The following is a 42,894-nucleotide window of genomic DNA, read 5'->3' on the forward strand; positions in this document are numbered from 1 at the left end:
GATGCGGCCGTCCAGGATGTCCAGCTGGAAGACGGAGTCGGGCTTTCCGCCCGACAGGACGAGCACCGCGGGCCCGCCGTTGAGCTCCAGGAAGCGCCAGCTGAAGTCCGGGACGCCCTTTTGGGCGACGCCGACGACGAAGCGGCCCACGTGGTCGGCCGACTCCAGGATCCGCAGCGGTGCCTTGGCCTTGCCGCCGCTGTCGCCGACGAGCCGGACGTCCGGGGCGAGCAGCGACATCAGCCCCTCCAGGTCGCCTCCGCCCGCGGCGGCGAGGAAACGCTCCGTCAGAGCGCGGCGCCGCACCGGGTCGACGTCGTAGCGCGGCCGTCGTTCGTCGACGTGCCTGCGGGCGCGCCCTGCGAGCTGCCGTACGGCGGGTTCGGCGCGGTCGAGCATGGCGGCGATCTCGGCGTAGGGGTACCCGAAGGCCTCCCTGAGGACGAACACCGCCCGCTCCAGCGGTGACAGCGACTCCATGACGACCAGGACCGCGAGGGAGACCGAGTCGGCGAGGACGGCCTGCTCGGCGGTGTCCGGGACCGCGTCCCCGAACTCGGTCACGTACGGCTCGGGCAGCCAGGGGCCGACATACGTCTCGCCGCGCGCCTTGACCTGGCGCAGCCGGTCGATGGCCAGGCGCGTGGTGACGCGGACCAGATAGGCGCGCGGTTCGCGCACCTCGCTCCGGTCGGCCGCCGACCAGCGCAGCCAGGCGTCCTGCACCACGTCCTCGGCATCGGCGACGCGCCCGAGCATGCGGTAGGCGACGCCCAGGAGGACGGGACGGTGTTCTTCGAAGACATCGGTCTCGGTGTCAGTGGCCACGGGTTCATCCCAACGCAGGCGCCTGGTCGTGTCCAGGCGGTTATGAGGCGCGGCGGACCGTTGGGACGGCAGGGTCTACCCGCCAGTAGCAATTGCTGACAAGCTGTCTACAGCGCGTCCGCCGCGTCACCGCGTCAGCCCCCGTGAGCCGCCGTCAAGGAGCCCCATGTCCGCCACCGTCTCCTTCAAAGTCCCCTCCGCCGAGGGACCGCAGCCCGTGACCGTCTCCTACGCGCGCGTGGGCCGCGGTGAGCCGCTGCTCCTGCTGCACGGCATCGGTCACCACCGGCAGGCCTGGGACCCGGTTGTGGACATCCTGGCGACCGAGCGCGACGTGATCGCCGTGGACCTGCCCGGATTCGGCGCGTCGCCGGGGCTGCCCGAGGGGCTGTCGTACGACCTGGCCACGACGACGTCCGTGTTCAAGGCGCTCTGCGAGGCCCTCGAACTGGACCGCCCGCACGTGGCGGGCAACTCCCTGGGCGGGCTGCTGGCCCTGGAACTCGGCCGCGCGCAGCTCGTGCGGTCCGTCACGGCGCTGGCTCCCGCGGGGTTCTGGTCGCAGGCCGAGCGGCGCTACGCGTTCACGGTGCTGCTCGCGATGCGGCGCATCTCCCGGCGGCTGCCGCTGCCGCTGGTCGAGCGGCTGTCACGCAGCACGGCCGGCCGCACGCTGCTCACGAGCACCATCTACGCCCGCCCGGGCCGACGTTCACCCGAGGCCGTGGTCGCCGAGACGCTGGCGCTGGCGCAGGCCACGGGGTTCGACGAGACGCTCCGGGCCGGCACCGCCGTCCAGTTCGGCGACGACGTCCCGGGATTGCCTGTAACGGTCGCCTGGGGCACCAGGGACAGGGTGCTCGTGCCCCGGCAGGGTGTGCGGGCCAAGCGGATCATTCCCCGGGCCCGGCTCGTGCGCTTGCCCGGCTGCGGCCACTGCCCGATGAACGACGACCCGGCCCTGGTCGCGCGGGTCATCCTCGACAGCAGCCGCTGAGCCCTTCCGCCCCCGGCTCAACGCCCCGGATCCCAGGGCGACTCCGGCGCCGACCAAGGCGCTGCCCACGGCCTGGGCGGCGCCGTAGGAGCCGGTGCCCACGAGGGGCGCGGTAGCGGCGGCCGCGACCGGGATGAGGCCCGAGAACAGCGTGGCGCGCTCGGCGCCGATCCGCTGCATGCCCATGTACCAGCACACGAAGCCGACAACGGTGACGACCGCCGCCTGCCACAGCAGCGCGGCGGCCTCGGTGGTCTCGGGGCGGCGCAGCCACGCGGTGCCGTCCAGGAGCACTCCGGCCACCGCGGCCTCGACGGCGGCCACCGCGCAGACGGTGGCGGACAGCAGCCGTGGCCCCAGGGGCCGCAGCACTGGCACGGCGAGCACCGCGAAACCGACCTCGCCGGCCAGCGCGCACACGGAGAAGGCGAGGCCCGCGCCGTCCGTACGGCCCCAGCCCTGGACGGCGAAGGCGCCGAGGGCCACGAGCAACGCGCCCCGCAGGACACGGCGTCGGGGCCGGCGTCCCTCCAGCAGAGGGACGAGGACGGCCACCAGCACGGGGGCACAGCCCACGAAGACGCCGGGGACGGCCGGTTCCGCGGTGCGTTCGGCGGCGATGACGGCGAGGTTGAAGCCGACCATGCCCACGGCGGCGAGGAGCGCGAGACGGGTCCATTGACGGGGCTCCAGTGCGCGCAGCCGGGCCGTGGCGCCCTTCGCGGCCAGGGGGACCAGCAACAGCGCGGCGAGGCCGTAGCGCAGGGCCTGGCCGCCCGCGTACGGGTAGTCGCCGAGGAGGCTGTTGGCGGTGAAGGAGCCTCCGACGAGGACGCAGGCGAGCGCGGCGAGGAGGGAGCCGCGCATGGTGGTGGCGTTCATGGGGACGACGCTAGGAACTGCTGCGGCCCGGTTTAAGGTCCAGTGGCATGACGTCATCGGGGACCAATCCGGAGCAACGGCCGCACGACCCTCCCGTCGGGTCGGCCGCCTGGGAGCTGCTGCTGCCCGCCGTCTCCGCGCCGGCACGCACGCGTGGCCGTTCCCTTCAGGCGGCGCTGAGGGAGGCGGTCCGGTCCGGGCGGCTCGTGCCGGGGACGCGGCTGCCGTCGAGCCGGGATCTGGCCGCCGACCTCGGTGTGTCGCGCGGGCTCGTCACCGAGGCGTACGAACAGCTGACGGCGGAGGGTTATCTGCGCAGCGGCCGGGGGGCCGGCACCTGGGTCGGCGGTGCCGTGCGGGCCGCCCGGCCACGCGCGCGTGACCTGGCCCCGCGCACCTCGGGCACGCGCGCGGACTTCGTCGTCGGGACGCCCGACCTGTCGTTGTTCCCCCGCACCGCCTGGGCCACCGCCCACCGGGGCGTGCTGGCGGAGCTGCCGCACCAGGACCTCGGCTATCCCGACCCGCGCGGGTTGCCCCGGCTGCGCGCCGCGCTGGCCGAACTGCTGACGCGCCGCAGGGGTGTGGTCGCCGATCCGGAACGGATCGTGGTCGTCTCCGGCGTCGCGCAGGCGACGACGCTGCTCGGATTCGCGCTGCACGCGCGCGGCTTGCCGACGGTCGGCGTGGAGGACCCCGGGAGCCCCCAGCACGACTCCCTGTACGCGGCGGCGGGCGTCGCCACCGTTCCCGTACCGCTGGACGAGGACGGCATCCGCGTCGGGTCCCTGCGGGATGCGGGCGTGCGTGCCGTCGTCACGACGCCCTCCCACCAGTTCCCCACCGGTATCGCCTACTCCGCGCGGCGGCGCACGGAACTGCTCGACTGGGCCCGCTCCGTCGACGGCCTCGTACTGGAGGACGACTACGACGGCGACTTCCGTTACGACCGGGCGCCCGTGGGGGCGCTCCAGGGGCTGGATCCGGACCGGGTCGCCTACGCGGGATCGGTCAGCAAGTCCCTCGCTCCCGGACTGCGGCTCGGCTGGCTGCTGGTGCCGCAGACGCTGGCCGACGAGGTCGTCGAGCGCAAGCGGACCATGGATCTCGGCCATCCCACGCTCGACCAGGCGCTGTTCGCCCGGTTCGTGGAGCGCGGCGACTACGACCGCCAACTGCGCCGCTGCCAGCACGCCTACCGGGAGCGGCGCGACGCGCTGGTCTCCGCGCTGGAGGAGCACCTGCCCGGCACGGAGGTGTCCGGGATCGCCGCGGGGCTGCATGTCATCGCCGCGCTGCCACACCGGTACGGCCCCCAGGGGAAGTTCCTCGCCCGTCTCGGCACGGCGGGCGTGGCCGTCCGTCCGCTGACGGACTACGCACACGCGCGTGCCGAGCCCGACGACGAGGGGGGCGTGCGGCTGGTCCTGGGATACGCGCACCTGTCGCCGACGCGGATCCGGGACGGCGTAAGGCTGATGGCCGAGGCCGCCCGCGACTGAGCCGCGCTTGAACACACAGGTTCTTCCCGCGGCCGGTTGTTCACCTGCGGTTCGCGTGTGCGCTGCGGCGTCACGGTAGTTGTGGCAGCGCACACCGGCCGGATCCCGTCCCTGGAGGCGCATCCATGTCACACCGTCCGTTCCCCGGCCGCCGCGGCGTGCTGCGCGGCTCCCTGGCCGCATCGGCCGCCCTCACCCTGCCCGCGATGTCCGGAGCCGCACCGGCCTTCGCCCTCTCCGGGCGCCCCGGGGCGGGCTGGGGGGTGCAGACGGGAGACGTGACCTCCGACTCCGGCCTGGTGTGGGTGCGTTCCGACCGTCCGGCCCGGATGATCGTGGAGACGTCCGCGACCGAATCGTTCCGCAACCCGCGCAGATGGCACGGCCCGCTGCTCGGCGCGGACACCGACTTCACCGGTACGACCCGGCTGCGCGGTCTGCCGTCGGGCGAGCAGATCCACTACCGCGTGCTGCTTGCGGACCCGGATGACCCGCGCCGCACCGGCGAGCCGGTCGCCGGCACCTTCCGCACGGTGTCCCCCAAGCGCCGGGACGGGGTGCGGTTCCTGTGGTCCGGCGACCTCGCCGGGCAGGGCTGGGGCATCAACCCCGACTTCGGCGGCTACACGATCTACCGGGCGATGGCGGCACTCGACCCGGACTTCTTCCTGTGCAGCGGCGACAACATCTACGCGGACGGCCCGATCGCGGCGACCGCCGCCCTGCCGGACGGCAGCACCTGGCGGAACATCACCACCGAGGAGAAGTCCAAGGTCGCCGAGACCCTGGGCGAGTTCCGCGGCAACTTCCGCTACAATCTGCTCGACCACAACCTCCGGGCCTTCAACGCCCAGGTGCCGTCCGTCATCCAGTGGGACGACCACGAGGTGCGCAACAACTGGTACCCGGGCCAGCGGATCCTCGACTCCGACGCCCGCTACACCGAGAAGAGCGTCGACGTGCTCGCGGGCCGGGCGCGGCGCGCGTTCAGCGAGTACTTCCCGGTCTCCACGCTGCGGCCGGGAGCGCGGGACGGCCGGGTGTACCGGGTGCTGCGGCAGGGGCCGCTGCTCGACGTGTTCGTGCTGGACATGCGGACGTACCGCAACGCCAACTCGCCCGACGACCAGAGCGTGGACCCGCAGGGCATCCTCGGCCGGGAGCAGCTGGAATGGCTCGAGCGGGAGCTGTCGCGCTCGCGGGCGGTGTGGAAGGTGATCGCCTCCGACATGCCGCTCGGCCTGGTCGTGCCCGACGCCACGGAGGGCAGGGCGAACATCGAGGCGGTGGCGCAGGGCGATCCGGGCGCCCCGCTCGGACGTGAGCTGCAGATCGCGGAGCTGCTGCGGTACATCAAGCACCGGCGGATCACCGGCACCGTGTGGCTGACCGCCGACGTCCACCACACGTCGGCCCAGCACTACCAGCCGTCGCGGGCCGCGTTCACCGACTTCGAGCCGTTCTGGGAGTTCGTGTCGGGGCCGCTGAACGCGGGCGCCTTCCCGGCCAGTGCGCTCGACGGCACCTTCGGCCCCGAGCGGGTGTTCGTGAAGGCGCCGACCGCCTCGAACGTCTCCCCCGCGGGCGGCTACCAGTTCTTCGGCGAGGTCGAGATCGACGGCCACAGCGGTGAACTGACGGTACGTCTGCGGGAGCAGGACGGCACGGTGCTGTTCACGCAGGTGCTCCAGCCGGGACGGGTGGGACAGTGATCTCTCATCGACGTCACTCGTGACTGAACAGTTGAAAAGGGTACAAAAAAGCGCAGAACCACGCTTTACCGATCAGTCACAGTGCGTTCGTGATCACGCAACACCGTTCCTCCACAGTGGCTGTATGACTCGAGACATGTCTGATGTGACCCGTGCGAAAGACGGTCGCCCCGTGCACCACTGGCGGCGCGACGTCATCGAACTCGCTGCCCTGTTCACGGCCGTCGCGGTGGCCGACACCGTGGCGAACCTGATCGGGCACGGCCCCGACGGCACTGCGCTGCTGGTGATCTCGGCGGTGGCCCTGGCCGCCACGGCGGGATTCCACACCTGGTGGGCACGCCGCCACGGTCACGCGCCCCCGACGGGCGATACCGGCGCCCGGCCGCTGCCCGAGGGGGAGCGGGCCGGGCAGGCCGAGCAGCCGCACGTGACCTCGGATCCTGTGACCTCGGATCCCGTGATCGCGGAGAGCACGCTGTGGCGGATGCGCACCACGGTCAAGGACGAACCGGGCTCGCTGGCCGCCCTGTGCACGGTCCTCGCCGGGCAGCGGATCGACATCCTCAGCCTGCAGACCCACCCGCTGGCGAACGGCACGGTCGACGAGTTCCTGCTGCGGGCCCCCGGCGCGCTGGAGGGCTCCGAGATCACCCGGTCCGTCGCGCGGGCCGGCGGCTTCGACACCTGGATCGAGCGGGCCGACACCCACGATCTGGTGGACGCTCCGACCCGGGTGCTCGGTCTCGCCACCCGCACCGCGCTGGACGCGGCGGAACTCCCCCTCGCGTTGCGGCAGTTGCTGGGCCGCAGCACGATCCGGTCCTTGCCGGCCGCTCCGGCGGGAGGGGGTCACGGCGTGCCCGTGGAGGGAGTTCTGGAGGACACCGTGATGCGGTTGCGGGCGCCGGAAGGCGGAGTGATCACCGTGGAACGGCCGCATCTGCCGTTCACGCCGACGGAGTTCGCCCGGGCCCGGGCCCTGGTCGAGCTGGACGCCCGGCTCGGTCCGCGGGTGCCGCGCAGCCAGGACGTGATGACGCTGCCGGAAGGCCGGGACATCACCGTCCGCCGTGCCGACACCGGTGACCTGGAGGCGGCCCGGGCGATGCACGAGCGGTGCTCGTCGCGGACGCTCACCATGCGGTACCACGGGCCCGTCGGTGACGCCGACCGGTATCTCAACCACCTGCTCAGTCCCCGTTTCGGCCGCACACTCGCCGTGCAGACCGCGTCGGGGCGGATCGTGGGACTCGGGCACCTCCTGTGGGACGGCGACGAGACCGAGGTGGCGCTGCTCGTCGAGGACGCCTGGCAGCGGCGGGGCATCGGGAGCGAGCTGCTGGAGCGACTGGTGGCGCTGGCCGTCGAGGCCGGGTGCGAGAGCGTGTACGCCGTGACCCAGTCGTCCAACACCGGGATGGTCGCCGCGATGCGGGGGCTGGGGCTCCCCCTCGACTACCAGATCGAGGAGGGCACCCTGGTGATCACCGCGCGTATCGCTCCGCAGCAGGAGGCAGAGCCTGTTATGGGAGTCGCCGAGCCGCAGGCCGATACAGCTCGGCGTCCCTGACCGGGCGCTCCAGCGCCGCGTCGAGATCCGCCCACAGGTCCTCGACGTCCTCCAGTCCCACCGACAGCCGGAGCAGACGGTCGCTCACGCCCGCGCCCCTGCGGTCGTCGGCGTCCACTATGCGATGGCTGATGGAGGCCGGGTGCTGGATGAGGCTGTCCACACTGCCCAGGCTCACCGCCGGGGTGATCAGACGGACCCGACTGATCACCCCGTGCGGGTCGCCGGCCACCTCGAAGGCGATCATCGCGCCGCCGATGCGTGGGTAGTGGACCCGGGTGACGCGCGGGTCGGCCGCGAGGCGGCGGGCGAGTTCGGCGGCGTTCGCGGACGCCGCCCGCACCCGTACCGGAAGAGTCGCGAGACCTCGCAGCAGAAGGTAGCCGGCCAGCGGATGCAGGACGCCACCCGTGGCGAAGCGCACCTGCCGCAGCCGGCCGGCGAACTCCTCGTCGCAGGCCACCACCCCCGCCATGACGTCCCCGTGGCCGCCGAGGTACTTGGTGGCGCTGTGCAGCACCAGGCGGGCGCCCTGTTCGGCGGGGCGCTGGAGCACCGGCGTGGCGAAGGTGTTGTCCACGAGGAGGGGCACCGAGCCGCAAGAGTGGGCCAGGGCCCGCAGGTCGATCTCGGCGAGGGTGGGGTTGGCCGGGGACTCGACCAGGACCAGGCCGGTGTCCGGGCGCAGCGCGTCGGCGACTCCCGCCGGGTCGGTCCAGGTGACCTCCGTGCCGAGGAGTCCGGCGCTCAGGAGGTGGTCGCTGCAGCCGTACAGGGGGCGTACGGCCACCACGTGGCGCAGGCCCAGGGAGGCCCGTACGAGAAGGACCGCCGTGAGCGCGGCCATGCCGCTGGCGAAGGCGACCGCGGCCTCGGTGTTCTCCAGGCGGGCCAGGGCGGTCTCGAAGCGGGCGACGGTCGGGTTGCCGAGGCGTCCGTACACCGGCGGACCCTGCGGCTCGGCGCCCGTGGCGGCGAAGGCGTCGATACGGGCGGCCTCGCCGCGGCTGTCGTAGGACGGGTAGGTCGTCGACAGGTCGATGGGCGGGGCGTGCAGTCCCTGGCGGGCGAGGTCGTCGCGGCCGGCGTGGACGGCCTCGGTGGCCAGTGCTCTGAGCGGCGTACGGGATGCGGTGGAGGTGCGCGCTGAGTCCATGCCCGCAAGGGTGAACACCGACCGGCGTTCTCGGGGTGAGGCCCGTGCTACGTTCGGCCGATGGCCGAATCTGTCGTACTGGACCCGGTGGACCTGCATCTGCTGCGGCTGCTGCAGAACGACGCCCGGACCACCTACCGCGATCTCGCCGCCCAGGTCGGTGTCGCGCCGTCGACCTGTCTGGACCGGGTGACCCGGCTGCGCCGCTCGGGCGTCATCCTCGGACATCAGCTGCGGCTGGATCCGGCCAAGCTGGGCCGGGGCCTGGAGGCGCTGCTGTCGGTGCAGGTGAGGCCGCACCGGCGGGAGCTGGTGGGGCCGTTCGTGGAGCGGATCCGGGCGCTGCCGGAGTCACGCAGCGTCTTCCATCTGACCGGCCCGGACGACTACCTCGTGCACGTGGCCGTGGCGGACATGACGGATCTGCAGCGGCTGGTGCTGGACGGGTTCACCTCCCGGCGCGAGGTCGCCCGGGTGGAGACCCGGCTGATCTTCCAGCAGTGGGACTGCGGGCCGCTCCTTCCGCCGGCCACGCCGACAGCGGAATCGGGGTGACTCCCGCGAGGTCCGCGTATGAGGATGGACCGCATGTCTGAGACTCAGAGCCCGCTGCCCCGTCAGGTCGCCGACGCCTACGTCGACGAGCTCATCGCCCTCGATCCGATCACCGGTACCTACCTGGGTGTGAAGGAGAGTTCGAGCAAGCTGCCCGACACGTCACCGGCGGGCCAGGAGGCGCTCGCGGAGCTTCGGCGGACCACGCTCACGAAGCTCGACGAGGCCGAGCGGCAACCTGGCGCGGACACTGACATCGAGCGTCGGTGCGCCCGGCTGCTGCGGGAGCGGCTGACGGCCGAACTCGCCGTGCACGAGGCCGACGAGGGCCTGCGCGCGGTCGGCAACATGGCCACGCCCGCGCACGAGATCCGTGAGGTCTTCACGGTCACCCCGGCCGACACGGAGGAGGACTGGGCGGCGATCGCCGAACGCCTGCGTGCCGTGCCCACGGCGTACGCGGGCTACCGCGCGTCCCTCCAACTCGGCCTGGACCGCAAGCTGTACGCGGCGCCGCGTCCGACCGCGACCTTCGTCGAGCAGCTCACCGAGTGGGCGGACACCGACGGCAACGGCCGCGGCTGGTTCGAGGACTTCGTCTCGGCGGGCCCCGAGGCGCTGCGCGCCGAGCTCGACGAGGCCGCCCGCGCCGCGACCGCCTCCGTGGTGGAGCTGCGCGACTGGATGCGGGACGTGTACACGCCGACGATCGAGGACGCCCCGAACACCGTGGGCCGGGAACGGTACGCCCGCTGGGCCCGCTACTTCAACGGCACGGACCTCGATCTGGACGAGGCGTACGCGTACGGCTGGTCCGAGTACCACCGGCTGCTCGGCGAGATGAAGCAGGAGGCCGAGAAGATCCTGCCCGGCGCCGAGACGCCGTGGGTGGCGCTGGCCCACCTCGACGAGCACGGCAGGCACATCGACGGCGTCGACGAGGTCCGCGACTGGCTCCAGGGCCTGATGGACCAGGCGATCGACGCGCTGGACGGCACCCACTTCGAACTCGCCGAGCGGGTGCGGAAGGTGGAGTCGTGCATCGCCCCGCCCGGCGGCGCGGCCGCCCCGTACTACACGCCCCCCTCGGAGGACTTCTCGCGCCCCGGCCGCACCTGGCTGCCGACCATGGGGCAGACCCGCTTCCCCGTCTACGACCTCGTCTCGACCTGGTACCACGAGGGCGTACCGGGCCATCACCTCCAGCTCGCCCAGTGGGCCCATGTCGCGGAGAACCTCTCCCGCTACCAGGCGGCGGTGGGCGGGGTCAGCGCCAACGCCGAGGGCTGGGCGCTGTACGCGGAGCGGCTGATGGACGAGCTCGGCTTCCTCACGGACGCGGAGCAGCGGCTCGGCTATCTCGACGCGCAGATGATGCGGGCCGCCCGGGTCATCGTCGACATCGGCATGCATCTGGAGCTGGAGATCCCGGCGGACTCGCCCTTCCACCCGGGCGAGCGCTGGACCCCCGAGCTGGCGCAGGAGTTCTTCGGCGCGCACAGCAGCCGTCCGGCGGACTTCGTGGAGAGCGAGCTGACCCGCTACCTCACGATCCCCGGCCAGGCGATCGGCTACAAGCTCGGCGAGCGGGCCTGGCTGCTGGGCCGGGAGAAGGCCCGCGAGCGGCACGGCGACGCCTTCGACCTCAAGGCCTGGCACATGGCGGCGCTGTCGCAGGGCTCTTTGGGGCTGGACGATCTGGTGGACGAACTGGCGCAGCTCTGACGCTCGGGATCAGGTGACCGACTCGGACCCGTGATCCGGGTCGGTCACCGACCGCAGCCGTCAGCCCGCCAGCCGCCGCAACTGCACGAGCCCCAGCCAGGTCTCCGGCCCCGGCCGCACGTTGGCGGCGCGTACCGCGTACGTGCCGGGAGCGAGCGTGACCTTCAAGTGGTCGGTGTCGACCGACTCGTTGCCGCGCCAGGCCGCGTCGAAGAGGACGACCGGGCCGGGTACCGTCCAGCTCACCTCGTCCTCCCAGACGGCGGTGGCGAGGGCGGCGGGGACCGCGGCGAGGAGTTCGTCCTCGGAGTCGGCGGCGCACCACCGTACGAAGGTGTCGTGGTCGGCCAGGTAGGAGGTGGAGGCGGGCTCGTCCCCGAGAACCAGTGCGGCGGAGTCGCCGACCGGCAACAGGCCCACCATGCAGTCGACTTCGCAGGCCCGGTCGTAGTCCGAGACCGTCTCGTCGCCGTCGGCGCCCGCCCAGAAGGGGAGCACCGTCTCCGGCACCGCTATGAGCGGGCCGCCGCCCGACTCCACCCACTCCACCGCGCCCGGCTCCGCATATCGCACCATGGGCCAGAACCTACACGCACAGGAACCCCAAAGTTGCACCTGCACAGGAACCCCACTTCGGTCGCCGGAACTCAGCAGCCGCAGTCCTCCGAGCCGGCCGGCGCGGTCAACGGGTCGGCGGCGCGCCGCTCCCGGCCCTGCCAGGTCTCGAACGCGAAGCCCTCGCGCACCCAGTACTCGAAGCCGCCAAGCATCTCCTTGACCCGGTAGCCGAGTTCGGCGAGGACGAGGGCGGCACGGGTGGCGCCGTTGCAGCCCGGGCCCCAGCAGTACGTCACTACGGGGACGGACCTGTCGAGGAGCTGTTCGGCCTGCTCGGGGATGAGGGCGGTGGGCAGGTGGACCGCGCCCGGGATGTGGCCCTGGTCCCAGGCAGCGGTGGAGCGGGAGTCGAGGACCACGAAGCCGGGGTCGCCGTCGGCGGCGAGCGCGGCGGCGACGTCGGAGACGTCAGCGTGGAAGGCGAGTTCGGCGCGGAAGTGGGCGGCGGCCTCGGCCGGGGCGGCGGGGGCGACGCGCAGGACGGGGTTCAGAGTGAGCGAGTCGGTTGTCGTCATGCCGGAAATCTACGGTCGATGATCACCTACCTGAAGGGGGATTCCACGGCGTGCACCTTGCCCGGCCGGGGATTGCCCTGCTATTCCTCGGGCATGACCGCGTATTCCCCGGACGCCACCGACTGGCTCATCCTCGACGTCCTCCAGCGGGAGGGCCGGGCCAGTTTCGCCGAGCTCGCCCGTGCCGTCTCCATGTCCGCGAGCGCGGTCACCGAGCGGGTGCGGCGGCTGGAGGAGGCGGGCGTCATCCAGGGGTACGCCGCCGTCGTGGACCCCGACCGGCTGGGCCTGCCGATCCTGGCCTTCGTCCGCCTTCGGTACCCCAACGGCAACTACAAGCCCTTCCACGACCTGGTCGCCGTGACGCCCGAGATCCTGGAGGCGCATCACGTGACCGGCGACGACTGCTTCGTCATCAAGGTCGCCGCGCGCTCGATGCGGCACCTGGAGGAGGTGTCGGGCAGGATCGGCACGCTGGGCTCGGTGACCACGAGCGTCGTGTACTCGTCCCCGCTCCCCCGGCGGCCCGTGGGGCGCTGACCTCAGCCTCCGTTGACCTCACCTCCGTTGACCTCAGCCTCCGTCGACCTCAGCCGCCGCCCCGCTGTCTCAGCACCGACCCCGACCGCCCCTTCACGACCTCCAGTTGCGCGTGGATACGGCGGCGCAGATCGGCCACATGGCTCACGATGCCCACGCTGCGGTCACGTTCCCGCAGTGAGTCCAGGACGTCGAGGACCTCGTCCAGGGTCTGGTCGTCGAGGCTGCCGAAGCCCTCGTCGATGAAGAGCGTGTCGAGCCGGACCCCGCCGGCCTCGTCGGTGACGACGTCCGCGAGGCCGAGGGCCAGGGCGAGCGAGGCGAAGAAGGTCTCGCCGCCCGACAGCGTGGCCGTGTCCCGCTCGCGCCCGGTCCAGGCGTCGACGACGTGCAGTCCGAGTCCGCTGCGGCCGCGGCCGGTGCGGTCGTCGGAGTGGACGAGGGTGTAGCGGCCGGACGACATCCGTTGCAGGCGCGCGGTCGCGGCGGCCGCCACCTGCTCCAGGCGGGCCGCGAGCACATAGGACTCCAGACGCATCTTGCGTTCGTTGTCCGCGGAGGTGCCCGCGGCGAGCGCGGACAGGCGGGCCACCCGGTCGTACTCCTCGCGCAGCGGCGCCAGCCGCCTGAGGCCGGTGGCCGAGCGGGCGGAGAGCCGGTCGAGTTCGGCGCAGCGCCGGGCGGCCGCGTCGCGCGCGGAGGCGGCCTCGCGGACCCGGCGGCCAGCGTCGGCGGCGGCCTGCTCCGCCCGCGCCACGTCGGCGGGCGGCTGCTGGGCGGCGTCGGCGGTGTCGGTCTCGGCGAGTACGGCCCGTACGGCGGCCTCCTCGGCCTGCCAGGCGTCCAGCCGGTGCTGGAGGTCGCGGTGGGCCGCCTCGTCGAGGAGGGCGGCGGCCGCGGCCTGCGGGGTGTCGAAGCCGGCCCGGAAGGCGGCGTCGGCGAGCCGGGCGTCGGCGTCCTTGAGCCGCTGGGCGGTGTCCTCGGCGACGCGCGCGGTGTCGGCGGCGTCGGTGAGCAGCGCGGCCTGCCGCTCCAGCTGGGCGGCGCGGGCGGCCACACTGTCGGCGGCACCGCGCGCTTCGGTCAACTCCGCCTGCAGGGTGGTTCGTTCCCGGTCGAGGGCGTCTCGGCGGGCGCCGCGGGAGGCGGTGCGCACGGCGGCCTCCTGCTGGGCGGCCAGCCGTTGTTCGCGCTCCCGCTCGGCCTGCCGCAGCTGTTCCGTCGCGGTGTGCAGTGCCGAGGCGGCGGTGCGGACCTGGCCGTACTCGCGCTCCAAGTCGTCTACCTGGACGGCGAGTTCCTCGGTGGAGGTGTCGCCGGCCTCACCCTGGGCGGCGGCCAGCGCCCGCTGGACGAAAGCGAGGCGTCGCTCGGCCTCGGCCCGCTGTTCGTCGGCGCGCTGCGAGCCGGCGAGCGCGCGCTCCTCGGTCTCCCGGTCGACGTGTCCGGCGTCCTTGCGGGCGGGGACGGGGTGCTCGGTGGCACCGCAGACCGCGCAGGGTTCGCCGTCGGTGAGCTGTGCGGCCAGCTCGGCGGCGATGCCGTTCAGTCGCCGCTCCTTGACGTCCAGCCAGTCGGCGCGGGCCTTCAGGGCCCGGTCCGTCGCCTCGACGACCTGCTGCTGGGCGTCGTCGGTGTCCCGGGCGAACTGGTCGCGCTGGCGTGCGGCGGCGAGTCGCCTGCGGGCGGGCTCCCGCTGCACGGAAAGCTGTTCGGCGCGGGTGGCCGCCTCCTGGGCGGACTCGACGGCGTGCTGAAGACCCGCGCGGGTCTCCTGCCACCCGGCCAGCCAGGCTTCGGCCTCCTGGAGGACGTCCTCGTCGGAGCGCTCCTGGCGGTCCAGGTCGGTGCGTTCGTCGTCGAGTTCGGCGAGCCGCTGCTCGGCGCGCCGGGCCGAGTCCAGGCCGCCGAGTTCCTCGGCCGCCCGGCGTGCGGCGGTGGCGAGCCCGGCGGCGCCCGCGCCCGCGAAGGTCTCCGGCAGCAGTCCACGCGCGCGTGTCTCGGCCGCGGCCGCCCGCCGGTGCTCGGCCTCGGCCGCCTCCCGCAGCTCCAGTGCGGGCGCCACCGCCTCCGCCTTGCGGGCCCGCTCCATCCGGGCCTGCGCCTGGTGGTAGCCGTCGGCCCGCTCCGCCAGCAGTGCGGCCCGCTCGCGGGCCTGGGCGAACCGGCGTTGCAGCCGGTCGACCTCGCGTACGTCGGCCAGGTCGCGCTCGGCGGCGGCCTGGGCGGACTCGGCGGCACCGAGCCCGCAGTGGGCGATCGTCAGCTGTTCGCGGGCGGTGCTGCGGGCGACGGCGGCCGCGCTCAGGACGGCCTCGGCGAGACCCGGCTCGCCGGGTGCCAGCTCGGGCAGCTCCATGGCGTCGCCGGCGGCCTGCTGCATGCGGTGCGCGTCGGCCAGCAGCGCGGCGTCGCCCTCGCGCACCTGTGCCTCGGCCGCGCGGCGTCGCTCGGCCAGCCGCTTCTCGACCTCGGCGAACCGGTGGGTGTCGAAGAGCCGTCCGAGCAGTCTGCCGCGTGCCTCGGCGTCGGCCCGCAGGAAGCGTGCGAAGTCGCCCTGGGGCAACAGCACGACCTGGCAGAACTGCTCGCGGCTCATGCCGAGCAGCTGGGTGATCTCCTCGCCGATCTCCTGGTGGGACCGGCTCAGGTCCTTCCAGGCCCCGGCGACCGCGTCGTACTCGCGCAGCCAGCTCTGTGCCTTGTCGAGCGTGGTGCCGGTACCGCGCTTCTTCGGGCGCTCCCAGGGCGGCTGGCGGGTGAGCTCCAACCGGCGTCCGGCGACGGTGAGTTCGAGGCGGATCTCGGTGCGGGTGCTCGCGGCGGCGTGATCACTGCGCAGCGCCGTCCCCTGACCGCTCTGCCGGGCGCCCGGCACCGAGCCGTACAACGCGTAGCAGACGGCGTCGAGCACGGAGGTCTTTCCGGCGCCCGTCGGCCCGTGCAGCAGGAACAGTCCGGCCGCCGACAGCTCGTCGAAGTCGACCGCCTGGGAGCCGCCGAACGGTCCGAAGGCGGTGATGTCGAGCCGGTGCAGCCTCACCGCGCCACCTCCCGCACGACCTCGTCCGCGCGCACGGTGTCGAACGCGTCCCGCAGCACGGCCTGTTCGCGCTCGTCGGGCCCGGCGCCGCGCACATGGGCCACGAAGTCCTCGGCGATCTCCTGGTCGCTGCGGCCGGCCAGCCGCCGGGCGTAGGACACATCGGGGTCGTCCGGCGCCCGTTCGGGATCGAACACGAGGCTGAGCGTGTGCGGGAAGCGCTCGCAGAGCCGGGCCATGGGTTCGGCCGGGCGGACCGGGTCGGTGAGGGTCGCCTCGACCCATGCCTCCTCCTGCGCGACGAGCCGCGGGTCGGCGAGCAGTTCCTCCAGCGTTCCCCGGATCCGGGCCAGCGCCCGCGGCACCGGGCAGTCGACGCGCTCGGCGGTGACCGCGCCCTCGGCGTCCAGGTCGACCAGCCACATGCTCTTGCGGTGGTCGGTCTCCGAGAAGGAGTACGGCAGCGGGGAGCCGGAGTAGCGCACGCGCTCGGTGATGGTCTGGCTGCCGTGCAGATGCCCGAGGGCCGCGTAGTCGACCCCGTCGAAGACACCGGCGGGCACGGCGGCCACTCCCCCGACGGTGATGTCCCGCTCGCTGTCACTGGCCTCGCCGCCGGTGACGAAGGCATGCGCGAGGACGACGGACCGCGTCCCCCGCGCGCGTGTCGCGAGGTCGGCGCGGACCCGGTCCATGGCGGCGGCGAGCACGGCCTCATGGCCCGCCTTCTTCACCCCGAACTCGTCCTTCACCAGGGCGGGTTCGAGATAGGGCAGGCCGTAGAAGGCCACGTCACCATGGGTGTCGGAGAGGACCACGGGGGTCCCGCAGGCCGCCGGTTCGGTCCGCAGATGGATGCCGGCGCGTCCGATCAGCCCCGCGCCGACACCCAGGCGGCGGGCGGAGTCGTGGTTCCCGGAGATCATCACGGTCGGCACGCCGAGCTCGGCGAGCCGGTGCAGGGCGTCGTCGAACAGCTCGACCGCGGCGAGCGGGGGCACCGCGCGGTCGTACACGTCTCCCGACACGAGCACCGCGTCCACCCCGTGCTCCCGCACGGTCGTGACGAGGTGACCGATGAACTCGGCCTGGGCCCCGAGCATGTTGACCCGGTGGAACGCCCGGCCGAGATGCCAGTCGGAAGTGTGCAGCAGCTTCATGATCCCCGACCCTAACGGCCGGGTCTGACATCACGGGCGGTTACTCCCGTATCGCCCGTCATGACCAGAGACAGGAAATGCCGTTATGCCCGAAAAGCGCAACTAGGCGTCTCCGTACGCCTCTCCGCCGAGCGCGAACCCCGCCGACCCCGCGGTCACGTCCGCCAGCCATCCCCGGAACGCCTCCACGTCCGCGTCCGGCAGGCCGATCTCGATCGTGACCGCCTCGCCGTACCGCACGTCCCGCACCTCGCGTCCGGTCGAGCGCAGGTCGTTCTGCACCTTGCCCGCGCGCTGGTGGTCGACGGTCACCGTGGCGAGGCGGAACCGGCGGCGGGTGAGGGTGCCCACGGCGTCCAGGGCCTCGCCGACCGCACCGCCGTACGCCCTGATGAGCCCGCCCGCACCGAGCTTGACGCCGCCGTAGTAGCGGGTGACGACGGCGACGACGTACCGCATGTCGCGGCGCAGCAGCATCTGGAGCATGGGGACGCCCGCGGTGCCGCCGGGTTCGCCGTCGTCGCTCGCCTTCTGGACCGCGGCGTCGGCGCCGATGACGTACGCGTAGCAGTTGTGGGTGGCGTCGGCGTGCGCCTTGCGGACGGAGGCGACGAAGTCCTGGGCCTCCTGCTCGGTGGCCGCCGGGGCGAGGGCACACAGGAACCGCGAGCGGTTGACCTCGGTCTCGTGCACGCCCGCGCGGGCCACTGTGCGGTACTCGTCCGGCATCCGGTCAGCCTAATCCGTCGGTGCGGGCGTCCCGGCGGGCCGGCTACCGCAGCTTGCCCCGCGGCACCATCACGGACGTGAGCAGCGCGGTCCCCGGCTCCAGGCCCCGCCAGGAGGTGCCGTGCCAGTCCAGCACCGCGATCGCCGACGTCGGGAACTTCACCCGTACCTCGTCCAGCGTGTCGCCGAGGCCGTCCCCGGCCAGGGCGAGGACCAGTTCCTCCAGGCCGGGGTTGTGTCCGACGAGGAGCAGTGTCATGACCTCGGGAGGTGTCCCGTGCACGGCGGCCAGCAGCTCCGGGACGTCGGCTCCGTACAGTCCGGGGTCGAGTCGTACCGGCGGCGGGGTCTCCCACTGGGCGGACGCGAGTTCCCAGGTGTGCCGGGCGCGGACGGCGGTGGAGCACAGGGTGAGGTCGGGGAGCAGGCCGGAGGCGGCGAGGACGCGGCCCGCCTCCGGCGCGTCCCGGCGGCCGCGGGGCCCGAGAGGGCGTTCGTGGTCGGCGACGCCCTCGGGCCAGGCGGACTTGGCGTGTCTCAGCACGACCAGGCGGCGTGGCGGGCCCGCCCCGGTGGGCGCGGTCATGCCGGGGACCCCAGGTCGCGGGTGAGCTCGAGACCGAGCAGCCGGTCCGCGTAGGCGTATGTCTCGAAGCGGGCCCCCTCCGGCAGCTCCGACTCCTCGACCCAGCGCAGCACACGCAGCACCTCGGGTACGTCCAGGTCATCCTCCCAGGCGGTACGGAGCCGTCCGCGCACCTCCTCCGGGACGGGCCGGGACGGATGCCGGGCCCAGGCGGCGACGGCCCGGCGCCAGCGCCGGAGGGTGCCGCGGGCCTCGGTCAGGGCCGCCTCGTCGAGCCGTGCGGGCGTGCTCCGGGGCGGGGTGAGCAGAGCGAGGCGGACCTCGCCGGGGTCGGCTCCCTCCGGGACGTCCTTCGTCTCGACGGGCGCGACGGCGATCCGGACCCCGTCCGGAGCCGCACCGCCCTCTCCGACCACATGGACGGCCTGGGACTCGCCCCAGCCGGGGCCGACGTCCCGCCGGTCCTCGAAGGGCCGGATGCCCAGGGCGGCGGCGCCCGCCTGCAGCTCCGCCTGTTCGCGGTCACCGCTGAGCAGCGCCCACACGGGCGTCCCGCCGATTTCGAGGGCCCGGACGAGGAGGTCGGCGACGAGCAGGATACGGAGGGCGGAGGCGTCGTGGCCCGACACATGGGCCTCGACTCGGGTCAGGCCCCTGCGGGCGGGGACGGCGTCTACGGGCCGGCCGGTTCGGGCGTCTGTGATGCGCAGCACGGGGCGAGCGTAGGCGGGCGGAGGGCCGCGCGCAGGTGACTGGCCGGTATTTCGGACACGGTCGCGGAATTCGTCCCCTCGGTGCCGACGGAGGAGTAGGGGCCCGGGCCGGGAAGACCGGGGCGTCGGCCGGTGTTGCCACCGATGGCACAGTTCCCCCTCCCCAGGAGATCCGACGTGTACGGCGACCCAGCGACGATCCGCAAGATCCTCACCGAACTCGGCGACACCTGGGCCGTCGTGGGTCTGTCGTCGAACCAGCGGCGCGCGGCCTACGGCGTCGCCGCGGTCCTCCAGCGCTACGGCAAGCGGATCGTGCCGGTCCACCCCAAGGCGGAGACCGTGCACGGTGAGCGGGGCTACGCCTCCCTCGCGGACATCCCCTTCGAGGTGGACGTGGTCGACGTGTTCGTGAACGCCGACCTCGCCGGAGCGGTGGCCGACGAGGCCGTGGCGAAGGGCGCGAAGGCCGTGTGGTTCCAGCTGGACGTCATCGACGAGGCGGCCTACGACCGCACCCGCGGCGCCGGCCTCGACATGGTCATGGACAGGTGCCCGGCGATCGAGATCCCCCGCCTGGGCTGACTCCTCTGCCGCATTGCCGGGATAATGACCGGGTGACCTCCCACCCCAACTCCGGTGACCCACAACGCTTTCCCGTCGTCATAGTCGGTGCCGGACCCGCCGGGCTGACGATCGGCAACATCCTGCGGGCCGCTGGCGTGGACTGCCTCGTCCTGGAGGCGGAGACCCGCGCGTTCATCGAGCAGCGGCCGCGCGCGGGCGTCATCGAGGAGTGGGCCGTACGGGGTCTGCAGCGGCGCGGTCTCGCCGACACCCTGCTGGAGCGCGCCCAGTTGCACACCGAGTGCGAGTTCCGCTTCGCCGGCGAGCGCTTCCGCTTCGGGTACGGCGAGCTGACGGGACAGCACCACTTCGTCTACCCGCAGCCCCTGTTGGTCACGGACCTGGTCCGCGAGTACGCCGACGTACGCGGCGGCGAGATCCGCTTCGGCGTCCAGGACATCCGGCTGCACGACCTGGAGACGCCCCGGCCTTCCGTGTCGTACACCGATGGCGGCACGGGTGAACGGCGGCTGGCCGAGTGCGAGTTCGTGGCCGGGTGCGACGGGGCCCGCGGGGTGACCCGCACGGTCCTTCCCGAGACCACGGACATCGCCCGCCACGACTACGGCATCGGCTGGCTGGCGCTGCTCGCCGAGGCGCCGCCGTCCTCCGACTGCGTCCTGTTCGGCATCCACCCGAACGGTTTCGCCGGGCACATGGCCCGCAGCCCCGAGGTCACCCGGTACTACCTGGAGTGCCCGCCCGGCGACGACCCCGAGACCTGGTCCCACGACCGGGTATGGGCCGAACTCCAGCAGCGCCTGGGCGCGGACGGCACCCCGCCGCTCACCGAGGGTCGGCTGATCGAGAAGCGCGTCCTCGACATGCACAACTACGTGGTCGAACCCATGACGTTCGGCCGCCTCTTCCTCGCGGGGGACTCGGCCCACCTCACCGCACCGATCGCGGCGAAGGGCATGAACCTCGCCCTGCACGACGCCTTCCTGCTCGGCGACGCGCTCGTCGCCTACCTCGGCAAGGGCGACGGCAGCGGCCTGGACGGCTACTCGGAGGCCTGTCTGCGGCGCGTGTGGGACTACCAGGAGTTCTCCCAGTGGCTCTCCGAGGTCTACCACGGCACCTCGTCGGGCGACGAGTACCGCGCGGGCACCACCTTCGCCCGCCTCCGCCGCCTGTTCACCTCACCGGCGGCGGCAGCGGCCTTCGCGGAGCAGTATCTCGGCACGGCGGCCGCGTACTGAGTCCTCAGTCGTGCACCGGCCGGTCGCTGAGCCGGTGGTCGGCCACGTTCAGGGCCTCGTCGACGAGCCGGCGCAGATGGCCGTCGCGCAGGGTGTAGATCACCCGGCGCCCCTCCTTCCGCGTGTTCACCAGCCCGGCCAGCCTGAGCCGCGCCAGGTGCTGGCTGACGGCCGGCCGGGCCGCTCCGCACGCCTCGGTGAGGGTGGTGACGTCGGCCTCTCCCCCGGTCAGGGCATGGAGAAGGGTGAGGCGGGTGCGGTCGCCGAGCAGGGCGAGAATCTCGGCGGCGAGCGCGAACTGCTCCTCGCCGGGGGTGCGCGGGTGCGCATCGTGTGCAGTTGATAGGTGCATGCGTGCGCTCATACGCACATAATGGCCTCCGTGGGCACGGCACGTCCACCACCGGCGCACATCGGAAGGGGCACCACGTGAGCGACCACGACCACGGGCATCACCATCACCACGCCCATGAACACCGGCACGGTCTCCGCCACCGCCTCGCCCATCTCCTCACTCCCCACTCCCACGAGACCGCGGACAAGCTCGACTCCGCCCTGGAGTCCTCCGCCCGCGGCATGCGCGCCCTGTGGGTCTCGCTGGCGGTGCTGGGTGTCACGGCCGTGACGCAGGCGGTCGTCGTGGCCGTGTCCGGGTCCGTCGCGCTGCTCGGCGACACGGTGCACAACGCGGCGGACGCGCTGACCGCCGTACCGCTGGGCATCGCCTTCGTGCTGGGCCGGCGCGCGGCCACCCGCCGTTTCACGTACGGCTACGGCCGTGCCGAGGACCTCGCGGGCATCGTGATCGTGCTGACGATCGCCGCGAGCGCGGCCTTCGCTGGGTGGGTGGCGATCGACCGGCTGCTCGACCCGCGCCCCGTGGCGCACGTCCCGGCGGTCGCCGCGGCCGCACTGGTGGGCTTCGCGGGCAACGAGTGGGTCGCCCGCTACCGCATCCGGGTGGGCCGGGACATCGGTTCGGCCGCGCTGGTGGCGGACGGACTGCACGCCCGCACCGACGGGTTCACCTCACTGGCCGTGCTCGTCGGGGCCGGTGGCTCGGCCCTGGGCTGGCAACTCGCCGACCCGATCGTGGGGTTGGCGATCACGGCCGCGATCGCACTGGTACTGCGGGACGCGGCGCGGGAGGTGTTCCGGCGGGTGCTCGACGCCGTCGACCCGGACTTGGTGGACCGGGCCGAAGGTGCGCTGCGGAAGGTCGAAGGGGTGCGCGGGGTGGGCGAGTTGAGGCTGCGCTGGATCGGGCACCGGCTGCGCGCGGAGGTGGCGGTCGTGGTGGACGGGGAGATGACGGTACGTCAGTCGCACGCGGTCGCCGTGGCGGCGGAGCACGCTCTGCTGCACGCGGTGCCCCGCCTCACGGCGGCTCTGGTGCACGCCGATCCGGCACCGGCTCCGGGCGAGGCGGATCCGCATCACGCCCTCGCCCACCACGCCGCTCCGGCCTGATGAGGCCGGGAGGCGCCGCCTGATCAGGCGATGCAGGCCTGGTCAGGCGACGCCGAGGCCCTCCAGCACCACGGCTCCCGGGAGCTCGGCGAACGCCTTGCCCGGCACCAGCAGCTTCCCGCGCCGGCGCCCGCTGCCGACCAGGACGTACGGCAGGTCGACCACGGCCGAGTCGATCAACAGCGGCCAGTCGGCGGGGAGTCCGACCGGGGTGATGCCGCCGTACTCCATGCCGGTCTCCCCCGTGGCCGTGTCCATCGAGGCGAACGACGCCTTGCGGGCGCCGAGTTGGCGGCGGACGGTCCCGTTGACGTCGACCCTGGTGGTGGACAGCACCACGCACGCGGCCAGGGTGGTCTCGCCGCCGCGCTTACCGGCCACCACCACGCAGTTCGCCGACTGCTCCAGGAGCTCCCGGCCGTAGTGCTCCACGAAGACCGCGGTGTCGGCCCACTGCGGGTCGGTGTCGACGTACACGATCTGCTCAGCGGGGACGCTGCCGCTCCAGTGGCGTACGGCGTCGGCGACCGGGCGGATCAGCTCGTCGAGGGCGGCGGGGGCGGGGGTGGCGTGGTCGAAGTGTCCGATGGGTGCGAGGCGTGCGTCCATGACGGCACGCTAACAGCCGCTCAGGACACGCCCGGTACCGAGACAGCCAGCATCCATCGCGCGGGCACGTCGCCCTGATTGGCGTACACGTGCTCGGCGTTGGCCTCGAAGGTGACGCTCGTCCCGGCGGGGATCCGGTGCTCGACGCCGTCGACGGTCAGGGTCATCTCGCCCTCCGTGACATGCAGGATCTCGACCGTCCCGGCGGGGTGCGGGTCCGACCTGCTGCTCTCGCCCGGCATCATCCGCCACTCCCACATCTCCAGCGGGCCGGGGGCGTCCGCGCCCGCGAGCAGTCGGCTCCAGCTGCCCGCGTCCGTGCTCCACAGCCGCACCACCTGCTCGGGCGGGACGATCCGCACCTTCGGGCCCTGCTCGTAGTCGAGGAGCGTGGTGATGCTGATGCCGAGGGCATCGCCGATCTTCACGACGGTGCCGAGGCTGGGGTTGGTGCGGGCCTGCTCGATCTGGATCAGCATGCCGCGGCTGACTCCGGCCCGGGCGGCGAGGGCGTCCAGAGTGAAGCCACGCTCGGTCCGCCAGCGCTTCACGTTGCGCGCCAGGGACTGGGTCAGCAGGTCGAGGTCCGACACGTCACGTCCAATATTATGTATGACACAGTGCAACTGAATGAACTACGGTGAGGTGTACCCGATCGTTCACCGAACTGTACTGCGAGGCGAGCCGTGACAGCATTCTTCGCCCTGGCCACCAGCCTGTTGTGGGGCCTGGCCGACTTCGGCGGCGGGGTGCTGACCCGGCGGCTCCCGGCGCTCACGGTGGTGGTGGTCTCTCAGGCCATCGCCGCGGGAGTGCTCGGGGCGATCGTGGTGGCGACGGGCGGCTGGAGCGAGGCGGGTCCCCGGCTGTGGTTCGCGTTCGCCGCGGGGCTGGCCGGTCCGGTCGCCCTGATCTGCTTCTACAAGGCGCTCGCGCTGGGCCCGATGGGGGTCGTCTCCCCGCTCGGCACGCTGAGCGTGGCGGTACCGGTCGGCCTCGGCCTCCTCCTCGGCGAGCGTCCCGGGCCGGTGCAGGCCGCGGGCATCGCCGTGGCCGTCACAGGAGTGGTCCTGGCGGGCGGCCCCCAGTTGCGCGGGGCCCCGGTACAGCGCCGGGCGATCGTCCTCACCCTGATCGCGGCGCTCGGCTTCGGCACGGTGTTCGCCCTGATCGCGGAGGCGTCCACGACCGTGACCGGTCTGTTCCTGGCCCTGTTCGTGCAACGCGTGGTCAGCGTGGCGGTAGGGGGTGCCGCGCTCTACGCCTCGGTGAAACGGGGCACCCCCGCCCTCCCGGCCACCGGCTTCCCCAGGCGGTCTCTTCCCGCGCTCGCCTTCGTCGGCCTCGCGGACGTGGCGGCGAACGGCACGTACGCGGTAGCCGCCCAGCACGGCCCGGTCACGGTGGCCGCCGTCCTCGCCTCGCTCTACCCGGTGGTCACGGCCCTGGCCGCCCGGGGCTTCCTCAGCGAACGCCTCCGCGCCCTCCAGGCGGCAGGCGCGGGCCTGGCCCTGCTCGGCACCCTCCTCCTCGCGACAGGCTGACACCACGGGCCCCGGCCGCCCGCCTGCCGATTCCCGCAGCGGGCGCGGTCCTGGCCCTGGCCGGCAGAACTCCGCCCCTCTCACACCGGTTGACTTGGCACCACGTCGAGCCGATGACCCTACGGCGCGCGCGAGCCTGGCCCTGGCCCTGGTCAGCAGCGTGCTCCTCGCGACGGGCCGACACCACAGATCCCAGTCCCCCGCGGCGGCCCCTCCGGCGGGCGCGAGCCTGGCCCCCCGCTGCTCACCACCGCCGACCAGGTACGTCCCCGCTCCGGCCGGCCAGCGCCCCTCAGTCCAGCCCCGCCAGCCGCGTCGCCCCGTCCTCGGCCAGTTCGGCGAGTCTGGCCACCGTCTCCTCGTCCAGGCCGGCCAGGGCGTTGAGCTGTTCCGCCGTGGCTCCCTCGGGTATCGGCACCGGGGCCGGGGTCCTGAGCGGTGGCTGCCAGCCGTCCTCGGCGGTCCATCGGCGTACGACCCGGGCGGGCGCGCCCGCCACCACGGCGTGGTCCGGCACCACCCCCCGGACCACCGCCCCGGCGGCGACCACGACGTTCCGTCCGATCCGCGCCCCCGGCAGGATCACCGCCCCCGTCCCGATCCAGCACCCCGCCCCGATCTCCACCGGCTCCATCCGCGGCCACTGCTTGCCGATGGGCTCGTGGGGATCGTCGTAGGAGTGATTCGTGGACGTGACATAGACGTACGGCCCGAAGTAGCAGTCGCTGCCGATGGTGACCGTGGTGTCGGCGATGACGTGGCTGCCGCGCCCGAGCACGACCCCGTCGCCGATGCGCAGGATCGGCTCCGGGCCGAGGTCCAGGTCGGGCATCAGCCCGGCGGTCAGGGTGACCTGCTCGCCGACGATGCAGTGGGAGCCCAGGTGGATCCACGGCTCACCGAACACCGTGCCGAGCGGAAAGGCCAGCCGGGTGTGCTCCCCCAGCGCGCCGAAGCGGAAGCGCCCCGGGCGCCCGGCGGTGACGGAGCCCGTGCGCTGCACCCAGGCCCAGCCCGCGTGGACGGCACGCTGTACGAGACGGCCCCGCCAGGGTGAGAACGTGTTCTTACTCTTCGGCACGACCTCACCGTACTGAGCACACGCCGTTCGCATGAGCCGGAGGGCTTGTGATCTACGCCCCACCGGGTGGCGTACCGTTCGGGACATCACGAACCAGGAGGCTAAATGGCGCACAAGGCGTTGATCACGGGCATCGGCGGAAGGGAACCGAAGATCGACCAGGAGGCCTTCGTGGCGCCCACCGCGTCGGTGATCGGAGACGTGACGCTCCAGGCGGGGGCGAGCCTCTGGTACGGCGCGGTGGCCCGCGGCGACGTAGAACGCATCTCAGTCGGCGCCCAGAGCAACATCCAGGACAACTGCACGCTCCACGCAGACCCCGGATTCCCGGTGACGATCGGCGAGCGGGTGTCCGTCGGCCACAACGCCGTCGTCCACGGCGCGACGATCGAGGACGACTGCCTGATCGGCATGGGCGCGACGGTGCTGAACGGCGCGGTGATCGGGGCGGGTTCCCTGGTGGCGGCCCAGGCACTGGTACCGCAGGGCATGCAGGTCCCGCCCGGTTCGCTGGTGGCGGGCGTGCCGGCGAAGGTGCGCCGGGAGCTGACGGAGGAGGAGCGGCAGGGGATCACCCTGAACGGAACGCTCTACGCGGACCTGTCCAAGGCCCACAGCGAGGTGCACGAGAAGCCGTGAGGCTCAGTCGGCGGCCGCCGGGACGGTCTCCCGTTCGGCCGCCTGCATCTGCGCCGTCGCCTTCTTCGCCTTGCGCTTGAGCACGAGCATCGAGGTCAGTCCGATCAGCACGGCCAGCACCAGGCCCAGCCAGGAGAACCTCTTCAGCCAGGACTCCGCGACGATCCCGACGTAGTAGATGACCGCCGTCGTACCGCCCGCCCAGATGATGCCGCCCAGCACGTTGGCGATCAGGAACTTCCAGTACGGCATCCGCAGCACACCGGCGAGCGGTCCGGCGAAGATCCTCAGCAGCGCGACGAAGCGGCCGAAGAACACCGCCCACATGCCCCACTTCTCGAAGGACCGCTCCGCCGTGGCCACATGGCCCGCGCTGAAGTGTCTCGGGAACTTGTCACCGAGCCAGGTGAGCAACGGCCGCCCGCCCTTGCGCCCGATCGCGTAGCCGATGGAGTCACCGATGACCGCCCCGGCGCTGGCGCAGGCGCCGAGCACGATGGGGTTGATCCCCGCGTGCTGCGAGGACAGCAGCGCGGCGGAGACCAGGATGATCTCGCCGGGCAGTGGAATGCCCAGGCTCTCCAGGCCGATGACCAGGGCCACCAGGGCGTAGACGGCGGCCGGGGGCACGGTGTCGAGCCATTCCTGGACGTGCAACGCCGGTTCCTCCTGAGTCGCGTTCCCGGCGTACGCCAACTGCCGACGTACGCCGGTGCGAGCCTACCGGTTCACGGGAACCGGCGTCCGGAGCACCGGCTCACCCGCCGAGGCCCCGCTTCACGCCGCCACCGAGCACGTCAAGGACCGCTCTGCCGGGCGCCGTCACCGAGGCCGCGGTGTTCATGACCACGCCCACCGCCGACCCGGCCCGCTCGACCGGCGCGGCCGGAAGAGCCGGAACGGTCGGCTCGGTGTCGTTGTGGTCGACCTGGGCCACCCGTGTCCCGTACTGCCCGCTCGGGGTTCCGTCCTGGTCCGGGGGCTGACCGGGACCCCCGTCGCGGTCGCTGTGGCTGTCGGAACCCGGAGGCGGGGTCGGGACGAGACGGGGTGTGACGGAGTCCTCGCCCGGCCCCGCGGAGGGCGCGCCCGGCTCCGGGTCCCGCGGCGTCCCCGTGCCCTGCTGTGCGGGCGCGCTCTCGTCGGCGGACTCCAGCAGCCAGCGCTGCCCCTTCGAGCCGTTCCGCTCGGCGACGACGACGGTCTCCTCGTTGCCGGGCGCGACCAGGAGCCCCTTCCCGCGGCGCAGCAGGAGTTCGCCGCGCACGGTGAGGTCGTAGCGGACCTCTCCCGTGCGGGTCAGGCAGTCGGCGACCACGACCGACCGCTTCTCGGCGTCCGAGTCGAGGCAGAGCCCGGGGTCGGCCGCGCTGCGCAGCAGTCCGTCCTCCTGGTACGTCCACTGCTGGGACCCGGCGGCGGAGCACTTGGCCAGCACGGCCTTCGCACCCTCCGCGATCCGCGCGTCGTGGGTGTCGAGACACAGGCCGGCGTCGGTGTTGCGGAGCCTGCCGTGGCCGACCTCGACGGGGTTGCCCATGGATGCCGCCGACGGCGATCCGACGCTCCGGGAGACCCCCGACGGGCTCGGCAGCACGGTGTTGCCGCTCACCGCGCCCCAGGTGACGCCGGTCGTGGGAACGCCACCGTCCTCGGACCAGCCCTTGGTGACCAGCACCGTCGCGAGCAGGGCCAGGGAGGTCAGACCGGCGCCCACGAGAACGGCACGGGCGCTCTTGCGCGGCTGGGCGCGCAAACCTGCCGGGACGGGGCGGTGGCGCCCGCCGGGCTTCGTACGGGCCGCGCCGGGCCGGGCCGCGGCCGGACGCTCGGCGGCACGCGCGGGCCGTGAGTCGAGATAGCGGTGGGCACCCCAGCCGAGGACCGTCTCGGCGAGCAGCACCTCGAGACCGCCCTCGAAATGGCTGAGCTGTTCGGCGGCGTGACGGCAGTACCGGCATTCCGTCAGATGTTTGCGGACATCGGGCAGAAGCCCCCCGCCCCGACGAATCGGGACATCCAGGAGACGGTTGTAGAAACGGCATTCGCTGGTGGGTGCCAGTTCCCGGTGGGCGCGGACACACCCGGTCCGGAATTGCTCGCGTGCCTGCTCGAGGGCGGCTGCCGCTCGGGATGCGTCCACACCCAGCAGACCGGCCGGTACAGATATTGATTCCGCCTCGACCTCGGCATGCCACAACAGGCATTGGGAAGCCCCGGGAAGCGCTTTGAATGCGCGCTCGGCGAGCAGTCGCCTTTCGGGGGTGACGGACCTCGCCGCACGGAGACCACGACCGCCGATCGTCTTGCGAAGTTCCGGCAGTACGGCGGAGATTTCGTCGTCCGCGGCCCACTCCTTGACGAACTCCCTCACCGCGACGAGAAGTTGGGGCCGCAGTGCGCCCTCACCCGCCCGGTCGAGCACGCGGTGGAAAGCCGCCGCGGCCGCCATCGAGGCCGAACCGGACCAGCTGGCCAGGCAGATGACCGAGTACTCGTAGGTCGCCTGCCAGTGGCGCGCCATCAGCAGCGCGACGGCATGGCCGTCCACGCTGTTCTCCCCCAGCCGGGCCAGGAGATCGCGGTCGGACTCCGCCGGACTCGATCCTGGACGTGGGGGGTAAGGGGGTCGTGGGGGGTAAGCGGATTGCACGGGACCAATTCCTTCCAAGCCGCAGAACCGCATGGAATATGCGGTCCTCGGAAAGCAGGCGCCTGATTGGTGCGTACCTATGCCGCGTCAGATGCGACCCGGCCTTCGGGGGGGGGGCGATCACCTTCGCACAATTTACGTACAGCAAACAAGAACGTGGAGTGACTCATGTTCAAAAAGAGGCCGGTTCAGAAATGTTACCGCCGGTAGCCGTACCCTTATTCGAAATGAGTGAGGCGCGGGTGCGTCGATTTGTCTCCGCGGCCGGATGCTTGGCACACGAAATATCCCGCTCACGGCCGGGTCCACAGCTGGCTATATCCCACTGACGACCGGGTCCACAGCTAGCTGCCAGGCCTCTCCCGGTGCGCTCTCATCCCGCTGACGCAGCATGATCCGCATGATCGTCCCCCACACGACCAAACCCACGGTCCCCGCCCGCACCGTCCCCGCCCGCCCGGTCCGCAAGGCGGTCGTCCCGGCCGCCGGGCTCGGCACCCGGTTCCTGCCGGCGACCAAGGCGACGCCGAAGGAGATGCTCCCGGTTGTCGACAAGCCGGCCATCCAGTACGTCGTCGAGGAGGCCGCCGCGGCCGGGCTCGAGGACATCCTGATGGTCACCGGCCGCCACAAGCGGGCCATCGAGGACCACTTCGACAACGCCTTCGAGCTGGAGCAGGCCCTCGCGGCCAAGGGCGACGCGGTACGGCTCGACGCCGTGCGCGATCCCGCGCGCCTGGCCGACATCCACCACATCCGTCAGGGCGAGCCACTCGGTCTCGGCCACGCGGTGCTGTGCGCCCGCCGCCACGTCGGGGACCAGCCGTTCGCCGTCCTGCTCGGCGACGACCTGATCGACCCGCGCGAGACCCTGCTCAGCACGATGCTCGACGTCCGCGAACGGTACGCCGGGAGCGTGGTCGCCCTCATGGAGGTGCCGCGCGAGCAGATCCACCTCTACGGCTGCGCGGCGGTGGAGCCGACGGAGGAGGAGGGCCTGGTCCGGGTGACCGGCCTCGTGGAGAAGCCCTCCCCGGAGACCGCCCCCAGCGCCTACGCGGTCATCGGCCGCTATGTCCTCGACCCCGCGGTCTTCGACGTCCTGGACCGCACCCCGCCGGGCCGCGGCGGGGAGATCCAGCTCACCGACGCCCTCCACACCCTCGCGGCCGACGACACGGTCCACGGCGTCGTCTTCGACGGCCTGCGCTACGACACCGGCGACAAGGCGGACTACCTGCGCACGGTGGTCCGCCTGGCCTGCACCCGCGCCGACCTGGGCCCGGAGTTCATCGACTGGCTCAAGTGGTTCGTGGCGGAACTGGAGCGGGGGGAGGGGGTCGGACGGGGGCGGCGGTCGGCGGCTTGAGCGACGCAGGCCAGGCCCCCCGCCGGGTCGCACCCCGGCGCCCCGGGGCCACGCCCGGCAAGTCCCCGAACTCAGCTGTTGGGCCGCAGTGTCCACACCACCGTCATCTCACCCGTGACCGCCCCGTCCGCGCGGCGGATCTCTATGCCGACCGGGAACTCGGGGCGCTCGCCCGCGTCGAGCTGGGCGATGACCTCGGAGGCCGGGCGGCCCAGGGTCGCCGTGGCGGTCACCGGGCCCATCGCGAGCTTGCGGTAGGCGATCTCCGCGTTGACGGCAAGCGGTACCGCGCGCGAGAGCTGGTCGCCGAACGCGGCCAGGACGACCGCCCCGCTGGCCGACTCGCCGAGCGTGAACATCGCACCGGCGTGCGGTCCGCCCACGTGGTTGTGGAACTCGCCCTGGTCGGGCAGGCCGACCACGACCTTCTCCGGGCCGGTCTCCAGGAACTGGAGGTTCAGGGTCCGGACCATGGGGACGGTGACGGCGAGCATCTCACCGACGGACATCTGGTCTGCGCTCATACCCGGAGGTTACCCACGAGTAGATCGCGCTGACCAGGCCCGGGACCAGTGACCGGCGTCTCCTTCCGGGCGGTGCCGCGACCCGGTCCGTCCCACAAAAAGGTTTGGCAAGGCAGCACCCCGGCGGCGATAGTCGCCCGGTGCCCCCCTCCGCCGACTCCTCCCGCGCCCGCGGACCCGCCTGGGCGAGCCGCAACTACGGCCTGCTGACCGCCGCCGCGTTCGTGACCAACCTCGGCAGCAACGGCGCCCTGATCGCCGCCGCGTTCGCCGTGCTGGAGGCGGGCGGCGACAGCGGTGACGTGGGCCTGGTGGCCGCCGCGCGCACGCTCCCGCTGGTGGTGTTCCTGCTGATCGGCGGCGCCGTGGCGGACCGACTGCCCCGGCACCGTGTGATGGTCGCGGCCAATACCCTCAACTGCCTGTCCCAGGGCGCCTTCGCCGTCCTCGTGCTGGCCGGCGAGCCCCGGCTGTGGCAGATGATGCTGCTCACCGCGCTCGGCGGCACGGGCCACGCGTTCTTCAGCCCGGCGGCCGAGGGCATGCTGCTGTCCTCGGTGAGCGGCGAACAGGCCGGACGGGCCTTCGCGGTGTTCCGGATGGCGATGCAGGGCGCGGCGCTGGGCGGCGCCGCGCTCGGCGGCGCGCTGGTCGCTGCGGTGGGCCCCGGCTGGGTGCTCGCCGGGGACGCCGTGGCGTTCGCGGTCGCCGGTTCGCTGCGCTCCTTCCTGGATGTCAGTCACATCCCGGCCCGCGCACCGGGCGCCGGTCTGCTCGCCGACCTCCGCGACGGCTGGCGCGAGGTCGCGGGCAGGCCGTGGCTGTGGGGCGTCGTCGTGCAGTTCTCCGTCGCCAACGCGGTCCTGGGCGCCGCCGACGCGGTCTACGGCCCCCTCGTCGCCCGCGACGACCTGGGCGGCGCGGGCCCCTGGGGCGTGGCCCTCGGCTTCTTCGGCGCCGGTACGGTCGTCGGCGCGCTCCTCATGACCCGGTGGAAGCCGCGGCGGCTGCTGTTCGTGGGCATCCTGTGCGTGTTCCCGCTGGCGCTGCCGTCCGCCGCGCTGGCCGTACCCGTCTCGGTGCCCCTGCTGTGCACGGCGATGTTCGTGGCCGGCGCGACCGTCGAGGTGTTCGGCGTCTGCTGGATGACCGCCCTGCACCAGGAGATACCGGAGGACAAGCTCTCCCGGGTCTCGGCCTACGACTGGTTCGGCTCGGTCGCTCTCGTGCCGCTCGCGGCGGCGCTGGCGGGTCCCGCGGAGTCGGCGTTCGGACGCTCCGCAGCCCTGTGGGGCTGCTCGGGCGTGATCGCGGCGGTCACGGCGGCCGTCCTGTTCGTACCCGACGTCCGCAACCTGCGCCGAACCACCAAGCAGGTGAGCGTGAACGACTCAGCCGATGCCGAACGCCCCGTCGGGGGGCTCGGGTGACGGCACGGCCTCCTTGTCCCGCACCGGCCGCGCCGCACCGATGAACCTCCGCAGCCCGGCGCCGTGTTCGACCCGGGCGGGGAAGGCGTCGGCCGCCGTACGCCGTGCCAGAGCCGCCGTGTCGAGAGGCAGACGCGCGGCGACGAGCACCGCGTTCCCGAACCGCCGCCCGCGCAGCACACCAGGCTCGGCGATCAGTACCAGTTCCTCGAACACCTCTGCGAAGTTCGCGAGTTGGGACCGCAGGAAGGCGAAGGGTGCCGCGTCGGCGAGGTTCGCGAGATAGACCCCGTCGCCCCGGAGCACGCGCGCGACCTCGCGGGCGTACTCCAGGGACGTCAGATGCGCCGGGACCCGCGAGCCTCCGAAGACGTCGGCGACCAGCACGTCGGCACAGTCCGCGGGGGCGCTTTCCAGCCACGCCCGCGCATCGGCCGCGTGCAACGCGATCCCGGCCCCCTCGGGAAGCGGCAGATGCTCGGCCACCAGCTCCAGCAGAGCCCGGTCGGCCTCGACGACGTCCTGCCGGGAACCGGGCCGGGTGGCGGCCAGATACCGCGGCAGCGTCAGCGCACCCCCACCGAGGTGTACGACGTCCAGGGCCCGCCCCGGCTCCCCGATCCCGTCCAGGACATGCCCGAGCCGCTGCGCGTACTCGAACTCCAGATACGTCGGCTCGTCCAGGTCCACATACGACTGCGGAGCCCCGTCCACGGTCAACAACCAGGCGCGCTCCCGATCGACATCGGGCATCAGCTTGGCGAACCCGTGATCGACGGCACGGGCGACGGGGAGGGACTCGGTCATCTGCTCATTGTGCCTGTGCCTCTTCAGAGACGCGGGGGGCTGCGCGACCAGTCACAACGACCGCGCAGTCCCCCGCACCGCGACCACCCTCACACGAGGGCCGTCACCGTCCCCGCCCCGACGGTCCGCCCACCCTCACGGATGGCGAACCCGAGCCCGGGCTCAAGCGGCACGTCCCGACCCAACTCCACGGTCATGACGACCTTCTCCCCCGGCCGGGCGACAGCGACCTCACCGAGGTCGACGTCCCCCACGACATCCGCCGTACGGATGTAGAACTGCGGCCGGTACCCCGTGGAGACGGGCGTCGTACGCCCACCCTCACGCGCCGACAGCACATACACCTGCGCGGTGAAGCGCCGGCTCGGCACCACACTGCCGGGCGCGGCCACGACATGCCCCCGCCGGACCGCGTCCCGGGGGACGCCCCGCAGCAACAACGCCACGTTGTCACCGGCCTGCGCCTCGTCCATCGGCTTGCCGAAGGTCTCCACCCCGGTCACCACCGTCTCCACGGCGGCCCCGAGCACGTCGACCCGGTCACCGACCCGCACGGTGCCCCGCTCGACCGCGCCGGTCACCACGGTCCCCCGGCCGGTGATGGTCAGCACGTTCTCGACGGGCATCAGGAACGGGGCGTCCAGATACCGCTCGGGGATGGGCACGTAGGTGTCCACCGCGTCGAGCAGCGCCTCGATCGACGCCGTCCAGCGCGGGTCCCCCTCCAGGGCCCTGAGCCCGGAGACCCGTACGACGGGCACGGCTTCGCCGCCGTAGCCGTGCGCGGTGAGCAGCTCACGGACCTCCAGCTCGACGAGCTCGACCAGTTCCTCGTCGGCCGCGTCCGCCTTGTTGAGGGCGACCACCACGTGGTCGACGCCCACCTGCCGCGCGAGCAGCACGTGTTCGGCGGTCTGCGGCATGATCCCGTCGAGCGCGGAGACGACGAGGATCGCCCCGTCGAGCTGCGCGGCCCCGGTGACCATGTTCTTGACGTAGTCGGCGTGGCCCGGCATGTCCACGTGCGCGTAGTGCCGGGTGTCGGTCTCGTACTCGACGTGCGCAATGTTGATGGTGATCCCGCGCGCGGCCTCCTCCGGGGCGCGGTCGATGCGGTCGAACGGCACGAACGTGCCGCTGCCGCGCTCGGCGAGCACCTTGGTGATGGCGGCGGTCAGGGTGGTCTTGCCGTGGTCGACGTGCCCCATCGTGCCGATGTTCAGGTGCGGCTTGGTGCGCACGTATGCGGTCTTGGACATGGCTGTACCTCGAAGCCTCTTCGTGTTCGCGGAAGAACGGGGACCCCAAGGACTTGCCGACCCTCCCCCTGCGGGGTCCGCCGGACGATCCGGGAAGGGTCAGCTTCGGGCGCCGTCTGCGGCGGCCGGGAACACGGGAACGGCAGCCTTCGGCGCATCCGCGACTGCGGATGCTGCGAGAGCGAAGGCGTACCGGAACATGACGCAGATCATGTCCGACGCTTCGTCCCACGTCGAACGGTTTTTGCCGCCGCCCGGCCACGCGACCGGCGGCATCCATACGGCGATCACACATCCATGTCGGTTACCGTCACTGGATGCTCGATGCCACCACCCGCTCTGGGGGCACCGCCACGGCCACTCCCCCGGCCATCGCCACGGAGTTCGCTCTCCCCGTCCCCGCCCCGGTGGGCGCTCCGGTGGGCCTCACCGCCCGCTGCACGAGAGTGCTGCTGTCGCCGTGGTTCCGGCTCTCCCTGCTCCTCGCTCTGCTCGCGGGCGCCGCTTCCACGGTCCTGCTCTTCGAGCCGCAGAGACTGCTCTCCGACGGCTGGCCGCCCCAGCTCGGCGGGGTCGCGGCCGCGGTCGTGTTCGGGGTGGCGTACGGCCTGTGCACGGTGGCCTTCGTGCCACGGCCGCTGCTCAATCTCGCCGCCGGTGCGCTCTTCGGGTCGCAGCTCGGACTCGCCTCGGCGCTCGCCGGGACGGTACTCGGGGCCGGCATCGCGTTCGGTCTGGGCCGGATGCTCGGGCAGGACGCGCTACGGCCGTTGCTGCGGGGCCGGTGGCTGAAGGCGGCCGACGGGCAGCTCAGCCGGCACGGGTTCCGCTCGATGCTGATCGCGCGGCTGTTTCCCGGGGTGCCCTTCTGGGCGGCCAACTACTGCGCCGCCGTGTCCCGTATGGGATATGTGCCGTTCCTCGCCGCGACGGCGCTCGGGTCGATCCCGAACACCGCCGCGTACGTGGTGGCCGGGGCGCGGGCTTCCACACCGACCTCACCGGCGTTCCTGATCGCCATGGCCGCGATCGCCCTGCCGGGGCTGGCGGGTGCGGTGGTGGCGTGGCGCAAGCGGCATCATCTGCGGCGCCCCTGACGCGCTCCGATCACACGCCGATCACGCCGGTCACACGCTTTCCAGAACCATCGCGTTGGCCAGTCCGCCCGCCTCGCACATCGTCTGCAGGGCGTAACGGGCCCCGCGTTCGCGCATCGCGTGGACCAGGGTCGTCGTCAGACGGGTGCCGCTCGCGCCCAGGGGGTGGCCGATCGCTATCGCCCCGCCGTGGACGTTGACCTTGGCCAGATCCGCGCCCGTCTCCTGCTGCCAGGCCAGGACCACGCTGGAGAACGCCTCGTTGACCTCGAACAGGTCGATGTCGTCGAGGGTGAGGCGGGCCCGGCGCAGGACCTGCTCGGTGGCAGGGATGACGCCGGTGAGCATGAGGACGGGGTCGGAGCCGGTGACGGCGAAGCTGTGCAGACGGGCCAGGGGGCGCAGACCCAGGCGTTCGGCGGTCTCGCTCGACGTGATGAGGACGGCCGAGGCGCCGTCGTTGATCGGGCTGGCGTTGCCCGCCGTGACGTTCCACTCGATCTGCGGGAAGCGTTCGGCGAAGTTCGGGTCGTAGTAGGCGGGCTTGAGGCCGGCGAGGATCTCGGGGGTGCTGCCCGGGCGGACGCACTCGTCACGGGAGACGCCGTCCAGAGGGGCCACCTCGGCGTCGAAGAGACCCTTCTGCCAGGCCGCCGCGGCCTTGTGGTGCGAGGAGACGGCGAACGCGTCCATCTGCTCGCGGCCGATCGACCACTTGGCGGCGATGAGTTCGGCGCTGATGCCCTGCGGGACCAGGCCCTCCTTGTAGCGCTCGGTGATGCCGGGGCCGAAGGGGTCCTTGCCCTCGGGCACGTTCGACCACATCGGCACCCGGCTCATCGACTCGACCCCACAGGCGACGACGATGTCGTACGCGCCCGCGATCACGCCCTGCGCGGCGAAGTGCACGGCCTGCTGCGAGGAGCCGCACTGGCGGTCCACGGTGGTCGCCGGGACCGTCTCCGGGAAGCCGGCCGACAGGGCCGCGTAACGGGTGGTGTTCATGGCCTGCTCGCCGACCTGGTCGACGGTGCCGCCGATGACGTCGTCGATGAGCGCCGGGTCGACGCCGGAGCGCTCCACGAGGGTGCGCAGGGTGTGGGCGAGGAGTTCTACGGGGTGCACGTGCGCGAGGGCGCCGCCTGGCTTGCCCTTGCCTATGGGAGTGCGTACGGCTTCGACGATCACTGCGTCACGCATGCTCGGGCCTCCACGGTTACCAGTGAGTAGGAAATCCAAACTCACCATAGCTCCGCGAGTTGGAAAAACAAACCCTCCCCTAGACTGGATGTATGGCCGCCACCAAGGACCCGCGCCCCTGCTCGATCGCCGACGCCCTGACGCTGGTCGGCGAGAAGTACTCCCTGCTGGTGCTGCGGGAGGTCTGCCTGGGCAACGGCCGCTTCGACCAGCTCGTCCGCAACATCGGGGCCCCTCGCGACGTCCTCGCCACCCGGCTGCGCCGGCTCGTGGACGCCGGGATCCTGACCAAGCGGGTCTACAGCGAGCGTCCGCAGCGCTTCGAGTACCGGCCCACCCAGGCAGGGCTCGAACTGGAGCCGGTGCTGCTGACGCTCATGGCGTGGGGCGACCGGCACCTGCGCGAGGAAGACGACCGGCCGATGGTCCTGGAGCACAGCTGCGGCCATGAACTGCAGCCCGTCGTCACCTGCTCCGCCTGCGGCGGCACGGTGGTGCACGAGGACCTGACGTCCCATCCGCAGGCTCCCGGCTGGACGGTGAAGGGCCCGACGGCCGCGTAGGCGCCCACCGGCCGCGGGCCCCGGCGGTCCCGCCCCCTGTGGCCGGGCCGTCACCGCGGGGCGTTACGCTGCCCTGGCACCCCGATCACCGCGCCCGGTGATGTGGCGCGCCCGACTCCCCTCACACGACCAGCACTTGGACGCCGTAACTTCATGTCTTGGTTCGAATCACTCATCCTCGGACTCGTCCAGGGGCTGACCGAGTTCCTTCCCGTCTCCTCCAGCGCGCATCTGCGCCTGACCGCGGCCTTCTCGGGCTGGAAGGACCCCGGGGCGGCCTTCACCGCGATCACCCAGATCGGCACCGAGGCCGCCGTGCTGATCTACTTCCGCAAGGACATCGGGCGGATCGTCTCGGCGTGGAGCCGTTCCCTCGTCAAGAAGGAGCTGCGCGCCGACCACGACGCCCAGATGGGCTGGCTGGTGATCGTCGGATCCATCCCCATCGGGGTGCTGGGGCTGCTGTTCAAGGACCAGATCGAGGGGCCGTTCCGCGATCTGCGCATCACCGCCACGATGTTGATCGTCGTCGGCGTCGTCATAGGCGTCGCGGACCGGCTGGCGGCCCGCGACGAGACCGGCGGGCGGCACCGCGCGCCCAAGCAGCGCAAGGGACTTGAGGACCTCGGCGTCAAGGACGGCCTGATCTTCGGCCTGTGCCAGTCCATGGCCCTCGTCCCCGGCGTCTCCCGCTCCGGCGCCACCATCAGCGGCGGCCTCTTCATGGGATACCGGCGCGAGTCCGCGGCCCGCTATTCCTTCCTGCTCGCCGTCCCCGCCGTACTGGCCTCCGGTCTCTTCGAGTTGAAGGACGCGCTGGAGAGCGACCACGTCTCCTGGGGTCCCACGATCTTCGCGACGGTGATCGCCTTCGTCGTCGGTTACGCGGTCATCGCCTGGTTCATGAAGTTCATCTCGACCAAGAGCTTCATGCCCTTCGTCTGGTACCGCATCGCCCTCGGCATCGCAGTGATTGTGCTGGTCAGTGTGGGTGTGCTGAGCCCGCACGCGGCCGAGTCGGCCGGCTGAACCAGGGCCGCACAGGTAGCGCTATCCAGCATTTCCTAGCGCCTGATTGCAGCACCCCGCCATGATCATCTCCCACTTGTCTCCCACTCATCTCCCACCGAGGAGGCGGGATACGCCCCACTAGGACGTCGTCCGCAAAGTAGGGGATGACACGGAAGGGGCCCCCCAGACGGGGGGGCCCCAGCGGACCGATGGTGGTGCGGGGGAGGTGTTGTTATTATTCGGCCGCCCCCGGGGAGGGCGGCGGGGACGAGGGCGGGGTGAAGGGGGGGGGGGAGAGGATGAAAAGGCCGGCCGTGCACGGCCGGCCCCTCCTCCAGATACGCGGCGAGCTTCTCCAGGCAGCGCGGCGACAGACGGCACCGTGATCCGCTCGGCCGGCGCGATACCCTCGAACAGCACGGCCGCCTGCCGCCGTACGGCCTCCCGACGCTGCCGTTCCGCAGGGGTCAGCCCGCCCCCATCCGCATAGGTCACACAGCACGACATACAGGCCGCACCCCTGGCCCAACAGGCACATCGCCAAAGATCACCCTGACGAGCCGAAGTCAGCTACTCGTGACGACAGGGCGAAACGGACACGCCTACGGCCCTCAGCTCGCTGTCGCGTACACGATGAGGTTGTCGACAGGGTGCCCCTGCGCGTCGAAGTCGCCGTCGCACGTGATGAGCCGTAGAGCACGTTCCCGGGTCGGCCCGTAGACCTTCTCCGTCGGAAAGGCGTTCTTGGCGACGCTCTCCGTGGCCGTGACGGTGAAGTGGAGGGCTTTTCCCGTCTTGTCGGTGACGGTGATGTCCGCACCCTCCTTGATCTTCTTCAGGTCGTGGAAGACGGCCTCGCCGAAGCGGGTGTCGTTGTGGCCGATGATGACGGCCGCGCCGATCTCACCGGGCACCGCACCGCCCGTGTACCAGCCCGCGGTCATCCCCTCCTCGGCCGGCGGGACCTCGACCGTCCCGTCCTTGTTGAGGCCCAACTCCATCAGCGAACTGGTGATCCCCACGGAGGGAACGGCCACCTCGGCGGGGGCAGCCGGAGCCGCCGGAGCGTCAGAGGCCGCGGGCTGCCCGGACCTCGGGGTGCCGGGTGCGGAGGCGGAGGGGACGACCCGCACTGTCGGGTCGGGGTCGGCCGAGCAGCCGGTGAGCACGCTGACGAGGGTCAGCAGGGTGAGGGTCGCGAGGCGGGCCCGCGACAGGGCCGGACGGTGTGCAGAGGGCAACGCGGGCTCCAGAACAGGGTGCGGAGGTTCACCGGAACGCGCGGTGGCGCCGCCTGGCGAAGGGCGGCGCCACCGTTTCGTACGAGAGGCGGTGCTGCCGGGTCAGCCTTCGCGGCGGGCCGTGGTGCGGCGGCGCAGTACGTAGGTGCCGGCGCCCGCGAGCAGCAGTGCGCCCGTGGCCGAGCCGATGAGTGTGCCGGTGTTGTCGTCCTTGGCGGGGGCCTCGCCCGCGGCGACACCGCCACGCGGGTAGCCCTTGCCTCCGGTCTTCTGGGCTTCGGCCTTCCGGGCCTCGGCCTCTTTGAGCGTCTTGGCGTCCTCGGCCTTCTTCTTCGCCAGGGCCTCCTTGTCGGCCGGGGTCGAGGCGGTCGCGCCCGGCGACGGAGTCGGGTCGGTGGCGAAGGCCGCGGTGGCCGGGACGAGCAGCGCGCCGGCCGCGACGCCGGTCAGGACAGCGATACGCAGCGGGCGCAGTGTGAGACGGCGGGACATGTGAGGGCTCCAGTTCCAGCCCGGCTTGGTCGTTCCTGGTTGCCGATCCGCACCAGGTTCCGGGCATGGCTTCACCCTGACGGCCACTTGTGAGGAAACTGTCAGAGCGCTGTCGTCATCCCATCAGGGTCGACCGGGGCCCTCCGGCTTCCGTGACTCGGCTGTCGGCAGCCGCAGGGTGAAGGTGGCCCCCTCCCCCTCCGTGCTCGCCACGTCCACCGTGCCGCCGTGGGCCTCGGCGAGCTTGAGGACGATCGCCAGGCCGAGGCCGCTGCCGCCGGTGCTGCGATTGCGGGACTTCTCCGCCCGCCAGAAACGGTCGAACACGTACGGGAGGTCGCCCGCCGGAATGCCACTGCCGGTGTCGGACACCTCCACGGCGAGCTCGTCCCCCGGGTCGGTGACGTACCGGCGCAGGGTCACCGTGCCGCCGGCCGGGGTGTGGCGCACCGCGTTGGAGAGCAGGTTGCTGACGGTCTGCCGCAGCCGTACGGGGTCGGCGTCGAGGAGCGGTGGGTGAGGGGTGCCCGGCGGCGGTGTCAGGACCGTGAGGGTGACGCCCGCCGTCTCGGCCAACCCCTGGTGCGCGGCGGCGACCTGGCCGAGCAGCTCGTCGATCCGTACCGGCTTCCGGTGCAGCCGCAGGGCGCCCGCGTCGGCCGCGCCCAGGTCCTGGAGGTCGTTGATGAGGTGCTGGAGCTGCACCGCCTCCTCCAGGAGCGAGGAGACGAACGCGGGGTCCGGCACGGCCAGTCCGTCGTGGGCCGCCTCCAGCCAGCCCCGGATGTTGCTCAGCGGCGTTCGCAGCTCATGGGCGACATCGCTGACCATCACCTTGCGCTGTTCCTCCAGGCGGGCCCGGTGCGCGGCCATGTCGTTGAAGGCCGCCGTCAGCCGTCCGATCTCGTTGTCGGAGACGACGGGCACGGGCACCGGCGTCGCGTCCAGGCCCTCCCGCATGCGCTGGGCGGCGCCGGTGAGCGCGTGCAACGGGCGTACGAGCCTGGCTCCGGCGAGCACCGAGGCGCCGACGGTGAGGGCGAGGACCAGAGCGGTGACACCGGCGATGCGTGCGGTGTTGGCGCGGGAGAGGTCGAAGCCGGGCACGCCGGCGGCACCGGGGCCGTCGATGAACAGGAGTGCGGGCTCGGCGACATAGCCCGTGAGCTGTTCCCGGCGGGCGCTTTCGACACAGTTGGCCACGGCCCGGTCGTACGCGCTGTCGCGGATCTCGGCGGGGGCGTAGTCGAGCGCGCCGCCGGAAGCCGCTTTGCGTTGGGCCGTCGCGGCGTCCTCCGCCTTCTTGGCGGCCAGGACCTTCGCCTCCCGATCGCTGAGGCCGTCCTCGGCGCCGGAGACCGCGCCGTCCCGCCCGTATGCGTAACTCCGGTCCCAGGACAGGTCCAGGTTCAGTTTCACGGCGGTGCGACCCTGTCGTTTCAGACAGGCGTCAGCCAGTTGGTTGAGGGCGCTCAGGGCCTTCCGCTCGGTCGCGGTGGGACCGACCGGGTAGGACGCAAAGCACTTGGCCTCCATGTCACGGTCGGTGACGCTGTCGGTCCCCCCCTCGGTCTCGTCGCTCACGAACTGGACGCGGGGCCGTCCGCCCGGGCTCTCGACGACGTCGGCGGCAATACCCATCTGGCTGAGGCACTCCACCCTCCCGGCGGCGGCCTTCCGCAGTGCGTCGTGTTCCTTCGCGGGCAGCCGGAAGGGCCCCACGGCCCGTGGATCGACGCGGTCGGCGCCGGCCTTGGCCGCGTCGGGCACCAGCACGGTGTCGACGGAGCGTGGATCCACGACCGCCGAGGCCTGCTGAGCGAGCAGATCGTCGGACGAACCGCCGCCCGCTGAGCGCGAGTCGGCCGAGTCCACGATCGGGCGTCGGCCCGGCGTGGTGAGCACGATCCGGCGCCCGGACTCCTGGGCCAGATCTCGCACGGTGGTGTCGGCGCCGTCCCAGTCGGGGTGGGTGGCCGCGTAGCCGAGGAGGGTGTTGTAGATCTTCGCGTCGGACTTGAGGTTCTGCCCCTGCTCCTGGCGGATCGCGACGGAGGTCGTCTGCACGGCCAGCCAGGCGGTCGCGGCGACCGAGCACGAGGCCACCAGCGCCGTCACGGTCAACAGCCGCCCCGCCAGGCTCTTGCGCAGCGGCAGCCGGGCGGCCCCCGCCGCACCTCCCCTGTCAGGACGACGCATGGCGCACGTTCTTCGCGGGGTCCGTTAGTTTGTAGCCGACGCCGAAGACGGTGATGAGGCGGACCGGCCGTCGTGGGGCGCGCTCGATCTTCTTGCGCAGGTTCATGACGTGCACGTCGACGGTCCGGCCGCTGATGTATTTGTCGAAGCCGTGCAGCTCGTCCAGGAGCCGTGCCCTGGTGAAGACCCGGCCGGGCTCGGCCGCCATCGCCGCGAGGATACGGAACTCACCGGGCGTGCACTCGACGGGCGTCCCGTCGACCGACACCTCGTGCCGCGAGGGATCGACCCTGAGCGCGCCGACCGTCAACTCCTCGTCGTCCGGGGCCGCTTCGGGCTCCGAGGCGGGAGCGGAGGCGGGTCCGGTCGCCGGAGCCGGGTCGGGACCGCGCCGGTTGCGGCGCAGCAACGTCCGTACCCGGGCGGTGAGTTCGCGCGGACTGAACGGCTTGGTCATGTAGTCGTCGGCGCCGAGGTCGAGGCCGAGCAGCAGATCGTCCTCGGTGCTGCGGGCCGTCAGCATCAGCACCGGCACCTCCCGGCGTTCGGCGCGCAGGATCCGTACGACGTCGAGGCCGTCGGCCCCGGGCATCATCACGTCGAGGACGACCAGGTCGGGTTCCTGGTGCCGGACCGTCTCGAGAGCCGTCCGGCCGTCCTCGACGACCGTGACAGCGTGACCCTCGTGCTCCAGGTAGCGGCGCACCAGTTCGGCCTGCTTCGCGTCGTCTTCGGCGACCACAATGTTTGCGCACACGCCGCAGATCGTAGCGACCGCCGGCGCCGGGAGGTCCGGAGTGTCCTTACCGTGAGGGCGGTCGGGTGGTGGACAGGCGAGGGTGCAGGGCTGCCGTCGAGCGTCCTGTGAGGTCGAGGAGCAGCTCGGCGAAGAGGGCGTCGCCCCAGCCGAACCAGGGGCGGGTGAAGGTCGCGGGGTCGGCCAGGGACAAACTCGCGGCAACGGCGTTGACTTTCAAAGCGTGGTGTCGTAGGGCTGACGTCTCATGATCCCTGCGGTATGCCGACCGCATGAGGTATGCGCA

42 protein-coding genes and 1 pseudogene (1 of these 43 running past the window's edge) are annotated in these 42,894 nt (G+C 72.3%); 17 read left to right on the top strand and 26 right to left on the bottom strand.

What is annotated here, in order from left to right; translation table 11 throughout:
* A protein-coding gene (locus ACFVYN_RS11910) for an RNA polymerase sigma-70 factor (protein ID WP_389996129.1) crosses the window boundary here: on the bottom strand, positions 1-828 show its 5' portion. The gene continues 57 nt to the left of window position 1, outside the view; the window shows 828 of its 885 coding nt (coding positions 1-828); the start codon lies at positions 826-828; the stop codon falls past the left edge of the window.
* Between the two features lie 166 nt (positions 829-994).
* Between ACFVYN_RS11910 and ACFVYN_RS11915 the strand changes: the two genes are divergently transcribed.
* Positions 995-1,825, top strand: coding sequence for an alpha/beta fold hydrolase (locus ACFVYN_RS11915; RefSeq protein WP_389996132.1), 831 nt, complete (start codon positions 995-997; stop codon positions 1,823-1,825).
* A 93-nt stretch (positions 1,826-1,918) separates the two neighbouring features.
* On the opposite strand, the pseudogene ACFVYN_RS11920 reads toward ACFVYN_RS11915, so the two are convergent.
* A pseudogene (locus tag ACFVYN_RS11920) lies at positions 1,919-2,764 on the bottom strand (EamA family transporter); the annotation flags it as partial.
* Between ACFVYN_RS11920 and ACFVYN_RS11925 the strand changes: the two are divergent.
* From ACFVYN_RS11925 to ACFVYN_RS11935, 3 genes are all read left to right on the top strand, one after another.
* On the top strand, positions 2,755-4,209 hold the full coding sequence (locus tag ACFVYN_RS11925; RefSeq protein WP_389996134.1) for a PLP-dependent aminotransferase family protein: 1,455 nt from the start codon (positions 2,755-2,757) through the stop codon (positions 4,207-4,209). The pseudogene ACFVYN_RS11920 and the gene ACFVYN_RS11925 sit on opposite strands and share 10 nt — an antisense overlap.
* A 125-nt stretch (positions 4,210-4,334) precedes the next feature.
* Positions 4,335-5,921, top strand: a complete 1,587-nt coding sequence (locus ACFVYN_RS11930) for an alkaline phosphatase D family protein (RefSeq protein WP_389996137.1) — start codon at positions 4,335-4,337, stop codon at positions 5,919-5,921.
* 136 nt (positions 5,922-6,057) lie between these two features.
* Entirely contained in the window at positions 6,058-7,494 is a 1,437-nt protein-coding gene (locus ACFVYN_RS11935; protein WP_389996140.1) for a GNAT family N-acetyltransferase, read from the top strand.
* Here ACFVYN_RS11935 and ACFVYN_RS11940 read toward each other — a convergent pair.
* Positions 7,448-8,650, bottom strand: a complete 1,203-nt coding sequence (locus tag ACFVYN_RS11940; RefSeq protein ID WP_389996143.1) for a trans-sulfuration enzyme family protein — start codon at positions 8,648-8,650, stop codon at positions 7,448-7,450. The genes ACFVYN_RS11935 and ACFVYN_RS11940 overlap by 47 nt on opposite strands.
* Positions 8,651-8,710: 60 nt before the next feature.
* Between ACFVYN_RS11940 and ACFVYN_RS11945 the strand changes: the two genes are divergently transcribed.
* Both ACFVYN_RS11945 and ACFVYN_RS11950 read left to right on the top strand, forming a co-directional pair.
* On the top strand, positions 8,711-9,205 hold the full coding sequence (locus ACFVYN_RS11945) for an Lrp/AsnC family transcriptional regulator (protein WP_389996145.1): 495 nt from the start codon (positions 8,711-8,713) through the stop codon (positions 9,203-9,205).
* A gap of 33 nt (positions 9,206-9,238) precedes the next feature.
* Positions 9,239-10,930: a DUF885 domain-containing protein gene (locus ACFVYN_RS11950; RefSeq protein ID WP_389996148.1), complete on the top strand. Its 1,692-nt coding sequence runs from the start codon at positions 9,239-9,241 to the stop codon at positions 10,928-10,930.
* A 60-nt stretch (positions 10,931-10,990) separates the two neighbouring features.
* Here ACFVYN_RS11950 and ACFVYN_RS11955 read toward each other — a convergent pair whose 3' ends face one another.
* Entirely contained in the window at positions 10,991-11,506 is a 516-nt protein-coding gene (locus ACFVYN_RS11955) for an immunity 21 family protein (protein WP_389996150.1), read from the bottom strand.
* A 71-nt stretch (positions 11,507-11,577) separates the two neighbouring features.
* Positions 11,578-12,063, bottom strand: a complete 486-nt coding sequence (locus tag ACFVYN_RS11960; protein ID WP_389996153.1) for a rhodanese-like domain-containing protein — start codon at positions 12,061-12,063, stop codon at positions 11,578-11,580.
* A 93-nt stretch (positions 12,064-12,156) separates the two neighbouring features.
* Between ACFVYN_RS11960 and ACFVYN_RS11965 the strand changes: the two genes are divergently transcribed.
* The gene (locus ACFVYN_RS11965) at positions 12,157-12,603 is read left to right on the top strand and encodes an Lrp/AsnC family transcriptional regulator (RefSeq protein WP_389996156.1); all 447 of its coding nucleotides are present in this window, start codon (positions 12,157-12,159) and stop codon (positions 12,601-12,603) included.
* Between the two features lie 49 nt (positions 12,604-12,652).
* Here the strand turns inward: ACFVYN_RS11965 and ACFVYN_RS11970 are convergent, their stop codons facing one another.
* From ACFVYN_RS11970 to ACFVYN_RS11990, 5 genes are all read right to left on the bottom strand, one after another.
* Positions 12,653-15,646 (bottom strand): AAA family ATPase, encoded by a 2,994-nt coding sequence (locus ACFVYN_RS11970; RefSeq protein WP_389996159.1) that lies wholly within the window; start codon positions 15,644-15,646, stop codon positions 12,653-12,655.
* Positions 15,643-16,806, bottom strand: a complete 1,164-nt coding sequence (locus tag ACFVYN_RS11975; protein ID WP_389996162.1) for an exonuclease SbcCD subunit D — start codon at positions 16,804-16,806, stop codon at positions 15,643-15,645. The genes ACFVYN_RS11970 and ACFVYN_RS11975 overlap by 4 nt, the downstream gene beginning before the upstream one ends.
* 102 nt (positions 16,807-16,908) lie before the next feature.
* Positions 16,909-17,535: a YigZ family protein gene (locus tag ACFVYN_RS11980; RefSeq protein ID WP_389996164.1), complete on the bottom strand. Its 627-nt coding sequence runs from the start codon at positions 17,533-17,535 to the stop codon at positions 16,909-16,911.
* A 43-nt stretch (positions 17,536-17,578) separates the two neighbouring features.
* A complete protein-coding gene (locus tag ACFVYN_RS11985; RefSeq protein ID WP_389996167.1) occupies positions 17,579-18,121 on the bottom strand; it encodes a SixA phosphatase family protein in 543 nt (180 codons plus the stop codon).
* Entirely contained in the window at positions 18,118-18,834 is a 717-nt protein-coding gene (locus ACFVYN_RS11990; protein WP_389996170.1) for a hypothetical protein, read from the bottom strand. Before ACFVYN_RS11990 ends, ACFVYN_RS11985 begins: the two co-directional genes overlap by 4 nt.
* Positions 18,835-19,011: 177 nt before the next feature.
* On the opposite strand from ACFVYN_RS11990, the gene ACFVYN_RS11995 reads away from it, so the two are divergent.
* Both ACFVYN_RS11995 and ACFVYN_RS12000 read left to right on the top strand, forming a co-directional pair.
* On the top strand, positions 19,012-19,419 hold the full coding sequence (locus tag ACFVYN_RS11995) for a CoA-binding protein (RefSeq protein WP_389996173.1): 408 nt from the start codon (positions 19,012-19,014) through the stop codon (positions 19,417-19,419).
* Between the two features lie 32 nt (positions 19,420-19,451).
* The gene (locus ACFVYN_RS12000) at positions 19,452-20,663 is read left to right on the top strand and encodes a 4-hydroxybenzoate 3-monooxygenase (RefSeq protein ID WP_389996176.1); all 1,212 of its coding nucleotides are present in this window, start codon (positions 19,452-19,454) and stop codon (positions 20,661-20,663) included.
* A 4-nt stretch (positions 20,664-20,667) separates the two neighbouring features.
* On the opposite strand, the gene ACFVYN_RS12005 is transcribed toward ACFVYN_RS12000, so the two are convergent.
* Positions 20,668-21,027, bottom strand: a complete 360-nt coding sequence (locus ACFVYN_RS12005) for a metalloregulator ArsR/SmtB family transcription factor (RefSeq protein WP_352387062.1) — start codon at positions 21,025-21,027, stop codon at positions 20,668-20,670.
* A gap of 65 nt (positions 21,028-21,092) precedes the next feature.
* On the opposite strand from ACFVYN_RS12005, the gene ACFVYN_RS12010 reads away from it, so the two are divergent.
* Positions 21,093-22,133 (top strand): cation diffusion facilitator family transporter, encoded by a 1,041-nt coding sequence (locus tag ACFVYN_RS12010; RefSeq protein ID WP_389996179.1) that lies wholly within the window; start codon positions 21,093-21,095, stop codon positions 22,131-22,133.
* A 42-nt stretch (positions 22,134-22,175) separates the two neighbouring features.
* On the opposite strand, the gene ACFVYN_RS12015 is transcribed toward ACFVYN_RS12010, so the two are convergent.
* Together ACFVYN_RS12015 and ACFVYN_RS12020 are read right to left on the bottom strand one after the other, a co-directional pair.
* Positions 22,176-22,742 carry a YbaK/EbsC family protein gene (locus ACFVYN_RS12015; protein ID WP_389996182.1) on the bottom strand — a complete coding sequence of 189 codons (567 nt, stop codon included), beginning with the start codon at positions 22,740-22,742 and terminating at the stop codon, positions 22,176-22,178.
* 20 nt (positions 22,743-22,762) lie between these two features.
* On the bottom strand, positions 22,763-23,335 hold the full coding sequence (locus ACFVYN_RS12020; protein ID WP_389996185.1) for a helix-turn-helix domain-containing protein: 573 nt from the start codon (positions 23,333-23,335) through the stop codon (positions 22,763-22,765).
* A 93-nt stretch (positions 23,336-23,428) separates the two neighbouring features.
* On the opposite strand from ACFVYN_RS12020, the gene ACFVYN_RS12025 reads away from it, so the two are divergent.
* The gene (locus ACFVYN_RS12025) at positions 23,429-24,286 is read left to right on the top strand and encodes an EamA family transporter (RefSeq protein WP_389996188.1); all 858 of its coding nucleotides are present in this window, start codon (positions 23,429-23,431) and stop codon (positions 24,284-24,286) included.
* Between the two features lie 292 nt (positions 24,287-24,578).
* Here the strand turns inward: ACFVYN_RS12025 and ACFVYN_RS12030 are convergent, their stop codons facing one another.
* On the bottom strand, positions 24,579-25,367 hold the full coding sequence (locus ACFVYN_RS12030) for an acyltransferase (RefSeq protein WP_389996191.1): 789 nt from the start codon (positions 25,365-25,367) through the stop codon (positions 24,579-24,581).
* 105 nt (positions 25,368-25,472) lie between these two features.
* On the opposite strand from ACFVYN_RS12030, the gene ACFVYN_RS12035 reads away from it, so the two are divergent.
* Positions 25,473-26,006 (top strand): gamma carbonic anhydrase family protein, encoded by a 534-nt coding sequence (locus tag ACFVYN_RS12035; RefSeq protein ID WP_389996194.1) that lies wholly within the window; start codon positions 25,473-25,475, stop codon positions 26,004-26,006.
* Positions 26,007-26,009: 3 nt separating this feature from the next.
* Here ACFVYN_RS12035 and ACFVYN_RS12040 read toward each other — a convergent pair whose 3' ends face one another.
* Together ACFVYN_RS12040 and ACFVYN_RS12045 are read right to left on the bottom strand one after the other, a co-directional pair.
* Entirely contained in the window at positions 26,010-26,663 is a 654-nt protein-coding gene (locus ACFVYN_RS12040) for a DedA family protein (RefSeq protein ID WP_389996197.1), read from the bottom strand.
* 100 nt (positions 26,664-26,763) lie between these two features.
* Positions 26,764-28,557, bottom strand: coding sequence for a ricin-type beta-trefoil lectin domain protein (locus ACFVYN_RS12045; protein WP_389996200.1), 1,794 nt, complete (start codon positions 28,555-28,557; stop codon positions 26,764-26,766).
* 502 nt (positions 28,558-29,059) lie between these two features.
* Between ACFVYN_RS12045 and galU the strand changes: the two genes are divergently transcribed.
* Entirely contained in the window at positions 29,060-30,028 is a 969-nt protein-coding gene (gene galU / locus ACFVYN_RS12050) for a UTP--glucose-1-phosphate uridylyltransferase GalU (protein ID WP_389996202.1), read from the top strand.
* 71 nt (positions 30,029-30,099) lie between these two features.
* Here the strand turns inward: galU and ACFVYN_RS12055 are convergent, their stop codons facing one another.
* Positions 30,100-30,537 (bottom strand): DUF4442 domain-containing protein, encoded by a 438-nt coding sequence (locus ACFVYN_RS12055; protein WP_389996248.1) that lies wholly within the window; start codon positions 30,535-30,537, stop codon positions 30,100-30,102.
* A 155-nt stretch (positions 30,538-30,692) separates the two neighbouring features.
* Here ACFVYN_RS12055 and ACFVYN_RS12060 point away from each other — a divergent pair, with 155 nt between their 5' ends.
* Complete coding sequence (locus tag ACFVYN_RS12060; RefSeq protein ID WP_389996205.1) at positions 30,693-31,982, top strand: MFS transporter; 1,290 nt, start codon at positions 30,693-30,695, stop codon at positions 31,980-31,982.
* Here the strand turns inward: ACFVYN_RS12060 and ACFVYN_RS12065 are convergent.
* From ACFVYN_RS12065 to ACFVYN_RS12075, 3 genes are all read right to left on the bottom strand, one after another.
* Entirely contained in the window at positions 31,944-32,789 is an 846-nt protein-coding gene (locus ACFVYN_RS12065; RefSeq protein ID WP_389996208.1) for a spermidine synthase, read from the bottom strand. The genes ACFVYN_RS12060 and ACFVYN_RS12065 overlap by 39 nt on opposite strands.
* A gap of 89 nt (positions 32,790-32,878) precedes the next feature.
* The gene (tuf, locus tag ACFVYN_RS12070) at positions 32,879-34,048 is read right to left on the bottom strand and encodes an elongation factor Tu (protein ID WP_389996211.1); all 1,170 of its coding nucleotides are present in this window, start codon (positions 34,046-34,048) and stop codon (positions 32,879-32,881) included.
* A 99-nt stretch (positions 34,049-34,147) separates the two neighbouring features.
* The gene (locus ACFVYN_RS12075; RefSeq protein ID WP_389996254.1) at positions 34,148-34,339 is read right to left on the bottom strand and encodes a hypothetical protein; all 192 of its coding nucleotides are present in this window, start codon (positions 34,337-34,339) and stop codon (positions 34,148-34,150) included.
* 26 nt (positions 34,340-34,365) lie between these two features.
* Between ACFVYN_RS12075 and ACFVYN_RS12080 the strand changes: the two genes are divergently transcribed.
* Positions 34,366-35,145, top strand: a complete 780-nt coding sequence (locus ACFVYN_RS12080; RefSeq protein WP_389996214.1) for a TVP38/TMEM64 family protein — start codon at positions 34,366-34,368, stop codon at positions 35,143-35,145.
* A 30-nt stretch (positions 35,146-35,175) separates the two neighbouring features.
* Here ACFVYN_RS12080 and ACFVYN_RS12085 read toward each other — a convergent pair whose 3' ends face one another.
* Positions 35,176-36,345, bottom strand: coding sequence for a thiolase family protein (locus ACFVYN_RS12085; protein ID WP_389996216.1), 1,170 nt, complete (start codon positions 36,343-36,345; stop codon positions 35,176-35,178).
* A gap of 92 nt (positions 36,346-36,437) precedes the next feature.
* Here ACFVYN_RS12085 and ACFVYN_RS12090 point away from each other — a divergent pair, with 92 nt between their 5' ends.
* The gene (locus tag ACFVYN_RS12090) at positions 36,438-36,908 is read left to right on the top strand and encodes a winged helix-turn-helix transcriptional regulator (protein WP_389996219.1); all 471 of its coding nucleotides are present in this window, start codon (positions 36,438-36,440) and stop codon (positions 36,906-36,908) included.
* 153 nt (positions 36,909-37,061) lie between these two features.
* Entirely contained in the window at positions 37,062-37,937 is an 876-nt protein-coding gene (locus tag ACFVYN_RS12095; RefSeq protein WP_389996222.1) for an undecaprenyl-diphosphate phosphatase, read from the top strand.
* 593 nt (positions 37,938-38,530) lie between these two features.
* On the opposite strand, the gene ACFVYN_RS12100 is transcribed toward ACFVYN_RS12095, so the two are convergent.
* From ACFVYN_RS12100 to ACFVYN_RS12120, 5 genes are all read right to left on the bottom strand, one after another.
* A complete protein-coding gene (locus tag ACFVYN_RS12100; RefSeq protein ID WP_389996225.1) occupies positions 38,531-39,160 on the bottom strand; it encodes a class F sortase in 630 nt (209 codons plus the stop codon).
* A 102-nt stretch (positions 39,161-39,262) separates the two neighbouring features.
* Positions 39,263-39,652: a sortase-dependent protein gene (locus tag ACFVYN_RS12105; RefSeq protein WP_389996228.1), complete on the bottom strand. Its 390-nt coding sequence runs from the start codon at positions 39,650-39,652 to the stop codon at positions 39,263-39,265.
* 123 nt (positions 39,653-39,775) lie between these two features.
* A complete protein-coding gene (locus ACFVYN_RS12110) occupies positions 39,776-41,851 on the bottom strand; it encodes a sensor histidine kinase (RefSeq protein ID WP_389996231.1) in 2,076 nt (691 codons plus the stop codon).
* On the bottom strand, positions 41,838-42,608 hold the full coding sequence (locus tag ACFVYN_RS12115; RefSeq protein WP_389996233.1) for a response regulator transcription factor: 771 nt from the start codon (positions 42,606-42,608) through the stop codon (positions 41,838-41,840). The genes ACFVYN_RS12110 and ACFVYN_RS12115 overlap by 14 nt, the downstream gene beginning before the upstream one ends.
* Positions 42,609-42,654: 46 nt before the next feature.
* The gene (locus ACFVYN_RS12120) at positions 42,655-42,882 is read right to left on the bottom strand and encodes a glycoside hydrolase family 125 protein (protein ID WP_389996251.1); all 228 of its coding nucleotides are present in this window, start codon (positions 42,880-42,882) and stop codon (positions 42,655-42,657) included.
* Positions 42,883-42,894 lie beyond the last annotated feature (12 nt).

The sequence above is a fragment of the Streptomyces sp. NPDC058307 genome (assembly GCF_042880295.1).
Classification (GTDB): Bacteria; Actinomycetota; Actinomycetes; order Streptomycetales; family Streptomycetaceae; genus Streptomyces.

Bases quoted from the DNA above. Each gene is read 5' to 3' on its own strand.
- ACFVYN_RS12105 (WP_389996228.1), bottom strand. From the start codon at position 39,652: ATGTCCCGCCGTCTCACACTGCGCCCGCTGCGTATCGCTGTCCTGACC.
- ACFVYN_RS11945 (WP_389996145.1), top strand. From the start codon at position 8,711: ATGGCCGAATCTGTCGTACTGGACCCGGTGGACCTGCATCTGCTGCGG.
- ACFVYN_RS11960 (WP_389996153.1), bottom strand. From the start codon at position 12,063: ATGACGACAACCGACTCGCTCACTCTGAACCCCGTCCTGCGCGTCGCC.
- ACFVYN_RS12035 (WP_389996194.1), top strand. From the start codon at position 25,473: ATGGCGCACAAGGCGTTGATCACGGGCATCGGCGGAAGGGAACCGAAG.
- ACFVYN_RS12110 (WP_389996231.1), bottom strand. From the start codon at position 41,851: ATGCGTCGTCCTGACAGGGGAGGTGCGGCGGGGGCCGCCCGGCTGCCG.
- ACFVYN_RS11975 (WP_389996162.1), bottom strand. From the start codon at position 16,806: ATGAAGCTGCTGCACACTTCCGACTGGCATCTCGGCCGGGCGTTCCAC.
- ACFVYN_RS11985 (WP_389996167.1), bottom strand. From the start codon at position 18,121: ATGACCGCGCCCACCGGGGCGGGCCCGCCACGCCGCCTGGTCGTGCTG.
- ACFVYN_RS11955 (WP_389996150.1), bottom strand. From the start codon at position 11,506: ATGGTGCGATATGCGGAGCCGGGCGCGGTGGAGTGGGTGGAGTCGGGC.
- ACFVYN_RS11930 (WP_389996137.1), top strand. From the start codon at position 4,335: ATGTCACACCGTCCGTTCCCCGGCCGCCGCGGCGTGCTGCGCGGCTCC.
- ACFVYN_RS11935 (WP_389996140.1), top strand. From the start codon at position 6,058: ATGTCTGATGTGACCCGTGCGAAAGACGGTCGCCCCGTGCACCACTGG.
- ACFVYN_RS12085 (WP_389996216.1), bottom strand. From the start codon at position 36,345: ATGCGTGACGCAGTGATCGTCGAAGCCGTACGCACTCCCATAGGCAAG.
- ACFVYN_RS12120 (WP_389996251.1), bottom strand. From the start codon at position 42,882: ATGCGGTCGGCATACCGCAGGGATCATGAGACGTCAGCCCTACGACAC.
- ACFVYN_RS11950 (WP_389996148.1), top strand. From the start codon at position 9,239: ATGTCTGAGACTCAGAGCCCGCTGCCCCGTCAGGTCGCCGACGCCTAC.
- ACFVYN_RS11940 (WP_389996143.1), bottom strand. From the start codon at position 8,650: ATGGACTCAGCGCGCACCTCCACCGCATCCCGTACGCCGCTCAGAGCA.
- ACFVYN_RS11925 (WP_389996134.1), top strand. From the start codon at position 2,755: ATGACGTCATCGGGGACCAATCCGGAGCAACGGCCGCACGACCCTCCC.
- ACFVYN_RS11965 (WP_389996156.1), top strand. From the start codon at position 12,157: ATGACCGCGTATTCCCCGGACGCCACCGACTGGCTCATCCTCGACGTC.
- ACFVYN_RS12015 (WP_389996182.1), bottom strand. From the start codon at position 22,742: ATGGACGCACGCCTCGCACCCATCGGACACTTCGACCACGCCACCCCC.
- ACFVYN_RS12090 (WP_389996219.1), top strand. From the start codon at position 36,438: ATGGCCGCCACCAAGGACCCGCGCCCCTGCTCGATCGCCGACGCCCTG.
- ACFVYN_RS12080 (WP_389996214.1), top strand. From the start codon at position 34,366: ATGCTCGATGCCACCACCCGCTCTGGGGGCACCGCCACGGCCACTCCC.
- ACFVYN_RS12005 (WP_352387062.1), bottom strand. From the start codon at position 21,027: ATGAGCGCACGCATGCACCTATCAACTGCACACGATGCGCACCCGCGC.
- ACFVYN_RS12095 (WP_389996222.1), top strand. From the start codon at position 37,062: ATGTCTTGGTTCGAATCACTCATCCTCGGACTCGTCCAGGGGCTGACC.
- ACFVYN_RS11915 (WP_389996132.1), top strand. From the start codon at position 995: ATGTCCGCCACCGTCTCCTTCAAAGTCCCCTCCGCCGAGGGACCGCAG.
- galU (WP_389996202.1), top strand. From the start codon at position 29,060: ATGATCGTCCCCCACACGACCAAACCCACGGTCCCCGCCCGCACCGTC.
- ACFVYN_RS12065 (WP_389996208.1), bottom strand. From the start codon at position 32,789: ATGACCGAGTCCCTCCCCGTCGCCCGTGCCGTCGATCACGGGTTCGCC.
- ACFVYN_RS11980 (WP_389996164.1), bottom strand. From the start codon at position 17,535: ATGCCGGACGAGTACCGCACAGTGGCCCGCGCGGGCGTGCACGAGACC.
- ACFVYN_RS12055 (WP_389996248.1), bottom strand. From the start codon at position 30,537: ATGTCCGTCGGTGAGATGCTCGCCGTCACCGTCCCCATGGTCCGGACC.
- tuf (WP_389996211.1), bottom strand. From the start codon at position 34,048: ATGTCCAAGACCGCATACGTGCGCACCAAGCCGCACCTGAACATCGGC.